The 51,035-nt window shown below is 44.0% G+C and carries 47 protein-coding genes and 1 tRNA gene; 32 read left to right on the top strand and 16 right to left on the bottom strand.

Annotated elements, in window-relative coordinates; all coding sequences use genetic code 11:
• The first annotated feature begins 79 nt into the window (after positions 1-79).
• On the top strand, positions 80-1,288 hold the full coding sequence (locus A3739_RS17270) for a site-specific integrase (protein ID WP_197472394.1): 1,209 nt from the start codon (positions 80-82) through the stop codon (positions 1,286-1,288).
• A gap of 35 nt (positions 1,289-1,323) precedes the next feature.
• Here A3739_RS17270 and A3739_RS17265 read toward each other — a convergent pair whose 3' ends face one another.
• Positions 1,324-2,382, bottom strand: coding sequence for a lipase secretion chaperone (locus A3739_RS17265; protein WP_068502194.1), 1,059 nt, complete (start codon positions 2,380-2,382; stop codon positions 1,324-1,326).
• 62 nt (positions 2,383-2,444) lie between these two features.
• Positions 2,445-3,401 carry a triacylglycerol lipase gene (locus tag A3739_RS17260; RefSeq protein ID WP_068481860.1) on the bottom strand — a complete coding sequence of 319 codons (957 nt, stop codon included), beginning with the start codon at positions 3,399-3,401 and terminating at the stop codon, positions 2,445-2,447.
• Positions 3,402-3,856: 455 nt separating this feature from the next.
• Here A3739_RS17260 and A3739_RS17255 point away from each other — a divergent pair, with 455 nt between their 5' ends.
• From A3739_RS17255 to A3739_RS28210, 4 genes are all read left to right on the top strand, one after another.
• Entirely contained in the window at positions 3,857-4,105 is a 249-nt protein-coding gene (locus A3739_RS17255; RefSeq protein ID WP_082878466.1) for a CHASE3 domain-containing protein, read from the top strand.
• A gap of 127 nt (positions 4,106-4,232) precedes the next feature.
• Positions 4,233-4,589, top strand: a complete 357-nt coding sequence (locus A3739_RS17250) for a histidine kinase dimerization/phospho-acceptor domain-containing protein (protein ID WP_197472393.1) — start codon at positions 4,233-4,235, stop codon at positions 4,587-4,589.
• Between the two features lie 21 nt (positions 4,590-4,610).
• Positions 4,611-5,369, top strand: coding sequence for an ATP-binding protein (locus A3739_RS28215; RefSeq protein ID WP_156503837.1), 759 nt, complete (start codon positions 4,611-4,613; stop codon positions 5,367-5,369).
• Positions 5,370-5,576 carry a response regulator gene (locus A3739_RS28210; protein WP_068474989.1) on the top strand — a complete coding sequence of 69 codons (207 nt, stop codon included), beginning with the start codon at positions 5,370-5,372 and terminating at the stop codon, positions 5,574-5,576.
• A gap of 35 nt (positions 5,577-5,611) precedes the next feature.
• On the opposite strand, the gene A3739_RS17240 is transcribed toward A3739_RS28210, so the two are convergent.
• A complete protein-coding gene (locus A3739_RS17240) occupies positions 5,612-7,066 on the bottom strand; it encodes a malate:quinone oxidoreductase (protein ID WP_068481870.1) in 1,455 nt (484 codons plus the stop codon).
• A gap of 341 nt (positions 7,067-7,407) precedes the next feature.
• Here A3739_RS17240 and A3739_RS17235 point away from each other — a divergent pair, with 341 nt between their 5' ends.
• From A3739_RS17235 to A3739_RS17165, 15 genes are all read left to right on the top strand, one after another.
• On the top strand, positions 7,408-8,880 hold the full coding sequence (locus tag A3739_RS17235; protein WP_068502191.1) for an NAD(P)/FAD-dependent oxidoreductase: 1,473 nt from the start codon (positions 7,408-7,410) through the stop codon (positions 8,878-8,880).
• Positions 8,881-9,032: 152 nt separating this feature from the next.
• Complete coding sequence (locus tag A3739_RS17230; protein ID WP_197472392.1) at positions 9,033-9,488, top strand: Na+/H+ antiporter subunit E; 456 nt, start codon at positions 9,033-9,035, stop codon at positions 9,486-9,488.
• Positions 9,481-9,747 carry a monovalent cation/H+ antiporter complex subunit F gene (locus A3739_RS17225; protein WP_068477652.1) on the top strand — a complete coding sequence of 89 codons (267 nt, stop codon included), beginning with the start codon at positions 9,481-9,483 and terminating at the stop codon, positions 9,745-9,747. Before A3739_RS17230 ends, A3739_RS17225 begins: the two co-directional genes overlap by 8 nt.
• 17 nt (positions 9,748-9,764) lie before the next feature.
• On the top strand, positions 9,765-10,094 hold the full coding sequence (gene mnhG, locus A3739_RS17220; protein ID WP_068477654.1) for a monovalent cation/H(+) antiporter subunit G: 330 nt from the start codon (positions 9,765-9,767) through the stop codon (positions 10,092-10,094).
• Complete coding sequence (locus tag A3739_RS17215) at positions 10,094-11,077, top strand: DUF4040 domain-containing protein (protein ID WP_082878464.1); 984 nt, start codon at positions 10,094-10,096, stop codon at positions 11,075-11,077. The genes mnhG and A3739_RS17215 overlap by 1 nt, the downstream gene beginning before the upstream one ends.
• Entirely contained in the window at positions 11,074-11,430 is a 357-nt protein-coding gene (locus A3739_RS17210) for a cation:proton antiporter subunit C (RefSeq protein WP_068473104.1), read from the top strand. Before A3739_RS17215 ends, A3739_RS17210 begins: the two co-directional genes overlap by 4 nt.
• Positions 11,430-12,935, top strand: coding sequence for a monovalent cation/H+ antiporter subunit D family protein (locus A3739_RS17205; RefSeq protein WP_068481875.1), 1,506 nt, complete (start codon positions 11,430-11,432; stop codon positions 12,933-12,935). The genes A3739_RS17210 and A3739_RS17205 overlap by 1 nt, the downstream gene beginning before the upstream one ends.
• The gene (locus tag A3739_RS17200) at positions 12,932-14,419 is read left to right on the top strand and encodes a monovalent cation/H+ antiporter subunit D family protein (protein WP_068481877.1); all 1,488 of its coding nucleotides are present in this window, start codon (positions 12,932-12,934) and stop codon (positions 14,417-14,419) included. The genes A3739_RS17205 and A3739_RS17200 overlap by 4 nt, the downstream gene beginning before the upstream one ends.
• Complete coding sequence (locus A3739_RS17195; RefSeq protein ID WP_068481880.1) at positions 14,416-14,664, top strand: hypothetical protein; 249 nt, start codon at positions 14,416-14,418, stop codon at positions 14,662-14,664. The genes A3739_RS17200 and A3739_RS17195 overlap by 4 nt, the downstream gene beginning before the upstream one ends.
• Positions 14,654-16,342 (top strand): Na(+)/H(+) antiporter subunit D, encoded by a 1,689-nt coding sequence (locus tag A3739_RS17190; RefSeq protein WP_068481883.1) that lies wholly within the window; start codon positions 14,654-14,656, stop codon positions 16,340-16,342. The genes A3739_RS17195 and A3739_RS17190 overlap by 11 nt, the downstream gene beginning before the upstream one ends.
• Before the next feature lie 147 nt (positions 16,343-16,489).
• A complete protein-coding gene (gene mutS, locus A3739_RS17185) occupies positions 16,490-19,123 on the top strand; it encodes a DNA mismatch repair protein MutS (RefSeq protein WP_068502189.1) in 2,634 nt (877 codons plus the stop codon).
• A gap of 135 nt (positions 19,124-19,258) precedes the next feature.
• Positions 19,259-19,582 (top strand): ferredoxin FdxA, encoded by a 324-nt coding sequence (gene fdxA, locus A3739_RS17180; RefSeq protein ID WP_068481890.1) that lies wholly within the window; start codon positions 19,259-19,261, stop codon positions 19,580-19,582.
• 432 nt (positions 19,583-20,014) lie between these two features.
• Positions 20,015-20,272: a hypothetical protein gene (locus tag A3739_RS17175; RefSeq protein WP_068481891.1), complete on the top strand. Its 258-nt coding sequence runs from the start codon at positions 20,015-20,017 to the stop codon at positions 20,270-20,272.
• A 135-nt stretch (positions 20,273-20,407) separates the two neighbouring features.
• Positions 20,408-20,896: a HAMP domain-containing protein gene (locus A3739_RS17170; RefSeq protein ID WP_068481894.1), complete on the top strand. Its 489-nt coding sequence runs from the start codon at positions 20,408-20,410 to the stop codon at positions 20,894-20,896.
• Positions 20,897-21,011: 115 nt separating this feature from the next.
• On the top strand, positions 21,012-21,656 hold the full coding sequence (locus A3739_RS17165; protein ID WP_197472391.1) for a methyl-accepting chemotaxis protein: 645 nt from the start codon (positions 21,012-21,014) through the stop codon (positions 21,654-21,656).
• A gap of 65 nt (positions 21,657-21,721) precedes the next feature.
• Here the strand turns inward: A3739_RS17165 and A3739_RS31475 are convergent, their stop codons facing one another.
• A complete protein-coding gene (locus A3739_RS31475; protein ID WP_068481896.1) occupies positions 21,722-22,285 on the bottom strand; it encodes a SprT-like domain-containing protein in 564 nt (187 codons plus the stop codon).
• 72 nt (positions 22,286-22,357) lie between these two features.
• Between A3739_RS31475 and A3739_RS17155 the strand changes: the two genes are divergently transcribed.
• Both A3739_RS17155 and A3739_RS17150 read left to right on the top strand, forming a co-directional pair.
• Positions 22,358-23,119, top strand: a complete 762-nt coding sequence (locus tag A3739_RS17155; RefSeq protein ID WP_068481898.1) for a sulfite exporter TauE/SafE family protein — start codon at positions 22,358-22,360, stop codon at positions 23,117-23,119.
• 65 nt (positions 23,120-23,184) lie between these two features.
• Positions 23,185-24,261 (top strand): aldehyde reductase, encoded by a 1,077-nt coding sequence (locus tag A3739_RS17150; RefSeq protein WP_068502187.1) that lies wholly within the window; start codon positions 23,185-23,187, stop codon positions 24,259-24,261.
• Positions 24,262-24,322: 61 nt separating this feature from the next.
• Here the strand turns inward: A3739_RS17150 and A3739_RS17145 are convergent, their stop codons facing one another.
• From A3739_RS17145 to A3739_RS17115, 7 genes are all read right to left on the bottom strand, one after another.
• Complete coding sequence (locus tag A3739_RS17145; RefSeq protein ID WP_068481902.1) at positions 24,323-25,174, bottom strand: methylated-DNA--[protein]-cysteine S-methyltransferase; 852 nt, start codon at positions 25,172-25,174, stop codon at positions 24,323-24,325.
• Positions 25,175-25,247: 73 nt separating this feature from the next.
• On the bottom strand, positions 25,248-25,646 hold the full coding sequence (locus A3739_RS17140) for a thioesterase family protein (protein WP_068481904.1): 399 nt from the start codon (positions 25,644-25,646) through the stop codon (positions 25,248-25,250).
• A gap of 65 nt (positions 25,647-25,711) precedes the next feature.
• Positions 25,712-26,776 (bottom strand): class II fructose-bisphosphate aldolase, encoded by a 1,065-nt coding sequence (gene fba, locus A3739_RS17135; RefSeq protein ID WP_068481905.1) that lies wholly within the window; start codon positions 26,774-26,776, stop codon positions 25,712-25,714.
• 25 nt (positions 26,777-26,801) lie between these two features.
• Positions 26,802-27,965, bottom strand: coding sequence for a phosphoglycerate kinase (locus A3739_RS17130; RefSeq protein ID WP_068481906.1), 1,164 nt, complete (start codon positions 27,963-27,965; stop codon positions 26,802-26,804).
• A 31-nt stretch (positions 27,966-27,996) separates the two neighbouring features.
• Positions 27,997-29,034: a type I glyceraldehyde-3-phosphate dehydrogenase gene (gene gap, locus A3739_RS17125; RefSeq protein WP_068476196.1), complete on the bottom strand. Its 1,038-nt coding sequence runs from the start codon at positions 29,032-29,034 to the stop codon at positions 27,997-27,999.
• A 17-nt stretch (positions 29,035-29,051) separates the two neighbouring features.
• The gene (gene tkt / locus A3739_RS17120; protein ID WP_068481909.1) at positions 29,052-31,046 is read right to left on the bottom strand and encodes a transketolase; all 1,995 of its coding nucleotides are present in this window, start codon (positions 31,044-31,046) and stop codon (positions 29,052-29,054) included.
• A 142-nt stretch (positions 31,047-31,188) separates the two neighbouring features.
• Positions 31,189-36,036, bottom strand: a complete 4,848-nt coding sequence (locus tag A3739_RS17115) for an NAD-glutamate dehydrogenase (RefSeq protein ID WP_068502184.1) — start codon at positions 36,034-36,036, stop codon at positions 31,189-31,191.
• 167 nt (positions 36,037-36,203) lie between these two features.
• On the opposite strand from A3739_RS17115, the gene A3739_RS17110 reads away from it, so the two are divergent.
• The 7 genes from A3739_RS17110 to A3739_RS28205 are packed head-to-tail and all read left to right on the top strand — an operon-like array spanning position 36,204 to position 43,579.
• Positions 36,204-37,169, top strand: a complete 966-nt coding sequence (locus tag A3739_RS17110) for a MoxR family ATPase (RefSeq protein WP_068475748.1) — start codon at positions 36,204-36,206, stop codon at positions 37,167-37,169.
• 15 nt (positions 37,170-37,184) lie between these two features.
• Entirely contained in the window at positions 37,185-38,156 is a 972-nt protein-coding gene (locus A3739_RS17105) for a DUF58 domain-containing protein (RefSeq protein ID WP_068502181.1), read from the top strand.
• On the top strand, positions 38,153-38,602 hold the full coding sequence (locus A3739_RS17100) for a DUF4381 domain-containing protein (protein WP_068475751.1): 450 nt from the start codon (positions 38,153-38,155) through the stop codon (positions 38,600-38,602). Before A3739_RS17105 ends, A3739_RS17100 begins: the two co-directional genes overlap by 4 nt.
• Entirely contained in the window at positions 38,596-39,648 is a 1,053-nt protein-coding gene (locus A3739_RS17095) for a VWA domain-containing protein (RefSeq protein ID WP_068475753.1), read from the top strand. Before A3739_RS17100 ends, A3739_RS17095 begins: the two co-directional genes overlap by 7 nt.
• Complete coding sequence (locus A3739_RS17090; protein ID WP_068502179.1) at positions 39,641-41,554, top strand: VWA domain-containing protein; 1,914 nt, start codon at positions 39,641-39,643, stop codon at positions 41,552-41,554. The genes A3739_RS17095 and A3739_RS17090 overlap by 8 nt, the downstream gene beginning before the upstream one ends.
• Positions 41,548-43,308, top strand: coding sequence for a BatD family protein (locus tag A3739_RS17085; protein WP_068475757.1), 1,761 nt, complete (start codon positions 41,548-41,550; stop codon positions 43,306-43,308). The genes A3739_RS17090 and A3739_RS17085 overlap by 7 nt, the downstream gene beginning before the upstream one ends.
• 22 nt (positions 43,309-43,330) lie before the next feature.
• Positions 43,331-43,579 carry a YkgJ family cysteine cluster protein gene (locus A3739_RS28205; RefSeq protein ID WP_082878463.1) on the top strand — a complete coding sequence of 83 codons (249 nt, stop codon included), beginning with the start codon at positions 43,331-43,333 and terminating at the stop codon, positions 43,577-43,579.
• 126 nt (positions 43,580-43,705) lie between these two features.
• On the opposite strand, the gene A3739_RS17080 is transcribed toward A3739_RS28205, so the two are convergent.
• The 4 genes from A3739_RS17080 to A3739_RS17065 form a co-directional block, all read right to left on the bottom strand.
• Positions 43,706-43,906, bottom strand: coding sequence for a DUF2788 domain-containing protein (locus tag A3739_RS17080; RefSeq protein ID WP_068474998.1), 201 nt, complete (start codon positions 43,904-43,906; stop codon positions 43,706-43,708).
• Positions 43,907-44,049: 143 nt separating this feature from the next.
• Entirely contained in the window at positions 44,050-44,766 is a 717-nt protein-coding gene (locus tag A3739_RS17075) for a TIGR04283 family arsenosugar biosynthesis glycosyltransferase (protein WP_068475759.1), read from the bottom strand.
• 14 nt (positions 44,767-44,780) lie between these two features.
• Positions 44,781-45,761 (bottom strand): arsenosugar biosynthesis radical SAM (seleno)protein ArsS, encoded by a 981-nt coding sequence (gene arsS, locus A3739_RS17070; protein WP_068475761.1) that lies wholly within the window; start codon positions 45,759-45,761, stop codon positions 44,781-44,783.
• Positions 45,762-45,843: 82 nt separating this feature from the next.
• The gene (locus tag A3739_RS17065) at positions 45,844-46,881 is read right to left on the bottom strand and encodes an AraC family transcriptional regulator (protein WP_068475763.1); all 1,038 of its coding nucleotides are present in this window, start codon (positions 46,879-46,881) and stop codon (positions 45,844-45,846) included.
• 126 nt (positions 46,882-47,007) lie between these two features.
• Here A3739_RS17065 and A3739_RS17060 point away from each other — a divergent pair, with 126 nt between their 5' ends.
• The gene (locus A3739_RS17060; protein ID WP_082878462.1) at positions 47,008-48,204 is read left to right on the top strand and encodes an alkane 1-monooxygenase; all 1,197 of its coding nucleotides are present in this window, start codon (positions 47,008-47,010) and stop codon (positions 48,202-48,204) included.
• Between the two features lie 17 nt (positions 48,205-48,221).
• Here the strand turns inward: A3739_RS17060 and A3739_RS17055 are convergent, their stop codons facing one another.
• Complete coding sequence (locus tag A3739_RS17055) at positions 48,222-49,505, bottom strand: HD domain-containing phosphohydrolase (RefSeq protein WP_068502176.1); 1,284 nt, start codon at positions 49,503-49,505, stop codon at positions 48,222-48,224.
• An 82-nt stretch (positions 49,506-49,587) separates the two neighbouring features.
• On the opposite strand from A3739_RS17055, the gene A3739_RS17050 reads away from it, so the two are divergent.
• Positions 49,588-50,718 (top strand): sensor histidine kinase, encoded by a 1,131-nt coding sequence (locus tag A3739_RS17050; protein WP_082878461.1) that lies wholly within the window; start codon positions 49,588-49,590, stop codon positions 50,716-50,718.
• 91 nt (positions 50,719-50,809) lie between these two features.
• Positions 50,810-50,886, top strand: a tRNA-Arg gene (locus A3739_RS17045).
• The last annotated feature ends 149 nt before the right edge of the window (positions 50,887-51,035 follow it).

Genomic DNA, 51,035 nt, shown 5'->3' with positions numbered 1-51,035 from the left:
TAGGCTAATATGAAGATAGGCTAGTGTATAACCTCAATCAAAAAAATAACATGCTATGCCCGTATCAAAGCCGTTTCCTTTGTTTCCTACATACGATGAATTAAGAGATGTTCGTCTAGATGATTTTCCCGAACTCAATACCTATTTAGAAAAGTCAGATAAATGGAAACGCAATGCATGGCACTGGGGTCAAGAATTTTTGTCTTATATTGGTCGCAACAAATCTCAGCATACTTACACACGTTTTCGTTCAGAACTCGAAAAGTTTTTATTGTGGTCGTTTCTTGTATCCGATAAACCGATTGATGAGCTGCGGAAATCAGACATCCTTGCTTATGCAGATTTCTTTTGGCAACCGCCATTAAATTGGATTTGCTTTGTGAATCACGAGAAATATCGTTTCTCTAACGGTGTGTTTGAAATCAATCCCGAATGGGCTCCATTTCGATTAGTTCAAGCTAAAGGCGATCAGTCTAAGCCAGATAAAAAATTATATCGTCCGTCGCAGCAAACCTTGCACGCAATGTTTACGGCTTTAAATGCGTTCTATAAACATATGATGGATGAGGAAATTTGTTACGGAAATCCGGTTCAAGTTGCTAAAAAAGACTGCAAGTATTTTATAAAAGACGCACAAGTTAAAGACGTGAAACGTCTGAGTGAAGATCAATGGCAATATTTGCTTGATGTAGCTGAAAAAATGGCCAATGACGACTCAAAGTATGAGCGGAATTTATTTCTCATTGCGTCCTTAAAAACCTTATTTTTACGAATTTCAGAGTTCTCAGAACGCGCAGACTGGGTCCCAACAATGGGACATTTCTGGAAAGATAATGATGATAATTGGTGGTTAAAAGTATATGGAAAAGGTCGAAAGTTACGGGACGTCACCGTTCCACCAAGCTTTATTCCATATTTAAAGCGATATCGAGCGTCTAGAGGATTAAACAGTCTTCCTGTATTGGGAGAAACGCACCCTATTATTGCGAAAATTCGTGGCCGCAATGGTATGACGGCGCGCCAATTATCGAGGTTGGTACAAGAGGTTTTTGACCAGGCTTTTGAAGCGATGCGCTTAAGCCATGGCGAAGAGGCAGCGGCACGTTTTCAGCAGGTGTCTACGCACTGGTTACGTCACACAGGCGCCAGTCTTGAGATTGAACGAGGTCGAGCATTAAAAGATGTATCAGAAGATCTGGGGCACGCAAGTATGGCGACTACCGATACTATTTACGTTCAGAGTGAAAACAAAAAGCGTGCAGAAAGTGGTAAGTCACGCGATGTATAGCAGCGTGACTTAGTGGAGCATTCTAAGTGCTTTATCTATTGGATTCGATCAAGCGCAATCACGCGCACTTTCTCGGAGCTAGAAAACAATGAATCTCTCAATAGCTCAAGCTCGGTGACCTTTACTTCGTCGCTGTAAGCATCGTTTAGTAAAATCTCATCGCGTTGACTTGTGTAGCTCGTGTATCTTGAATCCCATTCCTTACGTTGGGAGTCTAGGCTCGTTAAACGTTCTGCAGCCTCTTCGCCAACAGCTTCAACGCGCGCATTATATAGCTCTTCACCAGTAAGCTCTTGATTGTCAGTGGTGCTCTCACGCAGAACTTGAACTGGATTTGCGCCGCTTCTACTTTCGATAAACTCTGCCGGCATTTGTGCATCAAGTGATTCTAAAGCCGCTGATTTTTGCTCACTATTCATTGCTTGATCAGCGTTGATTCTGAGTCGCTCAATCATATATGCATCATACTGTTCACGCTCAGAATAAAATGCCTCATGCATTTCTAAGCCTAGGTTTTCAGCTCGAATTGACTTAAGTAACTGCAAGCGTTCGTCGATCAAATCAAGGTAACTACCACTTAAGCTCGACATTGGCCAGTCTGTAGTAAAGCTTTCAATTCGGCTTGAAAATGTAAGTTCTAGGTCCATTACCGCGGTTTTGTATGCAACGTACGATTCTAAAGATTGAAGTGCTTGGCTTAAGGCTGGCTCTTCTAATTTGTAGTTGAGATATTCTTCTATCCGCGCCAAAACGGTTTCCAATGACTCTTCTTCAATAGCTGAAAAGAAGAAATCAAATATGTCTTTTAGGTCCGATGAAATACGAAGATCGCCGTTCTCATCGACGGCCAAATCTCGATCAAAGTAGATTCCGCGAAGTGATGATACAAGGTCGCCGTGCTCAGACTCATAAGGTAATTGCTGAGTTTCAGTGTTGATTGCTTCAGGAGAAGAATCGATAACTGATTTTTGATGGTCTTGGTTGGTCTTAGAGGTGTCTAAATCTTGAGCGTCCTGATCCAGCCCTTGGTATTGCCAAATTACAAATGAGGTCGCGACACATAAAGCAACAGCAACTAAGAATTTAATATACATAATGTGTTCACACTTAACTAAGTAGAATAAAAGAAGGGGCTACTGAGCCCCTTCCCTTTTTTCTATAAGCCTGCTGACTTAAGTCGACGTGCATGGTTTTCAAACAATACAACTGGATCGACTTCAAATAAGTTTGATAAGCCGAAGAACAAGTTAACGCCATCAAGGTGGTTAATGTTGTAGTTCACACGTAGAACATCACCCCAGCGCTGTTGACAACTACCTACTAGACCATCATTGCGACCAGAGATCGTTGCGCCGGTGAAAGCCAAGAATGGGTCAGAAATATCAAGAGCGTTCGTTAGCAAGAAGTCGCCGCCCCATGACCAATAACGTATACCATTTACTTCAGCTGCGCCTTCTCCACACGAAGATGTGGGACGACCCGCGGGAAATAAGTCATTGAATGCTTCCGCGCCAGGTGTTGTTAGGAACGTTACCGCACCTAAAGCGTCCTGCGTGTATTCAGAATTGCCGGCAAGAGCGTCAATAATGTCTCCAAGGAAGTTAAGTGCACCTTCGATCAGCGCCTCTGTACCACCACCTACAGGAACGATTCCTCTCGCTGCATCCGCAAAACCTGATCCACTGTTTGCACCGTTTACTGAGGTAACAGAAGCAACTAAGTCTGGACGGACACCTGCAACATAACGGCTAGTTGGTGAACCTAAGCTATGGCCGATCAAGTTGAACTTTTGTGCACCTGTGATCGCTTGCAACTCTTCTAAGTAAGCCAACAGCTGTTCGCCACGTACGTAGCCGTCTTCCCATGCTGTAACATTAGGAATGTAAACCGTTGCACCGCGTTCTTCCAATTCGCCTTTCACGCCATAGAAATAATCTATGCCTAAGATGCTGTCGAACCCAGACAGACCATGTACCAAAACAATTGGATGCTGAGTTTGATAAGCTTTGCAATCTTGCCACCACCAACAGATAGCGTTAGCTGCAGAGCTTTGAATGAGCATGCCAAAGAATATGGCGCTCGCTAAGAATACTTTCTTTAGTTTGAATTGCATCATCGATTCCTTTTGTTTTTATATTAAAACGACGTACAACATTCCTTAATTGTTATTACTTCCTATATATAACGTTGTTTGAATGACATCTTGTACTAGCGGCGTGAATGCTACCAACTGGCCATTTTTAGAGCAATGAGTCTAAAAGCCTATGCTTAGCATTTCAGGCCATCTGTAAAGTTATGTTAACTACGTCTTAGTTATAGGAAAATCTGATTGATCATTGAGCTTGCGTAAATTTTTATTACGCTTGTGTCACAATTTAGCTAACAAACACGTCAAATGACTAACATTACGATTAAACGCTCCATTTTCTTTTTCTCAGCGATTTTTTTCTGATTGGCGCTCTGAATGCCCTGCTCCTATATAAAAGTCACGACACTTCTACTACTAATGAGGCATGGGTTCTGCACACGGATGAAGTACTTCAGAAATCGACAGAACTAATGAGCTAAATAACAGATGCTGAAACTGGCCAACGAGGTTATCTGTTGACTGAAGCCGGTGATTATTTAAAGCCCTATTTTTTCGGAATCAAGGCATTGAAAGATGCCGCTAGTAATCTTCAAGTCTTAACGTCAGATAACCCCAATCAGCAAGTCCGCTTAGAAAAGTTGATGACACTGATCGATGTGAAGTTTGATGAGCTACAACAAACTATTGATTTGGTTGACGAGGGGAACGCTCGATCTAGTGAAGAGTGATCTAGGGCGTAAGACAAGGGTCGAGATTAGAGAACTTATCTCAGACTTTATAGCAGAAAAGCGCCACTTACTAATCGAGCGTGAAAAGTCATACAGGTGCGCGCAAGACCAAAGTACATTTACATCAATGTCAGCATTGTTCGTTCTCATCGGGTTTATGGGCGTATTTGTTGTATTGATGAACAAGCGTGTCATCCAACCTTTGATCGATCTTGCTACGTCAGCGAAGAACTTTCGCAAAGGCGTTGATACTAATTTTAAGGTTGTTGAGGCGCATGGAGAGATAAAAGATCTCGTCGTCGCTTTTGAAGACATGCGCACAAGTATTCAGGCATCACTTGATGAATTAGATGCGGCTCGCATTCAGGCAGAGAACGCGAATCAGGCTAAGAGTGAGTTCTTAGCAAATATGAGCCATGAAGTCAGAACATCGATCAATGGTATATACGGTATGTTCCAACTTCTACGTCTAAATAAGTTCTGAGATAGCCCTGTCTATTATGATTTGATCGATAAAGGCCGTACATCCTGTAACTCCCTACTTTCAATCGTGAATGACATTCTCGATTACTCGAAAATTGAGGCTGGTAAGATTGAGCTAGAGTGCATTCCGTTCGATATTGTTGATCTAATCGAAACTGCAGAGTTCATGTTTAAAGACGCGGCCTCAGAAAAAGGAATCGGATTAGAGTTTATTTTTCCTCGAGAGTTTAATCATTACTACAAGGGCGACCCTGTACGGATCAAGCAAATCTTACTCAACCTCTGTTCAAACGCGATTAAGTTTACAGAGGAAGGGAGTGTGACGATCCATGTTGATTGCGTTGGATCGCAAGCTGGGCAGCGCGTCCAAATCAAAATAGCAGATACCGGTATTGGCATGAGCCAAGATCAGGTAGAGAAAGTCTTTTCTCGATTTGAACAGGCCGACACAACTACAACTCTAGAATTTGGTGGGACAGGTTTAGGTGTCCCGATCACAAAAGCTGTGGTCGATTTAATGATTGGAGATCTGTCTGCAATAAGCGTGCAAGGCAAAGGCACAGAGTTTACTGTTTCCCTGCCTTTAGAGTTCGCTGAGGCAGCTGAGCTTAAAGAAGAAAAGGCAGATGTGCCTCCGCCAGATTTGTCAGGCAAACGCGCACTCATAGTTGAGGATAATCAAATTAACCAAGTGGTATGTGAAACCATGCTTTTGCCAACGAACGCAGACGTCATGATCGCTGAGAACGGTCAAGAGTGCTTAGATCTTTTAAAGCATTAAGTGTTTGACTTGATATTGGTGGATATTCAAATGCCGGTCATGGGTGGCAATACTGCGTGTGAGCATATCAGAAGCACTGACAAGCAGCAGAAAGTAATCGTGCTTACAGCAAACGTCATGGCTGATGATAGAAAATATATGAGGAAGCTGGTTTCGACGATTGCATCGCAAAACCAGTTGATGTCAACGTGCTTTATCAAGGGTTAATAAAGCACGTATTAGATAATTAAACTTTGCCCTAATTAGATTTCTCTAATTCCGAGAATTTTGTCAGCGCTGTTTCTGATTTCTCTATATTTATCTGCATCCTCAATGAGCACATCCACATCAGTTTCATCGAAGAGCGTTTTAAGGCGTTCTTGAGCTGCTTCTTTCTTGACGATTTTTGGAAACAACGTTTTAACACAGCGCAGCATAACTTCTGGGGAGACTGATGCTCCAGGCGAAGCGCCTAACAATGTTCCGTAGCTCAAATCTTCAGACGTCACAATTTCAGTACCCATTTGTAGATCGCCATCTTTAATGATCTGAACGCGCTGGCCTGCTTGAACTACCTTCCAATTGAATTTATTGCTAAGACCCGGCGCAAACTCATCAAGTGTTTTTAACATCGCGCTTTCGCCCTTGAATGTTTCTTTAAACAAGTAAGTGACGAGAGGGAAATGTTCACGGGCAACATTAAGAAGGTTAGGAATGTCGTGTAAATGGACCATTCGAATGAACTCCACGATTCCTCTACCCTTCTCTAAAATCGGCGAGAACGTCGCAAATGGGCCAAATAGTAGATAATATTTACCGTCAGCAACACGCAGATCTAAGTGCGGAACTGACATTGGCGGTGCGCCAACAGCGGCTTTACCATATGTTTTTGCGCCATATGATTGGGCGACTTCTTTATCTATCTCTGCTGCAAGAAAACGACCACCAACTGGGAAACCTGAGAAGCGCCGACCTGCTGGTAGATGGCTCGCTTTTAAAATAGGGAAAGCACCACCGCCGGCGCCAACAAATAGCTTGTCTGCGCGCACCTGTTTCGCCACGCCGTTTTGTTCGCATTCAATCAACCAGCTACCAGATGGGCTCTTGTGCACGCGTTTAACATGCGTATTGTATTGAATATCCGCACTCTGCTCATTTTCCATATGCTGAGCAAGTTGCTTAGTAATCGACTCGAAGTTGACATCGGTGCCATGGTCAACGCGTGTTGCAGCCATCTTCTGATGACGAGATCGACCTTCCATCGTTAGTGGAATCCAGCTTTGAATTTCATCGAAGTCTTCTGACAACTTCATCTCGTCAAAGAAATGGTGCGATGCCATCTCTTTATAGCGCATGTGTAGAAGATTAATACTGTCTTCGTTTACCAGCGTGCAGTGCTTCGTCGGGTGAATAAAGCTTTCGGGATCTTTAATGATTCCGTTCTTTACTAAGTTTGCCCAATATTGCTTAGCGACGTTGAATTGAGCGTGGATGTCTAAGGCTTTTTCAACACTGATAACTTCTTCATCGACAGGTGTGTAGTTTAATTCGCAATTCGCTTCGTGACCGGTACCTGCATTATTAAAAACACTTGAGTTGCTTCCAGCAGCCTGATCAAGGCGCTCTAGAATCGTTATATTCAGTTTAGGGTCAACGGTTTTGGCGATATGCGCGAAAGTAACGCCCATAATACCGGCACCAATAATTACTACGTCCATTTTGTGTACCTGTGTTGAAAGCTGCTTTAGGCCTTTTAAGCCATTAGACACAACGTTTTTTATAAAAACTTGCACTGCGTTCGATAAAACGCGCGAATATTAACATCAAACACTATTCAGCAGATAATTACTCCATATAAGCATCTCATTTGAAACGGTTAAATGTCCGATTTCATTGGAGGTTAGACCAGATTAATAAAATGTCAGACTTTAAGTGATTGATTTTATGTACTTATCTTTTAACTGTCCTCTGATAACAACTGATGCGTTAGCAAGGACATTAAATGCCATCCTCGGCCTGTATTAAGCTATTCGTTTGTACATTCATAAACGGATTAATCATGTCTTTTAAACGTAATCCATCAGTCATTGTCATCGGTGCTGGCATGACAGGTATTCTGATGGCGAAAAAGCTCAAAGATGCGGGTATTGAGAAAGTAATTGTTCTCGAAAAAAAAGAAAAAGTCGGCGGTACATGGCGTGAGAATACATATCCTGGCGTTGCGTGTGACATTCCCTCGCACATGTATACCTATTCGTTTGAGCCAAATCCTAATTGGAGTAATTTTTTCGCTCGTGGTAATGAAATCCAAGAATACTTCGAGAACGTGGTTGATAAATACGAGCTACGGCCAATGATTCGGTTTAATGAAACGGTTACTGAAGCCAAGTTTGATAACGGTGTATGGAAAGTTACGACCAGCACTGGTGATAACTATGAATGTGATTTCGTTATTTCCGCGACAGGTATACTGCATCATCCAAGCCTTCCCGACATTCCAGGTTTAGATTCCTTTGAAGGAAACATGTTCCATACCTCTAATTGGAATCATGATGTTCAACTCGATGCGACACAGTCTGTTGGTATTGTCGGAACGGGCTCTACAGCCGCTCAGTGTATTCCAGAACTAATTAACTCTGGGGCAAAGGTAAACGTATTCCAACGTACGCCTCAATGGATTCTTCCCTTGAAGGACTTTTCGATTCCTAATTTTGTAAAACGCTTATTAGGTAGGTTTCCGACTCTGAATCGTATCAGCCGCGCTAGTGGTAAGTTTTTCGTCGAGCATTTTTTCACTAAAGCTGTGACAGGCCATAAAATTCAGCGTTTTTTGATGGAGTTTTTCGTAAAGCTGAACCTGAAGCTAGCAATTAAAGATCCTGAACTTAGACGCAAATTGCGTCCCGACTATCAAGTTGGCTGTAAGCGTTTAATTATCAATACGACTTTCTATAAGGCGATTCAAAAGGACAATGCGGCACTTATTACTGAAGGAATAGATCATATCGAGCCCAAAGGCGTCGTGACTAAAGATGGTAAGTTGCATGAGTTAGATACGCTTGTTCTGTCTACAGGCTTTGATCCGCTAGCGTATATGCGCCCAATGAACTTAATTGGTAAAGATAACACCCATATCAATGATGCGTGGGCAGAAAACGTAGGCGTTTACCGCTCTATGTTAATACCCAAGTTTCCCAACTTCTTCTTAACTCTCGGACCTAACACGCCGATCGGTAATTTCTCAGTTATCGCGATGAGTGAAGTACAGTGTGATTACCTTATGAAGCTCATTAGCCAGTGGCGCAGTGGTAAGTTTGATGCCGTTGAGCCGACAAACATTGCGGTAGAAAACTTTAACGCCTATGTTAAGAACGGTCTCGATGCGACGGCGTGGGTTGGCGGGTGTACAAGTTGGTATCTTGATGCGCATGGTAACCCAATTTTATGGCCATATACTTGGGGGCGCTGGGTCAAGGAAATGCGTATTCCGAATGATGAAGACCTTCAATTCGCCTCGTATTCACAGCAATAATTTGAGCTCGTAATTTATAATTCTAAGAAAACGGTAAGTTTCCAAATAGAAACTTACCCGTTAGAGTTGTCCCGCTTTTATGAGAGCTATCGCAAAGCGATGGCCAAATAAAAATAGGATAAAGGTCTATGTACCTCGCAAAATGGACAATCTTGTTAGCGGTTTTTTGGCTGCTTCTTTCTGGCTTTATGCAACCTCTTTTACTAAGTTTTGGTGCTATATCTGTCGCTATCGTTCTACTTGTAATCAAACGAATGGATGTGATTGACGAGCAACCTAGAACAATCGGTTCACCTCTTGCTGCATTGATATATATACCTTGGCTTCTTTATCAGATTTTTCTTTCTAGTATTCAAGTGACCCGCCTTATTTGGACAGGTAAAACCAAGGTCTCGCCTTCCATTGCGAAATTGCCTGTTTCGTCCGTTCCGGAAAATAAGAAGGTCCTTTATGCAAATTCCATTACTTTGACCCCAGGGACTTTAAGCGTCGATTTGGATGAGGAAGAAGTGACCGTTCATGCACTCGAATCTTCTTCGATTGAAGAGCTCAAGCAAGGCGGTATGGCAGATAAGATTGCTAAAACATGGGGTAAGAAAAATGGATAGTGTACTTGCCGCATCCGGCCTAGGAATATTGATTGTAATGGCGATTGCTCTAGCCCGAGCAATGGTTGCCCCAACTGTTTATGACAGAATTCTCGGTGTGAATATGTTTGGCACCAAGACGGTTTTATTCATCGCAACGATTGGCTTCATTATGGGACGACCAGATTTTCTGGATATCGCCATCGTGTATGCGCTAATTAACTTTATAGGTATGGTCGCAGTACTCAGGTTTTTCGAGTACACGTCAGAATCTAACTAAAATTATAAGGACTATACGTGAGTGCTCTAGACTATCTTAGCGCGGCACTGCTTCTTTTAGGTTTTATATTTAGCCTGTCGGGAGCGATTGGTTTATTCCGTTTTCCAGATTTTTTTACGCGCATTCACGCGTCTTCCGTCACCGATTCTTCGGGTGCGGTTTGTATAATTCTTGGCTTAGCACTTCAAACGAATTTTGACTTAGTCACGGTTAAGTTACTGTTTATTTTATTCTTCTTGTTGCTGACTGGACCGACAGGTTCTCATGCCTTAGCGAAGTCGGCGCGCCATGGTGGTTTGCTAACTATTCCTGAGTGCCAAGAAAAGGCCAAGGACGGAGTGAGCTAATGACTATTTTAATAGACCTCATTCTTCTCGCGATGCTCGTGATCACCGCATTTCGCATCATCTATATTAAAGATTTGTTTTCTGTCGTGATGCTCTTTGGTATATACAGTTTTCTATGTGCGGCCTTGTTTGTAACTCTTGATGCCGTTGATGTTGCGTTTACTGAAGCGTCCGTTGGCGCGGGTATCTCTACCGTATTAATGCTAAGTACGATTGCTATTACGGGCCGTAAAGAAAAACTCAGTTTACATAGTCATACCTTTGCGACCTTAATCGTTCTTTTAACTGGTGGTGCGCTGATATACGGGACGTTTGATATGCCCCTCTTTGGTTTAGCAGATAACCCTGTGCATGAGCACGTTGCGCCGCGCTACATTGAGACATCACCGACAGAGATTGGTCTTCCTAATATGGTGACCTCGGTCCTAGCTAGTTATCGTGGCTTTGACACCTTTGGCGAGACAGTTGTTGTATTTGCAGCGGCGATTGGCGTATTCAGTTTATTAGGTGTGCGCGGGAAACCAACGGAACTCCTTGCGCAAGAACAAGGCCTTACCCAGCATAAAGTGCTACGCGTGGTTGCGAAAATCTCTATTCCCCTAATCATCTTGTTTGCCCTCTACGTTCAATTTCATGGTGACTTTGGTCCAGGCGGTGGATTTCAGGCAGGAGTTATCGCTGCTGCAGCATTTATTCTTTACGCCCTCACCTTTAGCTTAAGAAAAGCCGTTGGAGTTGTAAGTCCACGATTTGTTAAGTATCTAGCTCCAGTGGGCGTTTTGCTATACGCATCTGTTGGTCTTGTGAGCATGTTGAACGGTGCAAATTTTTTAGACTACAACGTGCTCGCAGCGGACCCAGTAGATGGTCAGCATTACGGCATAATCATTATCGAACTCGGTGTTGGTATTACTGTTTTCTCTGTCATGCTTGGGATTTTCTACGCCTTTGCAGGCCAAGTTGAAAAGGCAAATGTTCAATGAGCTTAATCTTCGAACACTTCAATCATTGGGTCGTTGTTATTTTGATGATGATCGGTCTGTATATCGTTATCACAGCTAATAACCTCGTTAAGAAAGTGGTTGGCCTGAATATTTTTCAGAGCGCTGTATTTTTAATGTACATCACCATGGGAAAGGTTGTTGGTGGCACGGCTCCAATCTTAGCGGAAGGTGTGACGCAATATTCCAATCCTCTCCCTCACGTATTGATCTTGACGGCAATTGTCGTAGGTGTAGCCACAACAGCCGTGGGTTTGTCATTAGTCCTTAGAATAAAAAGCGCTTACGGAACGATTGAAGAAAATGAGTTCCAGAACAAGGAAGATGTTATCTAATGTTTGAACAACACTTAGCGGTTCTACCTGTATTGTTGCCGTTAATCGCTGCGCCACTGGTCGTATTAATAAATAAACCGCGAGCGGCCTGGTTACTTTCTACTCTTTTCGTCGGTGCATGCGTTTATATCTCTTTCGGTCTAGTGTCCGCGACAATGGATGGAGGCGCGCTTCGATACGCACTCGGCGGTTGGGAGCCACCTTGGGGTATTGAAATGCGTGTTGATTCGGCCAACGCATTTGTATTGCTAACGGTTAGTGTGATCGCCACACTTGTATTACTCTTCGCAAAAGAGAGCATTGCTAGTGAAGTTGCTCACAAGCAATTACCTCTGTTTTACAGCGCTTATTTGTTGTGTCTTGCTGGACTCTCAGGAATCCTAATTACTGGCGATGCATTTAACTTATTCGTCTTTTTAGAAATTTCTTCTCTTGCTACCTACACCCTAGTTAGTTTGGCCGCCGACAGGCGTTGCTTAACGGCTGCATTCCGCTATTTAGTCATGGGCACAATCGGTGCAACCTTTATATTGATCGGTGTCGGAATGCTCTATATGAAGACCGGCACACTCAATATGCTTGACCTTGCCGAGAGGATTCAGGCGGTTGAAAGTCACCGAACAATCAATACGGGCCTTGCGTTCATCATGGTTGGCGTGAGTATTAAGCTCGCACTATTTCCTCTGCATATGTGGCTTCCTGCTGCGTATTCGTTTGCACCGTCAGCTGTAACGGCATTCTTGGCAGGCACGGCTACTAAAGTCGCGATTTATGTCATGTTGCGATTTGTCTTTACTATTTTTGGTGCGGGTTACGTATTTGAACAAATGAACATGGAGATCATTGTTTTGGTTCTTGCGTTAGCCGGTATTTTTCAATGTTCTTTCGTCGCGACCACACAAAGTAATATAAAAACATTGCTAGCATATAGTAGTGTTGCGCAAGTGGGCTACATTATTCTCGGCGTCTCGTTGGTTTCTCTGACAGGCTTGACCGCTTCCCTTCTTCATATCTTTAACCATGCATTAATGAAAGCAGCCTTGTTTATGGCGGTGGGTGCTGTCTTTTATCGCATGGGCTCTGTGCAGATCACAGCGTTCCAAGGTTTAGGTCGTCGCATGCCCTGGACTATGAGTGCATTTACGATCGCAGGCTTAAGTATTATTGGTGTACCTCTAACAGTAGGCTTCATTAGCAAGTGGTACTTAGTGACTGCTGCGCTTGAACAAGGCAATTGGCTTGTTGCATTCTTAGTGCTCGTTGCCTCTTTATTCGCAGTGGTATACATAGGTAAGGTAATCGAGGCGGCTTATTTTAAGGAGCCTAGTGAAGACGCTGACGCTACGAAGATCAAGGAAGTGCCTGTGAGCATGCTTATTCCGATGTGGCTACTTGTCTTGGCTAATATTTATTTTGGTATCGACACCTCTTTGACAGTCTCTGCTGCGACAGCTGGTGCTGAAGCTCTGTTGAACGGCAGTTCATTAGTTGGAGGTGTTCAATGAACCTTTGGGCAGGCATTAGCCAAGATCAACTAATCAATCTCGCGATATTCATACCATTCTTTGGCGCATTTTTAGTTGGGTTGCTAGGCAAATATCCAAACCTGAGGGAGGCAGCGAGTATTGCGACCTCGATTATCCTGTTTACCGTAGTGCTGGCGATCACCGATAACACATTCAACGGCACACTGATGAATATGCATTGGTTCGACCTATTCCCGGGTCTGAGCGTTTCATTTTTAGTTGAGCCACTAGGCGTTCTATTTGCCCTAGTTGCCAGCTTTCTTTGGATCGTGACTACGATCTATGCCATTGGGTATATGCGCGGCAATAATGAAAAAAATCAGACGCGCTTTTTTATATGTTTCGCCCTGGCAATCAGCTCGGTGATGGCCATTTGTTTTTCAGATAATTTGCTTACTCTATTCATCTTCTACGAGGTTCTAACACTCTCAACCTACCCTCTAGTTACCCATGCTGGAACTAAAGAAGCGAAAGAAGGCGGACGGATTTATCTTGGTATTTTACTTTCGACTTCCGTTGGTTTTTTATTGTTCGCAATACTTGGCACATATGCCATCACCGGCACGTTAGACTTTAAGCCTGGCGGCGTATTCGACGAGTCTTCTCCAGATTTAATGGTTGGCTTGTTACTTGTATTATTTTGTTTCGGGATCGGAAAGGCCGCTCTCATGCCTTTTCATCGTTGGCTTCCATCAGCGATGGTTGCGCCAACTCCTGTCAGTGCCTTACTGCATGCCGTCGCCGTTGTTAAAGCGGGTGTTTTCAGCATTTTGAAAGTTGCGGTATACATTTTCGGTCTTGATACGCTTTCTGACCTTGCTACAACCGACTTAATGCTTTATGTCGCCTCCGCCACGATGGTGATTGCATCGATAATCGCGATGACCAAAGACAATCTCAAAGCGAGGCTTGCTTACTCAACAATAGCTCAACTGAGTTACATCGTACTGGGTGCAATGCTTGCTACTGCCATGGGTGTTATCGGAAGCGCAATGCATATCGCTGCTCATGCCTTCGGTAAAATTACCCTGTTTTTCGTGGCCGGTGCGATATACACAACAGCGCACAAGAAGTTAGTGAGTGAGCTTGATGGAATTGGCAAACACATGCCTTTGACAATGGCTGCCTTTACGATTGGTGCGATATCGATGATCGGGTTGCCGCCAGCTGCTGGGTTTATTTCCAAATGGTATCTACTACTTGGTTCGCTAGAAACAAGTCAGTGGGTCGCTGTTATTGCCCTGATTCTCAGCACCTTATTAAACGCAGCGTATTTTATTCCAATCGTTTATGCGGCTTACTTCAAATCTGAGCCTAACGACCAGAAACATCAGAGTCATGGAGAAGCGCCACTAATGATTCTGATTCCTTTGTTAATTACAGCGGGCATGACTCTGTTTATGTTCTTTAACCCTGAATTACCACTTGCGCTTGCGAAACAAATGCTGGAGCTGTCTCTATGAATGAACCTGAAAAACATTGGTTAATGAGACCGGCATCGATCAGTTTGCTCTGGAAGGTATTTATCGCCATTTTGGTTCTGACCGTCTTATCTGAATTATTGATTCATAAGCATGAACACTTTGGTATTGATGGCACCTTTGGTTTTTCAGCATGGTATGGATTTGTTACATGTGCCGCTATGGTGGTCGGCGCAAAAGTGCTTGGCTACGTCTTGAAGCGTGGAGAGGATTATTATGATGATTGAATTTCCACCAGGCTGGATAATTATCATTGGGGCGCTATTGATCCCTATTACTCAGGGTTTGTTGAGACAAGCTGTACTTGTGGCTTTGCCTGTACTTGCATTGACACTTATCTGGACCTTGCCCGATAACGCGCTTTGGCAAACAAGTTTTCTTGAATACACGCTATCACCGCTTGATTTTTCAACCGTAGGCAAGTTGTTTGCGACTATCTTTTCTTTGATGGTCTTGGTTGGTGGCATCTATGCGATGCGTACCGCTTCCACCTTGGAGTTATCTGCAGCGTTTTTATACGCCGGTAGCGCAATCGGGGTGACTTCTTCTGGCGACTTGATCAGCGTATTTATTTATTGGGAGTTAATGGCAATTGGCTCTACCGCAGTGATCTGGGCTGGCGCAACAAACTCCGCATACAAAGCCAGTATGCGTTATTTGTTTATGCATTTATTTGGCGGCGTCATATTGATGGCAGGTATTCTGTGGCATATCCATGAAACAGGATCTACCGAATTTACCGCGCTTGAGTTAGCTGGACCTGCTCAATGGCTGATATTAATCGGTTTCTTGGTCAACGCCGGCGCGCCACCTTTCTCGGCGTGGATTGCAGATGCATATCCTGAAGCAAGCCCGAGTGGCTCGGTCTTTCTCTCTGCCTTCACAACCAAAACAGCGGTATTTACGCTGCTTATTGCGTTCCCTGGTACAAGTGTATTGATTCCAATCGGATGCTTTATGATTTTCTACGGCATCATTTATGCTCTGCTTGAAAATGATGCAAGACGAATTCTGTCATACAGTATCGTTAATCAGGTTGGTTTCATGATCACGGGTATCGGTATCGGTACTGAAATGGCGTTGAACGGAGCAGCAGCTCATGCCTTTGCTCATATCGTATACAAAGCCTTACTTCTCATGACGGCTGGCGCGGTGTTATACCGTACAGGCAAGCGTCGCTGTAGCGATTTGGGCGGGCTGTTCCATAGCATGCCGATTACGACACTGTATGGGATTATCGGTGCGTTAGCGATCTCGTCTTTCCCATTTACCTCGGGATTTGTCTCCAAATCAATGATCTCGTCCTCTGCAGCCTATGAGCACATCACATGGGTGTGGTTCTTACTCGCTGCGGCTTCTGCAGGTGTATTTTTACATGCCGGCGTCAAGTATCCTTGGTTTGTATTCTTCCAGAAAGATTCCGGTTTACGACCAGAAGAGTCACCGAAGAACATGCAGTTTGCGATGTTTATCTTTGCATTTTTATGTATCGCCTTAGGCGTATTCCCGCAGCCTTTATATGACCTTCTTCCTTATCCTGTGGATTACGAGCCTTACACGGCAGATCATTTAGTAACTCAGTTTCAGTTACTACTATTTGCTGGGCTAGCTTTCTTTCTTTTGCTACCCATGATGAAGCGTACCGAGACCATTAGCCTTGATTTTGACTGGTTCTATCGAAAACTCGGTACAAAACTTGTCACAGGTTTTGGTAGAAAAGTATATGCCGTGTATGCCAAGCAAGAGCAGGCGTTCGTAAATACGCTTAAGTCACTTGTGACTCATGTTTATGACACAGACAAAAATAAACCTAAGGGTTCAGTGGCGCGCATGTGGCCAATTGAAACGATGGTATTTTGGGTAGCTATTCTTCTTTGTGGCTATTTGATCGTTTATTACTTATAAGCGTTTAGCAGGTTGAAGTTCTCTAAGTTTCAACCTGCTCCATTCGCTATTTTCGTCCGTTTTTCGTAGTTCGATTAGTTCTATTTTGCTATTCTTCGCGACTAGATAAAGCTCGCTTCAACCAGAATACAAAAACCAATTTCCTATATGACAGTTAAAGATAAATCTCCTTCTAGTAAGGCTGCCCATACCCCTATGATGCAGCAGTACTTTCAAATCAAAGAACAACATGCTCACGAACTTGTTTTTTACCGAATGGGTGATTTTTACGAGCTGTTTTATGACGATGCCAAAACCGCAGCGCATTTACTTGATATTACCTTAACAGCGAGGGGCAAGTCTGGCGGAGAGCCAATTCCTATGGCCGGAGTTCCGTACCACGCTGCAGAGGGCTATATAGCGAAGCTAGTTAAGTGTGGTCTTTCAATTGCTGTTGCGGAGCAAATCGGCGATCCTGCAACAAGCAAAGGACCAGTTGAACGTAAAGTTGTGCGCGTGGTAACGCCAGGTACCCTTACCGATGAGGCGTTTCTTGATGAGCGCTCAGAAAATCTTTTAGGTGCGATCAGCCAAGTTCAGCAGGATATATTTGGTATCGCATGGCTAGAGCTATCATCTGGACGTTTTCACATCACGGAAGTTAAGGGGCTAAGTAATTTAGTTGCTGAAATACATCGCCTTAAACCTGCCGAGCTTCTTATTAGTGATGAGTTTCCTTTCGAGGATGCTCTTAACATCAAAACGTCTTTAAGACGACAAGGGCCATGGAATTTCGAGCTTGATTCCTGTGAACGGATACTAACCAAACATTTCAAGACCAAAGATTTAGGCGGTTTCGGGTGTGATGATTTAACCGCCGCTGTTGGAGCAGCCGGAGCGCTTCTCCAATACGTAAAAGATACCCAGCGTGATGAGTTGGCGCATATCAAAACAATGAGTCGTGAATCTTTCTCAGAAAGTATCGTGATTGATGCGGCTAGTCGTAAGAATCTAGAGATAGATGCTACAACTCAAGGCGAATCGACAAGTACGCTGTCTTGGGTATTAGATCATTGCAGTACTGCGATGGGTAGCCGTCTTCTGCGCCGTTGGTTGAACCAGCCTACACAACAGAAAATAGTAGCCGAACATCGTCATGATGCAGTTGGAGAGCTTCTTAATAACTATCACTTCGATCTTGTTATTGATCAGTTAAAGCATGTCAGCGATATTGAACGAATTCTGGCTCGGGTAGCACTTGGTTCCGCACGACCAAGGGATCTTACCCGCCTTAAAGATACGCTTCTTGTTTTACCCGCATTGCAGGTCGCTATTAAGAACCTAAACACCGGTTTACTTGATGACTTGAAATCTCGAATCTCAGAGCATCCGTCACTTGCTCAATTGCTCGATAGCGCCGTAATTGATAATCCTCCGGTTGTCATTCGTGATGGTGGGGTTATTAAAGAAGGTTTTGATTCTGAGCTAGATGAACTTCGAAACATGAGTGAAAATGCGGGTCAGTTTCTCATCGATCTAGAGGAACGCGAACGCGAAGAAACTGGCATATCAACACTTAAAGTCGGCTATAACCGTGTACATGGGTACTTTATAGAAATTTCAAAAGCCCAGAGTGAACAGGCGCCAGTACATTACGTTCGCAGACAAACACTTAAGAATGCAGAGCGCTTTATCACACCTGAATTGAAAGAGTTCGAAGACAAAGCCTTGAGCGCTAAGAGTCGCGCCCTAAGTCGTGAAAAAGCTCTTTATGAAGATCTGGTTTCTCAGCTCAATGATCATATCCATAAACTCCAATTGTGTGCCGGTGGGCTCTCGGAATTAGATGTACTGACAAATTTTGCTGAGCGCGCGAGTAACTTAAATTATTGTCGCCCTACTCTTGTTGATGAAAAGCATTTAGACATAGTTGCTGGACGTCACCCTGTTATCGAGCAACTCATTGATGAGTCTTTCGTGCCAAATGATGTTGTTATGAATAATAAGAGAGAGATGCTCGTGATAACTGGGCCTAATATGGGTGGTAAATCTACCTACATGCGCCAAGTAGCGATCATCGCTCTAATGGCTTATTCAGGCGCTTATGTACCAGCTAACTCGGCAACTTTTGGCCCTATCGATCAAATATTTACACGCATGGGAAGTGCCGATGACACCGCAGGTGGCCGTTCTACTTTCATGGTGGAGATGACGGAAACTGCGAACATCCTTAATAACGCGACTAGCAATAGTCTGGTTCTAATGGATGAGGTTGGTCGTGGAACGAGTACATTTGATGGATTGTCGCTAGCATGGTCTGCCGCAGAGTATCTCTCAAACAATACAAAAGCGTTTACTCTTTTTGCCACACACTATTTTGAAATGACGCAGCTAGCTGATCGCTTGAGTAACGTTACCAACGTTCATCTGAAAGCTACAGAGCATGACGATAAGATTATTTTCTTGCACAGCGTATTAGATGGCGCTGCGAATAAAAGCTACGGGTTACAAGTCGCGCAATTGGCAGGTGTACCAAGCTCTGTCGTCGCTAACGCGAAAGCCAAGTTGTCGGAACTTGAGTCCGATAAATCGTTAGAGTTCGCTCAGTCAGTTGATTCAGGCAAAGTTGGTGCATCTGCAAGCTGCAATAAAAATACTAAAGAAGACGATTTTTTTCAAGCAGAACTGTTTGGTTCGCCCAAATCTAAAGTTGAAGAACTACTGGAAGGAATTGATGTTGATAGCTTAAGCCCTCGTGAAGCGCTTAATGCCTTGTATCAACTAAAGGATGAACTAAGCTAATTCAAATTGGCATAAGCAAATTCGTTTTTGCTCTTGATCGATTATAAGGCTATCGCTAGAATTGCAAACCGCTCGAAAGCCGCGGGATTAATGGCTTTGAGAACAATTATCATTTAAATAAAGGTTAGTATTACCATGACATTTGTTGTTACCGACAACTGCGTTAAGTGCAAATACACTGACTGCGTCGAAGTATGCCCAGTAGATTGTTTTTATGAAGGTCCAAACTTTTTGGTAATCGACCCGGATGAATGTATCGACTGTGCACTATGTGAGCCGGAATGCCCTGCTAACGCGATTTTCTCGGAAGATGAGCTACCAGCAGATCAGGTTCAATATATTGAGTTGAATGCAGAGCTTTGCCAGACTTGGCCAAATATTACGGAACAAAAAGACCCTCTTCCTGATGCTAAAGAATGGGATGGCGTTCCAGACAAACTACAGTACCTAGAAAAGTAGTTAATCCCTATCTCTAGAAAGCCGCTTAAATTAGCGGCTTTTTTATGTCACTTTCTTGCTTCCACTTTATTCCTTTTAGAATTTAAATCACTTTTTATCCGCGTTTAATCCGAACATTTGGTTCGAATATAATGATCATTACAGTGCTACCGAACAAAAATCTCTGACTATCATTTAGCCTGTTCAGTTTTCGTTATAAGGAGCGCTAAATAACTCTAAAAAGATTGCCCTACGGATATCGTTGTTAATTTCGTGAGGAGAAGCAGATGTTGCTAGATAGAGTTAGACACCCAAATGAGCGTAGTGACAGAAGACCTAGCTCCTGATTCTGGAATCGCCGCAGATATCACTGCAAATATGCTGAACAAACAATTGATCGTGAGTGATTATCTAAAAACCGGTTTAGAGTAAAACATTAGTGACTTCAATCAATTGTCTGAGCGAACGATTCTTATTCTGAACCAAGCAAACGAACAAATCGAAGACCCAAACCGCGTTGCAATTCTCGAAAATATAAATGCTTTGTCACGCAATTATGATCAAGCGTTTATCGGAAGCGTAGTGTCCAATATGAGGGAGCGCAACCGTTTAGTGAATGAAGGAATGAACGTTGCTGGTTCTCAGATTAGAAAAGAGCTCACATATATTCGCGACTCGGCATATAAAGATAATGATATCGTTGCTGCATGATATGCAGGCGTCGTTCAAGAAAACCTTCTACTTGCTCGTCTTTATGCGTTTCGATTTTTAGATGACAATCAAGAAAGCTCCACTGATCGAGTTCTTAACGAACTAAGTGCAGCGTCGCGAGAACTAAATACCCTTATGCCCGAACTTCAGAACGCAAATCGTAGAGCAGCTGCTGAACGTGTAAGGGAAGGAATACGCAATCACGAAAACGCGTTTAAAGCTGTTTCATCATCGATCTATGATCGAAACACAGTTGTAGAAGCGCAGCTGGTTCCGTTTGGTGCGCAGATCTTTGATGCATCGGTCAACTTACAATCGAGTGTGTTTGACTCGCTTTTAAATGAAGGAGCGATGGCTTCGGCATCGATCAAAGATACTCAACTTAGGAATCAGATAATCGTCATCGCAAGTATCGTTCTTGGGCTAACCGTATCCTTATGGATAGCGAAGACGGTCCTGGGTAAAGTCCGAAGAATGAACGCGCTTGTCGACGATTTAGCTAAAGGTGAAGGCGACCTCACCGCTCGCCTTCCCGAAGATTCTCGCGATGAGATAGGAGCGATGTCGAAAAGCATGAATGAGTTTATTCGGGGCTTGCAAGATACGTTTTTTGCCATTGGGTAGCAAACCGTTTCAGTGTCTGAAAATTCTGGAATGCTTGCCGAACATTCAGCGTTAATGAAAAAAAATCCAAGGCCAAGCGCGTGAAACGGAACAAATAGCCACCGCTATGGTAGAAATGACGACTACCTCGGAAGAAGTATCTCGAAATGCTGAGGAAACCACTAATGCGGTAAATTCTGCACAATCCGAAGTTGCACGTGGAGTGGATACGATCAGAAGTAATGTAAGTACGATTGAACAGGTCTCTAACGAGATCGAAACAACGTCTGCATCTATGGAGCAACTTCATCAAGAGAGCAATAACATCAACAACATTCTTCAAGTTATTTTGGATATTGCAGAACAAACTAACCTGCTAGCGCTTAACGCTGCGATCGAAGCGGCACGCGCTGGCGAGCAAGGCCGAGGGTTCGCTGTCGTCGCAGATGAGGTACGAACACTTGCTAAACGAACACAGGATTCAATGTCTGAAATTGGGAGTGTCTTAAGCACCTTGCAAGACTCATCAAAAGCGTCGCTCGATGCGATGCTAGCGTGTCGAGAGCTCTCACAACAGACGGCTACTCAATCAAACGACACAAAAACTTCTCTTGATACAATCGAGCAAGCGATAGATCAGATCCTTAATATGGCTGGACAAATCGCAACGGCGTCGAGCGAACAACTTTCAGTTTCTGAAGAGATTAGTCGCAATGTGACAACAACTCAGGCATTGTCGGAAGAAACGGCAAACGGAAGTCTATTCATTGCTGAGTCTTAGCCAAAACCTAATCGTTGCGGTGGATGCTCTAAAAAATGAAATCGAGTGTTTCAAAGTGGCCTAAATTAATTGTCGCTTGGCAAAAGCGCTGTCTTACAAATCCTGCAGACGTACTTTGCGTTCTCGCGCCTTACTCGATTGTGCCTGATAGACGTCAATTCATGATACTTGTTTGGACAAGCGCAGTGGTAACGGTATCGTTTTATGGTTCTCGCTGGTTTAACTTCATATTGATGAGTCACTTCAGGGGCTTTTTTAAGAACGTCTATCATCACCGATTGCCATTCGCGCCCATGAGGTCTAACGCGACGTTCGACAACTTCGTGCACGATAAAATGCGCTACTTCGTGGCCTACCGTCTCATCTATGAATTGTTGACCATAAAGCGAAAGGAGTTCCTGGTTAAATCGTATCTCTTTTATAAGGCTCTGTTTACGACTCAGCGCTCGTGATTGCGCCTTTCTGATTCTAAATTGCCCTGCAGACTTCCCTCTCAAGTCAAACTTGACTGCATCTAAACAAAACTGTCGCCCAAAGTAGTCTTGGGCTAAAACTAAGCAGCGCTCTAATTCGTCTATGGTCTGTTGCTGAAGCTCTGATAAATTGTGTTCTGGTACTGCGGAATTCATACAGAATAGAAATGATGGAAACGTCGAATTGCGTTAGTATGCCCCACTATTTTAATTAGACGAAATAATAATATGTATGAGCTAAGTGTCCTTTCTGTCTCCTTACTTATTGCGATGGGCTTTTTGGCTGGCATTATTAACACGATGGCCGGTGGTGGTTCGAATCTTACAATACCCGCCTTGATGGTCATGGGTTTACCTGCAGATATTGCTAATGCGACTAATCGCGTCAGCGTTTTCTTCCAATCTTTGACTGCAGCCAACGGTTTTAAAAGCCATGGAAAGTTAGAGATACCTGATCTTAAGAAAATCGTCGGTGTTACTTTAATTGGCGGGCTTGCGGGAGCTTTGTTAGCCTCTTATATGCCAGCTGAATTACTTAAACCGACACTTCTAATATCTATGATTACCATGGCTGGAATCATTTTGTTTAAGCCTGGAGTCGTCGCTCCTCCAGAAGGCACACAAGCACATGGGATCTCTGAGTCCTCCAGTTCTATTCCTATGTTGTTGTTGGCAGGATTTTATGGCGGATTTGTGCAAGCTGGGGTTGGATTTATCTTAATTGCTGCTATTGCGGGGAGTTTACGCTACGACTTAGTGCGAACGAATGCATTGAAAATTGTCTGTACGCTGGGCTTTACCATCGTTGCGCTATTGATATTTATCGTTAATGATCAAATTTTATGGTTGCCTGGATTAATTTTAGCTGTTGGCTCTATTGTTGGCGCTCATATTGCTGTAAAAATAACCATCAATCTGAGTCAAAAAACACTTAAGTGGTTTCTGTTTTTAATGACAATATTTGCAAGCGCCGCCGCGTTGCTTACTTAAACTGAATTTTGTAACTCATAGCGTGTGCTATCCAGAGATAATTATAAATACCTTGGAGGTCCTTCATGACATCAAATCAAAATACAACTGTATGCGTGACTGGCGCATCGGGGTTTATTGCTGCACATCTTGTTAAACAACTTCTTGAGCAAGGTTATAAAGTGCGCGCAACAGTACGCGGCACTGCGGATAAATATCCCTATTTAACCGAATTAGAGGGAGCGTTTGAGCGCCTAGAGTTCGTGCAAGCGGATTTGTTGCAAGAAGGTGCTTATGACCAGGTTGTTCAGGGTTGCGATTACGTGATGCACACTGCTAGCCCATACATTGTGAACGTCAAAGATTCTCAAAAAGAACTTGTCGATCCAGCGGTTAATGGAACATTGAATGTTCTCAAGGCCTGTCAAAAAACAGATTCGGTTAAACGTGTTGTTTTAACCTCATCTCTTGCGGCAATAACCGATGAGCCGAGAAACGATAAAACCTTTAGCGAAGAAGACTGGAATGAAAAGTCTAACTTAAAGCGCAATCCTTACTTTTATTCTAAGGTTCAAGCCGAAAAAGCCGCTTGGGATTACGTAGAAAAGAATAAAGACCAGTGTGACTTCGACTTAGTAACGATTAATCCTTTCATGGTAATCGGCCCGTCTCTCGGCCCAACACTGAATGAATCAAACAAAGTCATCAGAGATTTAATGCATGGTTTGTATCCAGTATTGATGACACTTAATTGGGGGATTGTTGATGTGCGTGATGTAGCCCACTCACACATTTTAGCAATGCAAACTGAGAGTGCCTCGGGGCGTTATTTGATCGTGAACGAAAACTGGAAAATGCGAGAGATGGTTAGCTTCTTAAAGAACGATCTCGGGTGCACGGATTACAAATTGCCTAAGATTGATCTTGATAGTCCATTCGGCACAAAAATCATGCATTTGCTTTCGTATACTCAGCCAAGCGGTAATGGTACTTACATGCGCTCACATATCGGCCAGCAAATGAATTTTGACAACGCTAAGGCTATAAACGAATTGGGGATCAAATACATTTCTATAAAAGAGAGTGTCGAGGCTGCAGTCGAAGATATGCTGAAGTGGGGACACTTGAAACCGCGTAAAGCAAACAAAATGGCTACCGCTTAATACGGTTTATGCTCTTGGTCAGGGTTTCGTTCATCTTTGGCGTTAACGCTGACCAAGATTCTTATTGATTTAAAATTCTATTACCAGATTCCCTAAGAAGCATTACTGCTTTTCGATCCGCTCCCCATCGATATTGATTCAAAACGCCTGAGCTTCTAATAACTCTGTGACAGGGTATAAGACACGCAACAGGATTGTTTGCGATTGCTGAAGCTGCTGCTCTCGCAGCTTTGACGTTACCAGAAGCTTCCGCGATTTGTTGATATGTTCGCAGCTCACCTTCAGGAATCGTTAATAAAGCTTCCCAAACCTTAACCTGAAAGACGCTTGCTTTAACAAATAAGGTTACGTTTTGGTTCGATTCACGATTAGAAAAGACTTGTTGGTTTAGCGTTTTAGCGAGGTTGTCCTCGCGAATAAACTCTGCGTTATGCCATTCTGACTCCAGTTCATTGATCAAATCATCTCGACTCTGCGAAGATGACGTGAACGCGAGTTTCATAATCCCTCTTTGGGTCGAAGCAAAAAGAGCATCCCCATATGGAGTTGGAGCAAAACCAAATGTTATCTCAAGATTTTTACCTCGTGATTTATACTCGCCAGGTGTTATGGACTCGATACGAACAAAGTTGTCGTACAGCCTGCTTTCAGAAGAATAGCCGAGCATGTCTGCAGTCTCAGCTACAGAATGGTTAGGCAGAAGCTCTTTGGCTTTCGATCTTGATATGGTTTGCAAGAATTGCTTTGGTGAGAGGCCAACCCACTCGGTGAATACGCGCTGAGCATGGCTCTCGCTCATACAGGCCCTTTGAGCTATATCTCTCAGCGTTGGTTGCTTGTTGCTTTGCTCGCAAAGAAACTGAATAAGCTTTTCTGCGTTTGTATAGTGTCGTGACGTTTCTAGTTCGTTCATACAGAAAACTTAACACACCTAAGACCTGAGGTATCACCCGATTCTTGCTCAATGGTCGAGTTAAATCCCCTGATCAAGCGCTTTGAATTAGATGCTTCTCTAATTCAGCACGAATATCGTTAGGTATCGGCTCGGACTTTTTATCTTGATGATTAAAGTGCACCATTGTCGCTAGACCTTTAGCGCACAATCTTTCGTTCTGCCAAGCTTCTTGATAAACCTGCAGGGAGCTGTTTCCTAGTTTTTTCACTCCAGTCTTGATCGTTACATCACTCGCGTAAAACATCTCGCCGGTATATTCCACTTCGACTTTCGCAAGAATGAGATTCCATTGTTTTGGATTTAACGAAGGAACAAATATCTTGAATATTGGTGTGCGGCTTTGTTCGAACCAAACTGGTAACGTGGCATTGTTGATATGACCAAGAGCGTCTGTTTCTGCAAAGCGAGGCTGGATAATCTGGGTAAACATAGAGGAAAGCTTATTTTTCTTATTGAAGGCTACGCCTGACGACTTACGCCAGGCGTATGGAAGAATTAGCCGATTTTAGGATCTAATTCGCCTGACTGATAACGCTCGAACATAGTTTCGAGACTAACAGCTTTGATTTTAGATGCATTGCCAGCAGTGCCGAATGCTTCATAACGCGCAACAACAATCTCTTTCATTGCAGAAACTGTTTCTTTCAGATATTTGCGTGGATCAAACTCTGAAGGGTTTTGCGCCAAGAAGCGACGAACAGCACCGGTTGAAGCTAAGCGTAGGTCAGTATCGATGTTTACCTTACGAACACCGTATTTGATACCTTCAACAATTTGCTCTACTGGAACGCCGTACGTTTCAGGGATTTCGCCACCGTACTCGTTGATCACTGCAAGCCACTCTTGCGGTACAGATGATGAACCGTGCATAACAAGGTGGGTATCTGGAATGCGTTCATGGATCGCTTTGATGCGGTCAATCGCAAGAATATCGCCAGTTGGTGGGCGAGTAAATTTGTAAGCCCCATGGCTTGTGCCACATGCAATCGCCAGTGCATCTACTTGAGTTTGTTTTACGAAGTCAGCTGCTTCTTCCGGGTCGGTCAACATCTGATCGTGCGTCAAAGTGCCTTCAGCTCCAATCCCATCTTCTTCACCGGCTTGGCCCGTTTCAAGAGAACCTAAACAACCAAGCTCGCCCTCTACAGACACACCGCAAGCGTGGGCCATTTCGACTGTGCGACGGGTTACATCGACGTTGTATTCATAGTCTGTTGGCGTCTTACCATCTTCACCAAGTGAACCGTCCATCATGACTGATGAGAACCCAAGTTGGATCGAACGCTGACATACTGCCGGTGATGTACCATGGTCTTGGTGCATAACAACAGGAATGTGCGGAAACTCTTCTGTCGCAGCAAGAATCAGATGACGAAGGAAAGGCGCGCCTGCATATTTACGGGCACCTGCAGAAGCTTGAACGATTACTGGGCTGTCTGTTTGATCCGCAGCTTCCATAATTGCGCGCATTTGTTCTAAGTTGTTAACGTTAAATGCTGGCACGCCGTAACCAAATTCCGCCGCGTGGTCTAGCATTTGACGCATGCTAATTAAAGCCATTGTATGCTCCTATTAAAGTAATAAATTAGTTCGATGCGCGCTTGGTAAGCATCGCAACTGCAGGTAAGGTTTTGCCTTCTACAAACTCAAGAAAAGCGCCGCCACCAGTTGAAATATATGAAACCTGATCGGCTATTCCGTATTTATCTACGGCAGCTAATGTATCACCACCTCCGGCAATCGAAAATGCTTCGCTTTCAGCAATCGCCATTGATAAGGCTTTGGTTCCTTCTCCAAACTGGTCGAACTCGAAAACGCCAACCGGGCCATTCCAAATAATAGTCCCTGCGTTTTTAATGATTTCGGCTAGCTTTGCAGAGGTTTCTGGGCCAATGTCGAAAATCATATCATCATCAGCAACCGCCTGAGCGCTCTTTCCTTCAGCTACAGCCGTCTCAGAAAATTCTTTACCGGTCACGACATCAGTTGGTGTTGGGATATCCGTTTTTTCCGACAGAGCTTTCGCGTTAGAGATCAAATCTTCTTCATATAACGATTTACCAACTGGATTGCCCGCCGCAGCAAGGAAAGTATTTGCAATACCGCCCCCAACAATAAGCTGATCAACTTTGTCTGATAGAGATTCTAATACCGTCAACTTAGTAGATACTTTTGAGCCACCAACAATAGCGACGAGTGGACGCTTTGGTGTATCTAGTGCGTGAGCTAGTGCTTCAAGTTCAGCTGCGAGTAATGGGCCTGCACAGGCAATCGGCGCAAATTGTCCGACACCGTGTGTTGAAGCTTGCGCGCGATGCGCAGTTCCAAATGCGTCCATGACGTATACATCACAAAGCGTAGCGTATGCCTTTGACAATGTCTCTTCGTCTTTTTTCTCACCCTTGTTAAAGCGAACGTTTTCGAAAAGCACTACATCGCCATCTTGAATATCTGATGGGACTTCCAAAGTCTTAAGTAAAGGAACATCTTTGCCGAGTAATGAAGAAAGATGATTAGCCACTGGCTTCAACGAAAATTCTTCTGCATATTCGCCTTCGGTTGGTCGGCCTAGGTGCGACATCAACATAACTTTTGCGCCCGCTTCAATAGCGGCTTTAATTGTTGGCAATGACGCGCGAATACGTGCATCGCTTGTTACTTTGCCATCTTTGACCGGTACATTAAGGTCTTCGCGGATCAAAACGCGTTTACCTTTAAGTTCTAGATCGGTCATTTTCGTTACGTTCATCTATCGTAATCCTATAAATGTTTATCAAGTTTTATGTATTCAATGTTTCGCTATTCAAACTGCACCAGTAGTCGGCAAGTTCAAGCATTCTATTCGCAAAGCCCCATTCATTATCAAACCAAACTAATAACTTGACGAGCCGACCTTGTGTAACACGGGTTTGGCTTCCATCAACCGTAGAGGAATGCGGGTCTTGGATGAAATCACTTGACGCAATGGGCTCCTCAGTATAGGCCACTATTGGATGTTTGAAGTGGGTGCAAGCATCACGCAGGATCGTATTGATCTCTTTAGGGGTGGTGTCGCGCGCTACCAGAGCTGTTAAATCAATCGCTGAGACATTAATTGTCGGAACACGCATGGCATTCGTTGATAATTTGCCCCGGAAAGACGGAACAATTCGTTCGATACCTTTATCAAGAGCGGTCTCTACAGGCACCATATTCGCCATTGCGCTTCGCGTTCGACGTAAGTCTTTATTGTGATATGCGTCGATCATAGGTTGATCATTCATGGCTGAGTGGATGGTCGTCATTGATGCTGACTCAATCCCTATGTTCTGGTCCAGCTCACATAAGATCGGAACGATCGCGTTTGTGGTACATGAAGCAGCGGATACAATCTTATCGTTGATATCCATAGTGTGCTCGTTCACACCAAACACAATTGTTTTGTCGATATCTGCTGACGCAGGTTGTGAGAAAAGAACTTTCTTCGCCCCGGCATCAATATGTTTCTGTGCATCCTCTCGCGTGCTATGCACACCGGTGCATTCAAAAACAACATCTACATCGAGTTCTTTCCAAGGTAAGGATTCGATGCCCTCTAGATGAGTTAGTCGGATATGATCATCACCTACAATTAGGGTGTCGTCATTGCATCGAACTGACTCACTGAAACGACCATGGGTTGTGTCGTATTTAGTTAGATACGCAATCGTATCTGCGTCTGCGAGTTCGTTAATGGCAACGATCGTAAAACTCTTACGTAACTCAGAATTCTGATACAAGGCGCGTAATACGCCCTGACCAATTCGTCCAAATCCATTTATGGCAATACGCCAAGACATACAGCTTGCCTTATCGTTTATAGGAGCTCTTCGGCAACGTTTAATACGTTTTCGACAGTAAATCCGAACTCTTCGAACAATTGATTTGCTGGTGCAGACTCACCGAAGGTTTCCATACCAACAATACGTCCATCTAAACCAACGTACTTGTACCAATAATCTGCGATGCCAGCTTCAACTGCTACGCGAGCAGTAACTTCAAGTGGAAGAACGCTTTGCTTGTATTCAGCACTTTGACGGTCGAACACGTCAGTTGATGGCATTGAAACAACACGTACCCTTGTGCCCTTCTCGATAAGCTTTTCTGCCGCTTCTTGCACCAAAGCAATTTCAGAGCCTGTCGCAATAAAGATAAGCTCAGGCGTACCATCGCAATCACGTAGTACGTACGCACCTTTTTCGATGTTTTCTACTTGCGTAGCATCGCGAGTTTGGTGAGGTAAGTTTTGACGGGAGAATACAAGAGAGCTTGGGCCATCTGTGCGTTCTACTGCTGACTTCCATGCTGCTGCAGATTCAACAGCATCACATGGTCGCCATGTATCCATATTTGGCGTCGTTCTCAATGAAGCAATCTGCTCTACTGGTTGGTGCGTTGGACCATCTTCACCCAAGCCGATTGAGTCATGCGTAAATACGAAAATTGAACGTTGCTTCATCAATGCAGCCATACGCACTGCATTACGCGCATATTCCATGAAAATCAGGAAGGTCGCACCGTAAGGAATAAAACCACCGTGTAACGCAATGCCGTTCATTATTGCTGACATACCGAATTCTCGAACACCGTAGTGGAGATAATTACCCGAAGCATCTTCAGCTGTAACAGCTTTTGATTCGCTCCACATTGTAAGGTTCGATGGTGCGAGATCCGCAGAGCCCCCCATAAACTCGGGAAGAAGTGGGCCAAATGCGTTTAGTGTGTTCTGAGAAGCTTTGCGGCTAGCAACTGTATTTGCATCGACCTGGCACTGATCAATGTAAGCTTTCGCTTTCTCAGAGAAATCTTCCGGTAGGTCGCCAGATAAGCGGCGTGCCAATTCGAGCGCTAACTCAGGGTAAGCCTCAGCATAAGCCGAGAACTTCTCTTCCCATGCATCTTCGAGCTGCTGGCCTTTATCTTTTGCATCCCACTGTGCATAGACATCTTCAGGTACTTCAAATGCACCGAATTCCCAGCCTAACTTCGCACGCGTTGCAACGATCTCTTCTTCACCTAATGGTGCGCCGTGGCAATCTTCTTTACCTTCTTTATTTGGCGAACCAAAGCCAATGATTGTTTTGCAGCAAATCAATGTTGGTTGAGTGGTGTTCGCTTTCGCCTGTGCAATCGCTGCTTCAATTGCGTCTGCATCATGGCCATCTACTGCAGGAATTACTTGCCATCCGTATGATTCAAAACGCTTAGGCGTGTCGTCTGTAAACCAGCCTTCAACTTCGCCATCAATAGAAATGCCGTTGTCATCATAAAATACAACAAGTTTGCCGAGGCCTAGAGTACCCGCAAGAGAGCATACTTCGTGCGAAATACCTTCCATAAGGCAGCCGTCACCAGTAAAGGCGTAAGTGTAGTGATCAACGATGTCGTGACCATCTTGATTAAACTGGGCAGCCAAAGACTTTTCTGCGATCGCCATGCCTACTGCATTTGCAATACCTTGACCAAGAGGACCTGTAGTTGTCTCAACACCTGGCGCATAGCCATATTCAGGGTGACCAGCCGTTTTAGAATGTAATTGACGGAAGTTTTTCAGATCATCAATGCTTAAGTCATAACCAGTCAGGTGCAGCAGTGAATAGATAAGCATCGATCCGTGACCATTTGACAAAACAAAGCGGTCACGATTTACCCAATGTGGATTCGTTGGATTGTGATTTAAGTGGCCGTTCCATAGGACTTCGGCAATGTCGGCCATCCCCATTGGTGCTCCTGGATGTCCAGATTTTGCTTTCTGAACCGCATCCATACTCAATGCGCGGATTGCGTTAGCTAGATGACGTCGTGATGACATTCCAATTCTCCTAGGGGTAAATACATTAATAAGGCCAAAAACGGCGCAGTATTTTCGCTTAATTCAAGCGCACGAGCAACAGTCAGGAAGAGTAAATCGACTCACTCTGCCCTTGATTTATGTTATTTATTGAGAAACTTACTTAAACTGCATGTGTTGTGCTCTGAGCAAGATCTAATAGCTCTCTTAATGCCACGGAATACATCGCGTATTCAGCATCATCGCTCGCTTTAAGTTCAGTTAAAGTGGACTGCCATCGAAACACTAAATCTTCATGCTGCTCCATCCAAGTATTAATGCGTTTCGCGATGTCTTTAGGAGCGCCTTTCATAGCAAGAAGCCCGCTTGTAAGCGCGCGCTGTTGCCAGTCAAGATCTTCTCTAAATGCTTCCCTTGCAAGTGCCTGCCAGTGGGTTGAAGGGCTCAATCGATCGATCTGTTGGGCGAACCAATTAAGATCGAGGTAGTCGCCAATGCCGTAATACACTTCAGCCACGCGCTCTAAGCTTGCATTTGAGGCTTCATGCGCTTCAATAATCCCGAGAGCGGCATAACTCAACGAAGCTCCCGCAATTGTACTAGCTAACTCATCGGGAACACCCTGTTCAGTTAAGGATGTGAACCGAGCGTTCCAGCTTTCTTTCACTTCACCTCTCAAGTAATCAGGCAAATGCGCCGAAATCTGTGACACACCAGAGGCAAATCTTTCTATGTTTGCTAAGACGTGTAGCTCTGAGCGGCGATTGCGGATAAGCCAGCGAACTGATCGCCGTATCAAAGTCATTAAACTTAGCATCATGTCGATCTGCACGGTTGCAGGCACTTTATAATCAAGCGCCTCAATAGACTCCCAATAATGATCGAGTTTGAATACGTCTTTCGCAATCAAATATGCAAGCGCAATTGATGTCGCATTCGCGCCCGTAGAGGTATGAAGCCGCTCAACAAAAGAAATGCCCATGTGGTTGACCATATCATTGGCGACCTGCGTTGCGACAATCTCACTGTGTAACTGGTGCTGGCTAATCTGCTCGCCGAACTTCTTATTCAAGCGCGAGGGAAATACATTGAATACTTCTTTTGCAACGTAAGCATCTGATGTGAAACATGAATCGTTTAGCAGCTCTTTGAGATCACCTTTCACATACGAAATGAGCACTGCTAGCTCAGGGCGAGTCAAGCCGGAACCGATAGATTTTCTTTCCACCATTTCCTCTTCGAGGGGTAAGAACTCTAACTCTCGGTTCAACTTGCCTGCTAGCTCCATGGAATTCATTAAGCGGCGATATTCTTCAGTGCGAGCAATCGCTTCGTGCGAGGCGATACTAATAGCTTGTGTTTGTCGATAATTGTGGCGCAACACATGTTCAGCAACATCATCTGTCATGTCGTGCAGTAATTTATTGCGCTGTTTATCGGTCATATCTCCGTCAGCAACAACACCACCCAGCAAAATTTTGATGTTTACTTCGTTATCAGAACAATCCACGCCAGCGGCGTTATCAATAAAGTCAGTATTCAACAACCCGCCGTTTTGAGCATACTCAATGCGCGAGCGCTGGGTCATCCCTAAATTACCACCCTCGCCTATGACTTTGACGCGAAGCTCTTCGCCATTTACGCGCAAGCCGTCGTTTGCCTTGTCTCCGCAATCTGTATGTGCTTCGGTTTTAGCCTTAACATAAGTTCCAATCCCTCCAAACCACAACAGATCTGAATCTGCTTTCAGTAAGCGATTGATCAATATCATTGGCGCTAGACTGTCTTCTTCTGCATCGATCAGCTTTTTGATCTCAGGACTCAATGGGATAGATTTAGCATCTCGTCTGAACACACCCCCGCCACGAGATATCAAGTCTTTGTTGTAATCATCCCAAGACGATCTCGGCAATTCGAAAAGCCTTTTTCTTTCTTTAAAGGATCGCTCAACATCTGGATTAGGATCGATAAATATATGTAGATGGTTAAATGCTGCGACCAGTTCTGTCTTGTCGGACAAAAGCATTCCATTGCCGAACACATCGCCGGACATGTCACCGATGCCAACACAACTAAAAGTTTCTTTTTGGATATCTTTTCCAAGCTCTTTAAATAATCTTTGAACAGATACCCACGCACCTCTTGCGGTAATACCCATTTTTTTGTGGTCGTAGCCTTGGCTGCCACCAGATGCAAATGCATCGCCTAGCCAATGCCCCCGATCCAAAGATATTTGATTTGCGATATCTGAGAATGTCGCAGTACCTTTATCAGCGGCCACAACCAAGTAATAGTCATCTTCATCATGACAAACTGTATTTTTTGGATGAACCACCTTTTGCTTGACCAAATTGTCGGTGACATCGAGCAATGCTGAGATAAAGATTTTGTAGCATTCAACACCTTCTTTAAGAAACGCATCTCTGTCGTTCTGCGGAAGTTGTTTTGCGACAAAGCCGCCTTTCGCTCCAACCGGCACGATAACTGAATTTTTTACCTGTTGAGCTTTTACTAGACCCAAGACTTCCGTTCTATAGTCTTCATTTCGATCTGACCAACGTAAGCCACCACGAGCAACACGGCCACCCCGTAAGTGCACGCCTTCAATTCGGGGCGAATACACAAATATTTCAAACATCGGTACAGGCAGTGGCACATCAGGAATGAGGCGCGGTAATAATTTAAATGATAGGTAGGCCTTTGCTGCGCCTTGTTCAGCTTGGTAGAAATTGGTCCTAACGGTTGCCTTAATCAAAGACAGATACAGTCTTAAAATTTTATCTTCTGTAAGGTTTGGCACTGATTCTAGTGCGTCGTTGATGAGGTTTTCTAACTCACCGCCTCGCTCTTCTCGTTCAGCAACTTTTAAACCCTTCGGATTAAACCTCACATCAAACAATTCAAGTAAAAGCCTGACAATCGCTCCATTTGCAATCAGAGTGGATGAAATAAGCTCTTGAGAGTTACTGACTCGAATTTGACGCATATACCGTGCATAACTTCTAAGTACAGCGATTTGGCGCCAATCTAGATAGGCGCTTGCAAGCAACCTGTTGAATCGGTCGTTTTCGGCGCGTTGAGCCCATATTTCTTTAAATAATTCTTCAAACTGCGCGCTAATTGCAGATAATTCTACGTCAGTCTGGCCCTGACTTTCCAACAAGAAATCATGAATCCAGACACTGTTTGCATCGTCATTCTTAACGATAAACGGGCTTTCACCAATGACATTGAAGCCCATGTTTTCAAATATGGGCAGAACTTCTGATAAGGTGACGGGGGTATCCGAAAAGAACAGTTTGCAATGAAACTTCGACGCAGGTTCCGACATCGCCCGATAAAAGCTCATTTCAAAACCAGGTGAGCCGATAATTTTATCGATGTGCTGCAGATCTAAAGATGCTCTCCGTGCGGTGAACGCTTCGCGGTAACTGGCATTAAACCCTTGTCGGTATTGCTTCGCTAAATGAACGCCTTTTTCTTCGCCGTATTGATCATTTAATGCAGCCTCCAAATCATCAAACCACGAAACGACTGTGCTCATTATCTTCTTTCTAATGGAGTCGTAAACTTCTTTAGATGGTGGCGTTTCGCTGAGTTTTACGTTGAACTGCGTTCGTGCAAGAGGAGATTCCGAAAGATGCGTATTGAAGTCAATGTCTTCCGCGTTCAAATCTTTGGCCAGTATGTTCTGTAGTTTTAACCTGAGATCGGTATTGAACAAGTCGCGAGGTACGTATACTAAAACACTCACGAAGCTGCCAAAGGCATCTTCGCGCATATACACGTCTACCTTGCGACGCTCTTGCGCATACAAAGCAGCCTGCAACGCACTAGTAAGACGCTCGGTCGAAACCTGAAATAATTCGTCGCGCGGAAAGGTTTCTAACAGTTGTCTGAACTCTTTTCCGCTGTGATCTTTCTCGTTGTAGCCTGAAAGATCGATAGCTTCTTTCGCTTTCTCTCTTAAAAATGGAATACGAGAAACTTCTTCGTTAAACACGCGTGCTGTGTACAGTCCGATGAAACGTCTCTCACCGATGACTTCTCCATCGTCATTAAAACGCTTTACTACTATGTAATCCGGGTATGCAGGACGATGAACGCGGGCGCGTCGGGAGGACTTCGCAAACAAGAGTATGTCGGGTCGCAAAATATGCTCTGCAACTGATTCTGGTATTTCTGCCAAATCCAAATTTTCTTGCGTCCGATGCGCGTGCTTAAGAATGCCTAATGCAGAATCATCGTTTCGAACCAGTAGTGATTTAGTCTTAGTTTTTTTGAGGTCATACTCGATATACCCCAAAAAGCTAAAGCGGTTATCAGATAGCCAAGATAAAAAGGCAGTCGCTTCTAATAGTTCTTTCTCCGTAGCGCGGGAGTGACCTTTTTCTTTCCAGCTATCTGTTATGGCAGTGACTCGCCCAAGCATTTCGTCGTAGTCATCTACTGCATCGGCAACTTCACTCAAAACGGATTCAAGCTCCGCCTTTAAGCTAGTCAATTCTTCTTGACTGTTAACCCGATCAACCTCAATAACCATTAACGCTTCAACATTGCATTTAGGACTTGATGAGGCGTTATCAATCGCTTTTAAAGAGCCCTTGTCATCACGTGTTGTATGCAAAATGGTATGTTGAATGCCTTGCACTCGCAGATTCTTATCAGCAAGCGCCATTCTGATAGAGTCAACGATAAACGGAATGTTGCGCATGAGCACGCTTATAACGGTGTGCGGGCTTTGCCATCCGCTGACCTCAAGTCCAGGGTTGTCGATTTGCACAATCGCATCAGTCTTAAGTGACGAGTTGACTAGACGCCATTTGCTAACAAAATAGCCAAATACATCGACGATGGACTTACCAACAAACTCCTGGGTATAGGCTGATGCCAATACATATTCGATAAAATCGATAAGAGGTTTCTGCTCTTGTTTTGGCATTGTTGATGCCGCGTGCTTACTAAGAATTTCAAGTATTTCTTTTTGTTCCTGAGTTTCTATCAATTTCATGTTTAGCAAAAACCTCGAAAGTCGTTGTCAATCCCGCTAATTCACAATTTTATGAGACGTTTTAGAATGTCGATTAAGAATAGTTCATAGGGCTGAAATTGCGTATTAACGCGCCATGCAATAACGTGGCTACCTTGTAACAATCAATCAGTTGAGACTCATCCAACATGCAAGCCAATCAAGTATTTTCGTCTCTAAAGATGCAACTGTCGTCAACCATCATTGGACAGGAGCATTTGGTGGACTGTTTGCTGATCGCATTGCTAGCCGATGGCCACTTGCTTGTAGAGGGGGCGCCAGGGCTTGCAAAAACAAAGGCAATTAAGTCTTTGTCTGATCATATTGAAGGCGACTTCCAGCGTATTCAATTTACACCGGATTTGTTGCCTTCTGATATTACAGGCACCGAGATCTATCGAATGGAAACAAACTCGTTCGAATTTCAGCGCGGACCGATTTTTCACAACCTCGTACTTGCAGATGAAATTAATCGTGCCCCAGCTAAAGTACAAGCCGCTTTGCTTGAAGCAATGGCGGAGCATCAAGTGAGTGTAGGTAAACAGACATACCCGCTTGATGATTTATTTTTAGTGATGGCAACACAAAACCCAATTGAGCAAGAAGGCACTTACCCTCTCCCTGAAGCGCAGCTTGACCGTTTTCTCTTGCATGTAACGATCGATTATCCATCTGCGGAAGCAGAAAAGCTTATTTTGCGTTTAGTCCGAGATGAGCTCAAGAAAGCCGCCAGTGAAGCTGAGTCTGGAATCACATTAAGTAAAGCGGTTATCCAACAAGCACGACAAGAAGTTTTGGGTATTCACATGTCTGAAGCTGTTGAGGATTATATTATTTCCCTTACGACGGCGACGCGAGAGCCAAGAAGATTTAGCGAAGAGCTTGCACGTTGGGTCGAATTTGGTGTGAGCCCCAGAGGCACAATTTCACTCGATCGTTGTGCACGGGCCTACGCATGGATTAAAGGAAAAGACTTCGTCTCACCTCAAGATGTGAGTGCTGTGATCCATGATGTTTATCGCCACAGAATTCTGCTTAGCTTTGATGCCGAGGCAGAAGGCGTATCTATAAATGATGTTATCGACCATTTGTTGTCGTGCGTCCCCGTCGCATAAGCTTTCATCACGATCGTGCGCGTAATATCCGACAAATTGATCAACGCAGGTGTTTATGTCAGCGTTGAATCGCTCGTTAAACTGAGTTCGACAGCGCGTCGTTTGAGTTATTTTCGGGCGCGTGTTGTTAAGCAGCAACAAGCCGGCTCGCATCACTCCCGCTTCAAGGGGCGCGGGATGGAGTTCGCAGAAGTACGTCCCTATCAAGCGGGTGACGATGTGCGAAGCATCGATTGGCGTGTAACTGCGCGCAAACAATCTACGCATACAAAGCTATTCCAAGAAGAGCGAGAGCGTCCTGTTGTGGTTATCTGTGATCAGAGCGCTTCTATGTTTTTTGGTAGCCGCGGCTGTTTAAAATCTGTACTCGCAGCGCGATGTGCAGCACTATTGTCTTGGAGTGCGTATGCGCATAATGATCGCGTAGGCGGAATAATTTTTAACGATCAACAACTACTCACTATCAAACCCGGTCGTAACCGCAAGTCTATTCTTCAGTACATCAACCATGTCGTTGCGTTAAACAACGAACTAAGTGCAGAGACCTCGGCATCAGCGCCTCAACTTAATCGAAATCAACAGTTCACCCTAGCGCTCAAAGAAGCTTGCCAAGTCATAAAGCCGGGTACCTTGATATTTGTTATTAGTGATTATCACAAGCTTGATGCCACCGGCGAGCGCCATCTAAATACTTTGGCTAAGCATAATGAGCTTGTATTGCTACGCTGCACAGACCCCTTAGAAAAGAATTTGCCAACAGGGGGGGCACTTCCGGTGTCGGATGGCGATCATACCTTTTACATTCGCGGACAAGACGAGGGTGCTCGTAAGGTCTTATCTAATTGGGATGAAGCAATTACTAATCGCGTCGAACAGCTGTCGCGTAATAGGGATGTAAATGCTTGGGAGTTGAACACGAATCTCGACTTTGAGCATCAACTTGCTGAAATTTCTCGGCAAGTTTCGTTAGGAGCATCATCGCGATGAACGAGCTCCCTATTCACGACATTATTACTCAGCCTGCTATTTCATGGTGGCCGCCATCTATTGGTTGGTGGGTGCTTGCCGCTCTACTAATTACACTTATTTTTGTGACCGTTAGATTCATTTTTGTGCGTCATCGCAATAACCAATGGAAGCGTGTTGCGCTAGCTAAGTTCGAGACTCTTAAATCGCAGGAGTCTCAGACAGTTCAATTAAATCAAGATATTCAAATCTTGTTGAAACAAGTAATTAGTTATGTCGAGAAAGATTCTAGTATCAAATCGCGTCATGGCGCTGAATGGGAAAATTGCTTGTCTTCGCATATTCCTTTGCTCGACCAAGCCGCGTTAGATGCTCTTGGTGATGGAAATTACAGGGCATCGCCAAATCGTATCGATGAACAAGCATTAGAGGACATTGAACGCTGGCTTAGGAAGATAAAATGCTAGATTATCTCTCTCAGCTTGAATTGCTCTGGCCCTACGCTCTCCTGCTTGCTTTCGCACCGTTGCTGTTGCAGATACGGAAAGATAGGAATTCGGATGATGACAGCGTTTCAAATGCACCATATATTCACGCATACGTTAATGCGCACTCGGAATACGGTTTTACTCAGTCGCAAACCGGCAGACTTCATAAACGCAAAAAGTCTATTTTAATTTTGTTGTGGCTTTTGCTCGTTATAGCGCTAAGTCGTCCACAACTGCTAGGCCCCGCGGTCGAGCTCCCGCTTGAAGGGCGCGACCTAATGCTTGCCATAGATATCTCTCCGAGCATGAAAGAAGAAGATATGCCTTTGGACGGTTATCGTGCAACGCGCTTAGATGTCGTTAAATCTGTTGTCGGTGAGTTTACAAGTAAACGACAAGGCGACAGATTGGGTCTGATTCTGTTCGGCACAGAGCCTTATATTCAGTCTCCTTTATCCTTCGACACCAAGACGATCAACACCCTGCTTCAAGAGGCGTTTCTTGGAATGGCGGGTCAAGCTACTGCGATCGGTGACGCGATTGGTCTAGCGGTCAAACGTTTAAAAGATCGTCCTGAGCAAAGTCGCGTTTTAATTCTTTTAACTGATGGTGCAAATACTGCTGGAGAGATCCCTCCTGAAAAGGCCGCAGAGCTCGCAGGTAGTCTTGGCATTAAAATATACACTGTCGGCATTGGTGCAGATGAAATGCTGCAACGGAGTCTATTTGGAACGCGCCGAGTTAACCCCTCGGCCGATCTCGATGAGGACTTGTTAAAGCAAGTCGCTGCAACAACGAATGGCGAATACTTCAGAGCACGCAATGTAGAGGAATTAAAAGAGATCTATACCTTGATTGATCAGCTAGAACCTATTGAATCAGATGTAAGAATCTTTCAGCCGAAGCAAGCGATCTCACATTATTTTCTTGCTCTCGCACTACTGATTTTTAGTGCTTACAAGCTTGTCGTTTTACTCCAAAGAGCAAGCCGCCAGTCTAGTATGCGTGAGAAACAAGATGCTTGATCTAATTCTTCCTCATTTTCTCCGACCGGATTTTTTGTATTTATACCTAGCTTTACCCTTTGTTTGGTGGTTGCTAAAACGTGGCGCAACGCAAGACAATTCCTGGACGAAACATATCGACTCAACACTGCTAGAGGCAATTCAGGGCGGAACTCTTGAAGTCGGGAAAAAAACTAAGCAACCGTCTCGAGCCATCGGCGTCATAATTTTTGCTCTCTTGATTTTTGCCTTATCCGGCCCGAGCTGGAAGCAAACGAAAACACCTTCAGTCCAGCCGAGTGATAACGCTGTTGTAATTTTAGACTTGTCACTATCTATGATGGCGGAGGATACCGCGCCTTCGCGTCTCGTCCGTGCAAAGCAAAAAATAATAGATTTGTTGAAACTGCGATCTGGTGGATCAACTGCACTCATTGCCTTCTCGGGCGATAGTTTTGTCGTCACTCCGCTCACTGACGACACAAATACGATTGAAGCCAATCTAAAAGCACTAGCACCTCTAATAATGCCTGTTATTGGGAGTCGACCTGACTTAGCTGTTACGCAGGCAGTTTCTGTAATGGAAGATGCTGGATTCAACCAAGGTCGAATTTTTTTATTTACTGATGGCGTCGCAGAGCATCACTCGAAACGCATAACCGAAACATTAAATTCTAAGCTTTTTTCGCTAGATATTATTGGTGTCGGAACCGAATTAGGCGGCCCCATCAAGCTTCCGGATGGACGCGGATATCTTAAAGACAAAGGCAGTGTTGTCATTCCGAAGCTAGAGATGGCTCAATTAACATCGCTGGCTACATCTCATCGTGGCCAAGCAGAACGCTTGAGTCTGGATAGTAGTGATCTATTAAATCTCAGAGCCGACGATCTGAGCACGGAGCTTAATCCGGAGCTCAATGAACGGGAATTCGATCAATGGCAAGACATGGGATATATCTTTTTAGCGATTGCTCTGCCAATCATTCTATTAGCTTATCGCCAAGGTGCACTGCTGCTTGTTTTGATCTTTATACTTCCTGACGAAGCGTCTGCATTTAGTACAGATACATTATGGAAAAGCAATGACCAGCAGGCGCAAGAACTCTATGAGAGCGGCGACTTCGAAGGTGCCGCCGAACAATTTGAAAGCCCGCTACATAAAGCAGATGCGTATTATCGTGCAGAAAAGTATCAACAAGCTGCAGATATTTACCGGACTTATGAAGATGCGACAAGTCAATATAATTTAGGAAATTCCGCCCTACTCCAAGGCAATGTTGATGAGGCGATTAGTGCTTATGAGCAAGCGTTGAACCTTAAACCTCAGTTCACCGAAGCGGCAGAAAACAAAGCGATCGCTGAGCAGATTAAGCAACAGCAAGAACAGCAGAACCAAGATGAACAGCAGAACCAAGACGGTCAACAGAATCAAGACGGTCAACAGAATCAAGATGGTCAACAGAATCAAGACGGTCAACAGAATCAAGACGGTCAACACAATCAAGACGGTCAACAGAATCAAGACGGGCAACAGAATCAAGACGGTCAACAAAATCAAGACGGGCAACAAAACGCTGAGAAGAATGGCGATGATTCGGGAACTCTTCAAAACACTGATGATATTAAAGATCAGAACGAGGAACAATCTAATGCCGCCTCGCAACAGACTAGTAATGATGAGACGAACGAAAAACTTAGTGCACAACAATCACAAGCGCTCGATGAGCTTGATCAACAGCAAGCTGGCAGTGATGATAGTGGTGAGTTTGCTGCCTACAGTGATCAGTTGAGTGATGAAGAACGTCGCTCATATGAGCAATGGATGCGCAGAATACCTGACGACCCTTCTGGTTTGTTAAGGCGTAAATTTGAACAACAGTCTCGCGACAGAAATAACCAAAACAATCCTGAGGAGCCATTATGGTAAAGGCGCTCTTTCACTCATTTATGAACATCTCGTTCTTATACTTATTAGTAATGATGCCCAATGTGCATGCTGCAGATGAGACAACTCTCGATATCAGTATCGACAAAGATAAGTTGTATCAGAACGAAATTTTAAACCTCACCGTTACAGCGCGAGCCGAAATGGGCTTTGTTGGTGGCTTGATGAGTTTAGGAGGTATGCAAATAGATGCACCTGACTTCCCTAATCTCGAAGAAACCTGGACGATATTAGACCGTCGCCAAAGCTATAACATGCAATCGATTAACGGTAAAACTGAGAGCCTTATTACCTGGCGTTATGCACTAAGCCCAAAAAGCTCCGGAAGCTTAACAATCCCAGAAGCCAGCTTTAAGGACGCAAAGAGCGCGCCGGTTAGCATTGAAGTAATTGCAGGGAATCGTCCGCATAGTGATGCTCAGCCACCATCTGTATTTTTAAAAGCGAGTATCGATAAACCAAGCCCCTACCTGCAAGAACAAATTATTTATACTCTCGAGCTCTACACGCTCGGCGAAGCTCGTGGCGATATGTCTGAACCACAAAATTCAGATTTTATTATCGAGCCATTTGGAGAAACGTCCAAGACTTACAAAATGGCATACAACCAGCGCTACGAAGTATACGAACGACGTTATTTGCTGTTCCCGCAAAAAAGTGGCGCACTAAGTCTTGCGGGCCCTGAATTCACCGGAACCGTCGTTGATTCTAGGACTCGTCGAAGAGCTCGTGCTCGCGAGTTAGCAAACTCAGTCGAGTTCGACGTAAAACCGCCTCCCGCAGAATTTTCAGGCAAAACGTGGCTTCCAGCATCAAGCCTGGCGCTCACTCAATCGTTCGACCCTGAGATCTCAACGCTTGAAGTGGGCGGATCGGTAACGCGAACGGTGACATTATCTGCATTAGGTTTGCTTGGCTCTGCGCTACCCGAACTAGCGCCTCCGTCGTCTAATGCGCTCAAGGTATATCCTGATACGCCAGAACTCGACACGATTGAACACTCAGCTGGAGCACAAAGTCAGCGCAAGGAACGACATGCGCTGGTTGCCGTTTCGCCAGCGCAAGCGATCCTACCTGCACTCGAAATAAAATGGTGGGATACGGTAAATGATGTAGAGCGTGTTGCACGTCTACCAGAACAGTCTATCGACGTTGTCGCGGCTTCTAGACTTGGCACTGAGCAAGACCTTAACACGCCAGACTCGTCGGCTCTTGATCAAAACTCTGAGGATTCAAGCTCTAGCTCTGAGCTTTCGGCGCTAAATTCTGAGGCAGAGACTACACAAAGCACCTCAGAACAGGTTGTGTCTAGTTCCTCGTATCTATGGCCTATCGCAATAGTTTTAGTACTAATTTCTTGGGGTGCTCACGCTACTTGGTTATATAGGAAACTTCGACGAGATAATACTCAACAAGAACGCAAGCCCAATAGAGAACAAGATATTTATGATGAGTTGATCCATTTGATTGAGCGTTCCGACATGCGGTATTTGAGTCTATTTCACACATGGTCCAGACAACTCGATCGCATCTCGTCATTAGATCAAAATGATGCAAAACAAATTATCGCTCGGCTAGAAGCGGCAAAGTATTCCGCACAACATGATAATGAATCATATAAGCAGGATGAAAAACAATTGTTAGCAGCGGTGAAAGCTCTGCATAAGTTGAGCATGTCTGGCTCACGTTCTGGTAAATCTGATCGGTACGGACTAAAACCATTCTACCCTGTTTAACATCTTAATAAGGCAGCTAAAGATGAAGTGCCATGATCCTTGCGGAGCATGTTGTATCGCGCCAGAGATAACAAGTGCTTTACCAAATATGCCAGACGGAAAGCCAGCCGGAGTCCGGTGCGTTAATTTGGATTCCGAAAATCGCTGTATGGAATATGAAAAAAGACCTAAGGTGTGCCGCGAATTTAACCCTACAGAATATACATGCGGTGATTCATTTGAAAACGCTTTACGATTAATCAGCGAATTAGAAGCAGCAACTAAGAGCTGAGTTGTTTGCGAAGAAAGTTGGTTTTAATCGATATAGAAATTATCGAGCTGGTTTGATTTTCAAACCACCAGAAAACAAAAAACCCGCGATCAAGCGGGTTTTTTACTGAGCAGCGTTAGCTAATTACTACACGCCGAGCGTTTCAACTAGTACGGCTTTAATTACGAAGCCCGCCGCGCCCATGCCTAGTGCAGCAAAAAGAACCATTGTGCCGAATTTCCCAGCATCTGATTTCTTAGCTAAATCCCAAACGATATAAGCCATGTAAGCGATAAGCGCCGTTATACCGATCGCTAAGCTCCAAGTTTCAAAGGTCTCTACAGACATATTCGCACCTATTTAATCTAAGTAATGAAAAATTTTGGGTGGATTCTAATTGATCTAGATCAAATTACTAGTGCTAATACAGTGATATCAGAGATAAATCGTAGTGAATAATAATTAAGCAATTGTGCGGTCAGGTAAATGGCTTATCTGTCGCGATAATATTGCCTTGCAATTTTATCTGCGTCTCGAAATATCCAATATGAAAATCGCCATCGCCACATATTTAAGATTGTTTTAACGAAGCCTTCTGTTTCCCATTTCCTGGCGGACGTAATGGAGCGAAACGTAAACTGCTGCGGTTTAGAGCGTTCTTTTAAACGAATCGATATTTCAACATCTTCCATGAGGATTTGCTCTGGAAAACCTCCGAGAGCCTCGAAGACACTTTTTTTGATTACTTGTGTTTGGTCACCCGTACATATGCTGCTTAATCCAGATCGCCAACGAATCATAAAACTCAAAAAACGAAAATGAGGTGCGTGGTTATCAAATTCAAGCGAACCATATCCCCACGAGCAATCAGAACGACTAAAGTCCTTAAGCTGTTGATCATTGAACAATTCAATGGTCGTGTCTGCGTGAACAAACATCAGAATGTCGCCTGAAGCATGCTTAGCACCAAAATTCATTTGATATGCTCGGCCAGGACGATCACTCATTAAATAACGAGCTTTTGATAGTTGCAGAGATTCAAATCGAGCGCGTGTATCATCGGTGCTAGCAGCATCCACTACGACCAATTCGTGAAGGTTGTTTCCGAGATTATCCAATAATGAGCTTACAGAACGAATTATCGAGTCCTGCTCGTTATGAACAGGAATTACGACACTCAATCTTGTGTTAGCCGGAGAGGTATTCATTAAAGACGACTGGCTTACAGCGCGCCACCACAGCTACTACCCTGACCTGCCGTGCAACCATAACAATGCTCACCTATGACAATAGGATGACCGTCTAAGTTCGTTTCGAACAGTTCACTGACATGCAGTGCTGAATTGTCACTTGCTATGATGTTTTTATCTTGCGAGTGGATAGGTAATTCAAGCATTTGGTTAAAATCACAATCATAGACATAACCTTTCCAATCGACGCTTAAGGTGTTTCGACACATCACAGCGTCAACATTGCTTGGCGAATACGCGTCTTTTAGGAGCGTCATATAATCATTGAACCCACCTTTTGCCAGCAGCACGGCGCCAAAGCGAGCAATTGGCATATTTGTAATCGTATAGAGATCATCGAATTTTATTTCGAAATTACTAAATAAATGCTTCTGATAATCAGCTTTAAGTTTGTCCTGAGGAGGCGGTAAGAAGGCGCCATTAGGGTTATAAACCAAACTTAGTTTTTTGTCGTCGTCGCCAATCCCGTAGCCGAGCGCATTGAGCAGGTTCAGCGCCTTTATGCTTCCGTCAAATGTTCCCTTTCCACGCTGAGCATCGACGTTGTCTTCTGTGTAACATGGAAGTGAGGCAACGATCTCAACATCATTGTCAGCTAGAAATTGTGCTAAGTATTCTTGTCCTGGCTCGAGCAGAACGGTGAGGTTACAGCGATCCATCACATGCACGTTTCGTTTTCGGGCCTCCGACACAAAGTATCTAAAGTGAGGGCTTAATTCTGGTGCTCCACCAGTCAAATCGAGCGTATTAATTCCGTGCAGATCGATCAGTCGCAACAATTGATCGACGGTCTCTTTGCTCATTAACTCGGTGCGTGTTGGCCCCGCATTCACATGGCAATGTGTACAACTTAGATTACAGAGATACCCCAAGTTGACCTGCAATACTTCTATATTACGTCGTTTGATTTTAGGGAAATCGCTATCTAACAAAAGAGGGCGGGTATCGCGCATATAATTATATCTTCGTCTTAATAATCATTTGTCTGAAATTGTGTTTTAAAGACACCTTAGAACCAAAATAAGTTCCGTGTCCTTAGAATTTATTTGAACTTCTAAATTCAGAGGGCGTACATCCAAACCATCGCTTAAATACGCGTGAGAAATTCGATGCTTCTACATATCCAACACTTAAAGCAATACTCTCAATACTCTGATTTGTATCACTCAAACGCAACAGAACAAGCTCTTTTCTTACTTCATCTAACAAGCTTTGAAAGCTTGTGTTATCGCGTTTTAACTTTCTAATAAAGGTACGTGTAGACATAGCAAAATGTTCAGAGACGTCTTCTTGTTGTGGAAAGCGCTCACTAAACTCAAAGAGGAAGTGCTTGACCTGTCGAGAAAATTCACCGCCTTTGTTTTCTTGATCAATTAATAACTGACACTCTCGTTGTGCATTACGAAACGCATACTGATCCGCCGTAAGGGTTTGTTCATCCAGAGCTTTGCTTGGTAATACAACCTTGAGCGTTTCATTACCTAACACAATGGTCGCACCACCAAATTTAGTTCGATAACGGTCAATATCTGACAATACGTTTACTGGCAAGTGGACCTCAAGTTGAGAGATCTGCTTACCTGTCGATTTCTCGTAAAAATCTAGCAATGACCCAATCACCATTGTGCTTACAAATAAATTTAGATTTTCTAAATCAAAGTCTGGAACGATCGTGAGTGTTGTATAGCCATTTACATCGGAAACACCCATTTTGATGATTGCGATGCGCGTCGCTAGCATCTGTTGGATTAGAAAGAACATTTGTCGAACCGTGGGGGCTGAGATTGCGCCATAGCCCAGAGGCCCGTGCGCGCTCGACTGACTTATCGTTGATATATCGAGTGCTAGGTCATCTGAGCCAGACAAATGCTCTGCTTTCGCATATAACCTTTTAAACTGCTCAAAACTAACATACTGGCTGCTATCGATGAGCTGCTCCCAAGTTAAGCTATTTCCTTCAAACAATTGCTCTATCACAACACCAGCATTTCGGCAGTGTCCAGCCAACAAACGAGCGTAGCTTGGGTGAATGCTAGGGCTTAAGTGTTGAAGTTGCTCTTTACTAATCGACATACGATGATCGTTAATTGATTCCGGAAGAGTGTCATATTATGACGATTTAATGCCAGTTTCAACGCTTAATTTTTGATCTATCACTTGCTGTAATAGCTCCACGATCAATAAGAATAGGAATGAATCATGCGCGCAGGTACTTTTATATCTCCAACAGGAGAGGTTTACGTCGACAAAAAACGTCATTTTTGGCTGGTCTCTTTTATGGTGCCCCTGCTGGCTGTCGCAGGCCCTTTGCTATATATGTTGTCACCTAATGACGTATTTTTATGGCTGTTCATTGCATTTTGGTATCTCTTATTTCCTGTCATTGATTATTTTATGGGCGAAGACACGAGTAATCCGCCTGAGTCTGTTGTACCGATGCTTGAGGCAGACCCTTATTATAAGTTCATCGCTAGGATCAACGTTCCGGTCGTCATTGGTGTCTTCATATTTATAGCGTGGTTTGTATCTTCGTACGATCTAAGTGTCGCTGGTTATCTTGGAGCAGCACTCACCACGGGGTATATCGGCGGATACGGTCTTAACATCGGACACGAGCTGGGCCACAAAAAGACTTCTACTGATCAGTGGCTCGCTAAACTTGTATTAGCACCGGCGGCATATGGACATTTTTTCGTTGAGCATAACCGGGGCCACCACAAAATGGTTGCTACGCCAGAAGATCCTGCATCTTCAAAAATGGGCGAGAACATATACTCCTTTGCCGCACGTGAATTACCTAACGCAATCGCACGAGCAGCTAAAATTGAGCATCAGCGACTTAAAGACAAGGGGTTATCACCCTACTCTTTGAAAAATGAATTTATACAAACTGTGTTGATGACTGGCGCATTTTACGTCTCACTTGCGCTCATCTTCGGGGCTGTGGTGATACCTTTCTTGTTGATTGCTGGGTTTTGGTCAATGTGGCAACTCACATCCGCAAACTATATTGAGCACTACGGTTTGCTACGCAAAAAACTTGAATCAGGGCGTTATGAACGGCCTCAACCTCATCATAGTTGGAACAGTAACCACATCTTTTCTAACTGGGCTTTATTTCACTTGCAGAGGCATTCAGACCACCACGCTAACGCCACCCGTGCTTACCAATCGTTGCGTCATTTTGATGATCTACCATCGCTCCCAAATGGCTATTTTGGCATGTTCCCTGTCGCGTATATCCCATGGCTATGGTTTAAGGTGATGGATAAACGCTTGATCGAGGTTGTGGATGGTGATTTAGATAGAATCAATATTCTCCCTTCAAAGCGCGACGCGCTCATCAAGAAATATCAGTTAAAATCGTCTTATAGCCTGAATGAGGTGGCAGCTTAAAATATAGACGTCTTTGGTTAATCAGCGTCAGTGATGGGGTCAAATCTGACGTTGATTAAAATTTCTTTGCCCATCTGTCGCTGCAAATTTGTAAGTTTTTCTATTAAGATCTCGGTTACATGAGTGCCGCCGCGCAGTAGCAGCATATTCTTTTCACTATAAATATCCTCGACAATCACCATGCCGACCTTCAGTCCGTGTACATGCACGATAGTTTGCTTAGTCGCATCAGAGAGTTCGCGCTCTAGCTTAATCATGCTCAATGCTTGCAAGGCTTTATGATCAAAGGCCGCAGCATTTGCGTTCAATTCGTGAATTGCTTGATCGTGAGGTAATGGAGTAACGGACGGACTAAATCTCAACTCGGCATAAGCGAGCGCAACATTAAACAAGCGGTTTAACGGCGATAGCTCATCTGCCTTAAGACCTAGAGGAAACCCCGATCCATCTAATCGTTCTTGTTGTTTAAACAAAATGTCAGAGCACGCTGAAAAGGCTTCGATCGCAATAAGTGTGCATGCCCCGTTTGCTGGATATGCGTGATATAACTCTTTCTCTGATTCGCTTAAATTTGAATATCCTTTCTCAAGAACCGCATCAGGAACGGATATTTTGCCGAGCCCATGTAAGCGCGAAGCTTGGTACAGTACTTTTAGTCCATCTTTCTCAACATTGAGTCGGGCGGCTAGTTTGGTGACAACCTCTTCGAGTTGATGTGCAAATGCCCTCTGACCTGGTTGCTTCATATCTAGCAGGTTCAGAAAGCTTTCTTCCATTAACAGATAGGCATCTACAGTTGCTTGTTTGTTTTGTTGGTTTTCCTGCGATTGTTCAGCGAGTTCTCGCTCGATGCCTTCTTTTGATTCAGACACCTCATCATGCATTTTCTTAAGTGTATGCAAGGCACGATTTTTCATTTTCTCTTTATTACGGCGTGCCAGCGCATCTTCTGCTAAAGCTAGGAACTCTGTGTTATCCCAAGGTTTGCTTACGAATGCGAAAATCTCACCATCATTTATCGCACGTACCGTGTCTTCTTTATCTGCTTGCCCAGTTAGTAAAATCCTCGGTGCCGCAGGAACAATGCTTTTTGCTTGCGATAAAAACTCGGCCCCATCCATCCCAGGCATCCGCATGTCACTGATAATGAGATCTGGCCTTAGATCTTTCAGTACTTCGACGGCTCTCTCTCCTGAGTCAAAGGTGTGCACTTCAAACGGGGATTTCCGAAAAACGCGTTTCATTGAATTGAGCACATCTTGCTCGTCGTCAACTATAACGATGATATGCTTATCGCTCACTAATATTCCTCCAAATCACACAACCTAAAAAACTATTCTTGTCTATACTAGCTTACAAATCAGAAGCTGCAGGGTTAGTTCTATGTTTAGCAGAACATACACAGACAAATCGAAAGATAGATCAATAGCGCCGCTGCTTATTATTGTGTCTGTGATATCATTATTTTCGGCACTGACAATAGTTCTGTTTTATTACCTGATGCCCCCAACTTCTGTAGGCCTCTTGGTTGGTTTAATTATTGTTTCAACCTCATGTATTGGCGCTACAGCTCTTTCGGTTAAAAAATCTCAAAATTCACAAATCGCATCAATAACTGAGGATAACGATAACCTTACCGATGAAAAAACTGCTCTAATCCGAAAGCTAAAGGCCATCGAATCTGAATTAAGTCAAAAACGTGATGCCTTAATATTAACAGAGAAAATGGCAAGTTTAGGTCAGATGTCGGCTGGCATTGCTCACGAAATCAATAATCCCGTTGGTTTTATGATGAGTAATTTATGCACACTGAAGGAATATATCTTTTTCCTTGATCAGCTCACGAAGCAACTCCTTGATTTGATGGGATCGTTATCCAAGTCAGAAAAGCTAAATCATGAAGAAATTCTTGTCTCAATTGAGAAAACCTTGAAGATTGAGGATCTAGATTTCGTGCTAAGCGATGCAAATAGCTTAGTCGACGAAAGCATTACTGGCGGTACGCGAATAAAAGAGATCACTAATAGTATGAAGGGCTATGTTCGAGAGACGACAGAAGAGTCAGTGGTTCTTGTGAACGACTTGATTGAGCAAACGCTGAACATTGTTTGGAATCAAATAAAATATAGCTGCACGCTTGAAAAACAATTGAATCACTGTGATCAAGTTAAGCTATCCCCTAGCGCTTTTAATCAAGTACTATTAAATATAATGGTGAACGCTTCGCATGCGATGGATGGTAAAGCAGGCACACTGCGAATTACGACGTTCAACGACAACAATATGGTCATTACTGAGATAGCGGATTCTGGTTGCGGAATATCAAAAGGCAATATTAAAAAGATTTTTGACCCGTTTTTTACAACGAAACCCGTTGGCCAAGGTACGGGTCTTGGTATGTCAATCAGCTATGAAATTATCAAAGGATTTGGAGGTAAGATCGATGTTTCTAGTGAAGTTGACGTAGGTACGACATTTAGAATTTCTTTACCTAAGTATGTTAGCGAAGACTAATTACCGAGCCTTAACTGTTGCAGTTCTAATGAACGACCTTTCACTCGTTTAACTTTTCCAGTAAGGCGATTGTTGTATTATCTCAGCTATTCCGCCCTTAGCTCAGCTGGATAGAGCAATCCCCTCCTAAGGGATAGGTCTCAGGTTCGAATCCTGAAGGGCGGGCCATTCTGGATGAGAGCCTGAGAGGTTCGAGCCGAGCACACAGTGCGAGACAACGTCGACGGAACGGCGACGACCCGAAGGGAGAGCGACGCGAATCATCCTGAAGGGCGGGCCATTCACTCCAAGCCTTTCATAACTAAATTTGTTTTGTA

The sequence above is a fragment of the Oleiphilus sp. HI0067 genome (genome assembly GCF_001635735.1).
The sequence above is the reverse complement of the archived record's forward strand: the minus strand, read 5'-3'. Positions and strand labels throughout refer to the sequence as shown.

Excerpts from the sequence above, each read along its gene's own strand:
- A3739_RS31475 (WP_068481896.1), bottom strand. The coding sequence starts at position 22,285 with ATGAATTCCGCAGTACCAGAACACAATTTATCAGAGCTTCAGCAACAG.
- A3739_RS17100 (WP_068475751.1), top strand. The coding sequence starts at position 38,153 with ATGAACGAGCTCCCTATTCACGACATTATTACTCAGCCTGCTATTTCA.
- A3739_RS17210 (WP_068473104.1), top strand. The coding sequence starts at position 11,074 with ATGAGCTTAATCTTCGAACACTTCAATCATTGGGTCGTTGTTATTTTG.
- A3739_RS17195 (WP_068481880.1), top strand. The coding sequence starts at position 14,416 with ATGAATGAACCTGAAAAACATTGGTTAATGAGACCGGCATCGATCAGT.
- A3739_RS17050 (WP_082878461.1), top strand. The coding sequence starts at position 49,588 with ATGTTTAGCAGAACATACACAGACAAATCGAAAGATAGATCAATAGCG.
- A3739_RS17140 (WP_068481904.1), bottom strand. The coding sequence starts at position 25,646 with ATGTTTACCCAGATTATCCAGCCTCGCTTTGCAGAAACAGACGCTCTT.
- fdxA (WP_068481890.1), top strand. The coding sequence starts at position 19,259 with ATGACATTTGTTGTTACCGACAACTGCGTTAAGTGCAAATACACTGAC.
- A3739_RS17250 (WP_197472393.1), top strand. The coding sequence starts at position 4,233 with ATGTCAGCATTGTTCGTTCTCATCGGGTTTATGGGCGTATTTGTTGTA.
- A3739_RS17240 (WP_068481870.1), bottom strand. The coding sequence starts at position 7,066 with ATGGACGTAGTAATTATTGGTGCCGGTATTATGGGCGTTACTTTCGCG.
- A3739_RS17080 (WP_068474998.1), bottom strand. The coding sequence starts at position 43,906 with ATGTCTGTAGAGACCTTTGAAACTTGGAGCTTAGCGATCGGTATAACG.
- A3739_RS17075 (WP_068475759.1), bottom strand. The coding sequence starts at position 44,766 with ATGAATACCTCTCCGGCTAACACAAGATTGAGTGTCGTAATTCCTGTT.
- gap (WP_068476196.1), bottom strand. The coding sequence starts at position 29,034 with ATGTCTTGGCGTATTGCCATAAATGGATTTGGACGAATTGGTCAGGGC.
- A3739_RS17090 (WP_068502179.1), top strand. The coding sequence starts at position 39,641 with ATGCTTGATCTAATTCTTCCTCATTTTCTCCGACCGGATTTTTTGTAT.
- A3739_RS17150 (WP_068502187.1), top strand. The coding sequence starts at position 23,185 with ATGACATCAAATCAAAATACAACTGTATGCGTGACTGGCGCATCGGGG.
- A3739_RS17155 (WP_068481898.1), top strand. The coding sequence starts at position 22,358 with ATGTATGAGCTAAGTGTCCTTTCTGTCTCCTTACTTATTGCGATGGGC.
- A3739_RS17110 (WP_068475748.1), top strand. The coding sequence starts at position 36,204 with ATGCAAGCCAATCAAGTATTTTCGTCTCTAAAGATGCAACTGTCGTCA.
- A3739_RS17265 (WP_068502194.1), bottom strand. The coding sequence starts at position 2,382 with ATGTATATTAAATTCTTAGTTGCTGTTGCTTTATGTGTCGCGACCTCA.
- mutS (WP_068502189.1), top strand. The coding sequence starts at position 16,490 with ATGACAGTTAAAGATAAATCTCCTTCTAGTAAGGCTGCCCATACCCCT.
- A3739_RS17085 (WP_068475757.1), top strand. The coding sequence starts at position 41,548 with ATGGTAAAGGCGCTCTTTCACTCATTTATGAACATCTCGTTCTTATAC.
- A3739_RS17065 (WP_068475763.1), bottom strand. The coding sequence starts at position 46,881 with ATGTCGATTAGTAAAGAGCAACTTCAACACTTAAGCCCTAGCATTCAC.
- A3739_RS28205 (WP_082878463.1), top strand. The coding sequence starts at position 43,331 with ATGAAGTGCCATGATCCTTGCGGAGCATGTTGTATCGCGCCAGAGATA.
- tkt (WP_068481909.1), bottom strand. The coding sequence starts at position 31,046 with ATGTCATCACGACGTCATCTAGCTAACGCAATCCGCGCATTGAGTATG.
- A3739_RS17215 (WP_082878464.1), top strand. The coding sequence starts at position 10,094 with ATGACTATTTTAATAGACCTCATTCTTCTCGCGATGCTCGTGATCACC.
- A3739_RS17060 (WP_082878462.1), top strand. The coding sequence starts at position 47,008 with ATGCGCGCAGGTACTTTTATATCTCCAACAGGAGAGGTTTACGTCGAC.
- arsS (WP_068475761.1), bottom strand. The coding sequence starts at position 45,761 with ATGCGCGATACCCGCCCTCTTTTGTTAGATAGCGATTTCCCTAAAATC.
- A3739_RS17205 (WP_068481875.1), top strand. The coding sequence starts at position 11,430 with ATGTTTGAACAACACTTAGCGGTTCTACCTGTATTGTTGCCGTTAATC.
- fba (WP_068481905.1), bottom strand. The coding sequence starts at position 26,776 with ATGGCTTTAATTAGCATGCGTCAAATGCTAGACCACGCGGCGGAATTT.
- A3739_RS17095 (WP_068475753.1), top strand. The coding sequence starts at position 38,596 with ATGCTAGATTATCTCTCTCAGCTTGAATTGCTCTGGCCCTACGCTCTC.
- A3739_RS17145 (WP_068481902.1), bottom strand. The coding sequence starts at position 25,174 with ATGAACGAACTAGAAACGTCACGACACTATACAAACGCAGAAAAGCTT.
- A3739_RS17115 (WP_068502184.1), bottom strand. The coding sequence starts at position 36,036 with ATGAAATTGATAGAAACTCAGGAACAAAAAGAAATACTTGAAATTCTT.
- A3739_RS17170 (WP_068481894.1), top strand. The coding sequence starts at position 20,408 with ATGCCCGAACTTCAGAACGCAAATCGTAGAGCAGCTGCTGAACGTGTA.
- A3739_RS17165 (WP_197472391.1), top strand. The coding sequence starts at position 21,012 with ATGACGACTACCTCGGAAGAAGTATCTCGAAATGCTGAGGAAACCACT.
- A3739_RS17235 (WP_068502191.1), top strand. The coding sequence starts at position 7,408 with ATGTCTTTTAAACGTAATCCATCAGTCATTGTCATCGGTGCTGGCATG.
- A3739_RS17190 (WP_068481883.1), top strand. The coding sequence starts at position 14,654 with ATGATGATTGAATTTCCACCAGGCTGGATAATTATCATTGGGGCGCTA.
- A3739_RS17225 (WP_068477652.1), top strand. The coding sequence starts at position 9,481 with ATGGATAGTGTACTTGCCGCATCCGGCCTAGGAATATTGATTGTAATG.
- A3739_RS17130 (WP_068481906.1), bottom strand. The coding sequence starts at position 27,965 with ATGAACGTAACGAAAATGACCGATCTAGAACTTAAAGGTAAACGCGTT.
- A3739_RS17200 (WP_068481877.1), top strand. The coding sequence starts at position 12,932 with ATGAACCTTTGGGCAGGCATTAGCCAAGATCAACTAATCAATCTCGCG.
- A3739_RS17260 (WP_068481860.1), bottom strand. The coding sequence starts at position 3,401 with ATGCAATTCAAACTAAAGAAAGTATTCTTAGCGAGCGCCATATTCTTT.